This window comes from Roseateles koreensis, from assembly GCF_028595305.1.
GTDB classification, from domain to species: Bacteria; Pseudomonadota; Gammaproteobacteria; order Burkholderiales; family Burkholderiaceae_C; genus Paucibacter_A; species Paucibacter_A koreensis.
Genome location: NZ_JAQQXS010000001.1, coordinates 346,029 through 402,137, shown reverse-complemented (window position 1 = coordinate 402,137; position 56,109 = coordinate 346,029). Strand labels below are relative to the sequence as shown.

General features: G+C 59.2%; 56 protein-coding genes, 2 tRNA genes and 1 pseudogene (2 of these 59 running past the window's edge). 20 read left to right on the top strand and 39 right to left on the bottom strand.

Features of this window, described 5'->3' with window-relative positions; genetic code table 11:
* The 3 genes from PRZ01_RS01720 to cysS all read right to left on the bottom strand — a co-directional run.
* On the bottom strand, positions 1-836 hold the 5' portion of the coding sequence (locus tag PRZ01_RS01720; protein ID WP_273595011.1) for an acetyl-CoA carboxylase carboxyltransferase subunit alpha. Its footprint begins 136 nt before the window's first position; 836 of the gene's 972 nt are visible here — the first part of the coding sequence; its start codon is at positions 834-836; the stop codon falls past the left edge of the window.
* 88 nt (positions 837-924) lie between these two features.
* On the bottom strand, positions 925-1,494 hold the full coding sequence (locus PRZ01_RS01715) for a DNA-3-methyladenine glycosylase family protein (protein ID WP_273595010.1): 570 nt from the start codon (positions 1,492-1,494) through the stop codon (positions 925-927).
* An 82-nt stretch (positions 1,495-1,576) separates the two neighbouring features.
* Entirely contained in the window at positions 1,577-2,959 is a 1,383-nt protein-coding gene (gene cysS / locus PRZ01_RS01710) for a cysteine--tRNA ligase (RefSeq protein WP_273595009.1), read from the bottom strand.
* 229 nt (positions 2,960-3,188) lie between these two features.
* Between cysS and PRZ01_RS01705 the strand changes: the two genes are divergently transcribed.
* From PRZ01_RS01705 to PRZ01_RS01690, 4 genes are all read left to right on the top strand, one after another.
* Positions 3,189-3,767 (top strand): tetratricopeptide repeat protein, encoded by a 579-nt coding sequence (locus tag PRZ01_RS01705; protein WP_273595008.1) that lies wholly within the window; start codon positions 3,189-3,191, stop codon positions 3,765-3,767.
* Between the two features lie 102 nt (positions 3,768-3,869).
* Positions 3,870-4,463, top strand: a complete 594-nt coding sequence (locus PRZ01_RS01700; RefSeq protein ID WP_273595007.1) for a peptidylprolyl isomerase — start codon at positions 3,870-3,872, stop codon at positions 4,461-4,463.
* Positions 4,460-4,966 carry a peptidylprolyl isomerase gene (locus tag PRZ01_RS01695; protein WP_273595006.1) on the top strand — a complete coding sequence of 169 codons (507 nt, stop codon included), beginning with the start codon at positions 4,460-4,462 and terminating at the stop codon, positions 4,964-4,966. Before PRZ01_RS01700 ends, PRZ01_RS01695 begins: the two co-directional genes overlap by 4 nt.
* 55 nt (positions 4,967-5,021) lie before the next feature.
* Positions 5,022-5,759 carry a UDP-2,3-diacylglucosamine diphosphatase gene (locus tag PRZ01_RS01690; RefSeq protein WP_273595054.1) on the top strand — a complete coding sequence of 246 codons (738 nt, stop codon included), beginning with the start codon at positions 5,022-5,024 and terminating at the stop codon, positions 5,757-5,759.
* Between the two features lie 110 nt (positions 5,760-5,869).
* Here the strand turns inward: PRZ01_RS01690 and clpA are convergent, their stop codons facing one another.
* Together clpA and clpS are read right to left on the bottom strand one after the other, a co-directional pair.
* A complete protein-coding gene (gene clpA, locus PRZ01_RS01685; RefSeq protein ID WP_273595005.1) occupies positions 5,870-8,197 on the bottom strand; it encodes an ATP-dependent Clp protease ATP-binding subunit ClpA in 2,328 nt (775 codons plus the stop codon).
* Positions 8,194-8,508, bottom strand: coding sequence for an ATP-dependent Clp protease adapter ClpS (gene clpS, locus PRZ01_RS01680; protein WP_273595004.1), 315 nt, complete (start codon positions 8,506-8,508; stop codon positions 8,194-8,196). The genes clpA and clpS overlap by 4 nt, the downstream gene beginning before the upstream one ends.
* Positions 8,509-8,819: 311 nt before the next feature.
* On the opposite strand from clpS, the gene PRZ01_RS01675 reads away from it, so the two are divergent.
* Positions 8,820-9,068: a cold-shock protein gene (locus PRZ01_RS01675; protein WP_273595053.1), complete on the top strand. Its 249-nt coding sequence runs from the start codon at positions 8,820-8,822 to the stop codon at positions 9,066-9,068.
* Positions 9,069-9,191: 123 nt separating this feature from the next.
* Here PRZ01_RS01675 and PRZ01_RS01670 read toward each other — a convergent pair whose 3' ends face one another.
* The 4 genes from PRZ01_RS01670 to hemN all read right to left on the bottom strand — a co-directional run bounded on the left by PRZ01_RS01670 (position 9,192) and on the right by hemN (position 13,428).
* Positions 9,192-9,557 (bottom strand): HPF/RaiA family ribosome-associated protein, encoded by a 366-nt coding sequence (locus PRZ01_RS01670; RefSeq protein ID WP_273595003.1) that lies wholly within the window; start codon positions 9,555-9,557, stop codon positions 9,192-9,194.
* A 282-nt stretch (positions 9,558-9,839) separates the two neighbouring features.
* On the bottom strand, positions 9,840-11,093 hold the full coding sequence (gene icd, locus PRZ01_RS01665; RefSeq protein WP_273595002.1) for an NADP-dependent isocitrate dehydrogenase: 1,254 nt from the start codon (positions 11,091-11,093) through the stop codon (positions 9,840-9,842).
* Between the two features lie 149 nt (positions 11,094-11,242).
* Positions 11,243-11,995, bottom strand: a complete 753-nt coding sequence (locus tag PRZ01_RS01660; RefSeq protein ID WP_276597884.1) for a sulfite exporter TauE/SafE family protein — start codon at positions 11,993-11,995, stop codon at positions 11,243-11,245.
* Complete coding sequence (gene hemN / locus PRZ01_RS01655; protein ID WP_273595001.1) at positions 11,995-13,428, bottom strand: oxygen-independent coproporphyrinogen III oxidase; 1,434 nt, start codon at positions 13,426-13,428, stop codon at positions 11,995-11,997. Before hemN ends, PRZ01_RS01660 begins: the two co-directional genes overlap by 1 nt.
* A gap of 220 nt (positions 13,429-13,648) precedes the next feature.
* Between hemN and fnr the strand changes: the two genes are divergently transcribed.
* Positions 13,649-14,383, top strand: a complete 735-nt coding sequence (gene fnr / locus PRZ01_RS01650; RefSeq protein WP_273595000.1) for a fumarate/nitrate reduction transcriptional regulator Fnr — start codon at positions 13,649-13,651, stop codon at positions 14,381-14,383.
* A gap of 65 nt (positions 14,384-14,448) precedes the next feature.
* Here fnr and PRZ01_RS01645 read toward each other — a convergent pair whose 3' ends face one another.
* From PRZ01_RS01645 to PRZ01_RS01605, 9 genes are all read right to left on the bottom strand, one after another.
* Positions 14,449-14,694, bottom strand: coding sequence for a hypothetical protein (locus tag PRZ01_RS01645; RefSeq protein WP_273594999.1), 246 nt, complete (start codon positions 14,692-14,694; stop codon positions 14,449-14,451).
* A gap of 110 nt (positions 14,695-14,804) precedes the next feature.
* Entirely contained in the window at positions 14,805-15,062 is a 258-nt protein-coding gene (locus PRZ01_RS01640) for a nitrogen fixation protein FixH (protein WP_273594998.1), read from the bottom strand.
* Between the two features lie 63 nt (positions 15,063-15,125).
* On the bottom strand, positions 15,126-16,583 hold the full coding sequence (ccoG, locus tag PRZ01_RS01635) for a cytochrome c oxidase accessory protein CcoG (RefSeq protein WP_273594997.1): 1,458 nt from the start codon (positions 16,581-16,583) through the stop codon (positions 15,126-15,128).
* A 27-nt stretch (positions 16,584-16,610) separates the two neighbouring features.
* Entirely contained in the window at positions 16,611-17,522 is a 912-nt protein-coding gene (ccoP, locus tag PRZ01_RS01630; protein WP_273594996.1) for a cytochrome-c oxidase, cbb3-type subunit III, read from the bottom strand.
* Positions 17,519-17,692: a cbb3-type cytochrome oxidase subunit 3 gene (locus PRZ01_RS01625; protein ID WP_409993791.1), complete on the bottom strand. Its 174-nt coding sequence runs from the start codon at positions 17,690-17,692 to the stop codon at positions 17,519-17,521. The genes ccoP and PRZ01_RS01625 overlap by 4 nt, the downstream gene beginning before the upstream one ends.
* Complete coding sequence (ccoO, locus tag PRZ01_RS01620) at positions 17,692-18,315, bottom strand: cytochrome-c oxidase, cbb3-type subunit II (protein ID WP_273594995.1); 624 nt, start codon at positions 18,313-18,315, stop codon at positions 17,692-17,694. The genes PRZ01_RS01625 and ccoO overlap by 1 nt, the downstream gene beginning before the upstream one ends.
* 22 nt (positions 18,316-18,337) lie before the next feature.
* The gene (ccoN, locus tag PRZ01_RS01615) at positions 18,338-19,786 is read right to left on the bottom strand and encodes a cytochrome-c oxidase, cbb3-type subunit I (RefSeq protein WP_273594994.1); all 1,449 of its coding nucleotides are present in this window, start codon (positions 19,784-19,786) and stop codon (positions 18,338-18,340) included.
* Positions 19,787-19,840: 54 nt separating this feature from the next.
* Positions 19,841-20,041: a cbb3-type cytochrome oxidase assembly protein CcoS gene (ccoS, locus tag PRZ01_RS01610; RefSeq protein WP_273594993.1), complete on the bottom strand. Its 201-nt coding sequence runs from the start codon at positions 20,039-20,041 to the stop codon at positions 19,841-19,843.
* A 2-nt stretch (positions 20,042-20,043) separates the two neighbouring features.
* Entirely contained in the window at positions 20,044-22,341 is a 2,298-nt protein-coding gene (locus PRZ01_RS01605; RefSeq protein ID WP_273594992.1) for a heavy metal translocating P-type ATPase, read from the bottom strand.
* Positions 22,342-22,509: 168 nt separating this feature from the next.
* Here PRZ01_RS01605 and PRZ01_RS01600 point away from each other — a divergent pair, with 168 nt between their 5' ends.
* Complete coding sequence (locus PRZ01_RS01600; RefSeq protein WP_273594991.1) at positions 22,510-22,965, top strand: DUF192 domain-containing protein; 456 nt, start codon at positions 22,510-22,512, stop codon at positions 22,963-22,965.
* Positions 22,966-23,067: 102 nt separating this feature from the next.
* Here the strand turns inward: PRZ01_RS01600 and PRZ01_RS01595 are convergent, their stop codons facing one another.
* Positions 23,068-23,649, bottom strand: a complete 582-nt coding sequence (locus PRZ01_RS01595; RefSeq protein ID WP_273594990.1) for a superoxide dismutase — start codon at positions 23,647-23,649, stop codon at positions 23,068-23,070.
* Between the two features lie 104 nt (positions 23,650-23,753).
* Complete coding sequence (xseA, locus tag PRZ01_RS01590; protein ID WP_273594989.1) at positions 23,754-25,058, bottom strand: exodeoxyribonuclease VII large subunit; 1,305 nt, start codon at positions 25,056-25,058, stop codon at positions 23,754-23,756.
* 75 nt (positions 25,059-25,133) lie between these two features.
* On the opposite strand from xseA, the gene PRZ01_RS01585 reads away from it, so the two are divergent.
* From PRZ01_RS01585 to PRZ01_RS01550, 8 genes are all read left to right on the top strand, one after another.
* The gene (locus tag PRZ01_RS01585) at positions 25,134-25,595 is read left to right on the top strand and encodes a hypothetical protein (RefSeq protein ID WP_273594988.1); all 462 of its coding nucleotides are present in this window, start codon (positions 25,134-25,136) and stop codon (positions 25,593-25,595) included.
* Entirely contained in the window at positions 25,513-26,130 is a 618-nt protein-coding gene (locus PRZ01_RS01580; RefSeq protein ID WP_273594987.1) for a MotA/TolQ/ExbB proton channel family protein, read from the top strand. The genes PRZ01_RS01585 and PRZ01_RS01580 overlap by 83 nt, the downstream gene beginning before the upstream one ends.
* A 17-nt stretch (positions 26,131-26,147) precedes the next feature.
* Complete coding sequence (locus PRZ01_RS01575) at positions 26,148-26,564, top strand: ExbD/TolR family protein (RefSeq protein ID WP_273594986.1); 417 nt, start codon at positions 26,148-26,150, stop codon at positions 26,562-26,564.
* A complete protein-coding gene (gene lpxK, locus PRZ01_RS01570) occupies positions 26,564-27,667 on the top strand; it encodes a tetraacyldisaccharide 4'-kinase (RefSeq protein WP_273594985.1) in 1,104 nt (367 codons plus the stop codon). The genes PRZ01_RS01575 and lpxK overlap by 1 nt, the downstream gene beginning before the upstream one ends.
* 23 nt (positions 27,668-27,690) lie before the next feature.
* Entirely contained in the window at positions 27,691-27,894 is a 204-nt protein-coding gene (locus tag PRZ01_RS01565; protein WP_273594984.1) for a Trm112 family protein, read from the top strand.
* 3 nt (positions 27,895-27,897) lie between these two features.
* On the top strand, positions 27,898-28,647 hold the full coding sequence (gene kdsB / locus PRZ01_RS01560; protein ID WP_273594983.1) for a 3-deoxy-manno-octulosonate cytidylyltransferase: 750 nt from the start codon (positions 27,898-27,900) through the stop codon (positions 28,645-28,647).
* A 180-nt stretch (positions 28,648-28,827) separates the two neighbouring features.
* Entirely contained in the window at positions 28,828-29,481 is a 654-nt protein-coding gene (gene adk, locus PRZ01_RS01555) for an adenylate kinase (protein ID WP_273594982.1), read from the top strand.
* Positions 29,482-29,729: 248 nt separating this feature from the next.
* Positions 29,730-30,488, top strand: a complete 759-nt coding sequence (locus PRZ01_RS01550) for a 3-hydroxyacyl-CoA dehydrogenase (RefSeq protein WP_273594981.1) — start codon at positions 29,730-29,732, stop codon at positions 30,486-30,488.
* A 128-nt stretch (positions 30,489-30,616) separates the two neighbouring features.
* Here PRZ01_RS01550 and PRZ01_RS01545 read toward each other — a convergent pair whose 3' ends face one another.
* The 12 genes from PRZ01_RS01545 to tadA all read right to left on the bottom strand — a co-directional run bounded on the left by PRZ01_RS01545 (position 30,617) and on the right by tadA (position 47,078).
* On the bottom strand, positions 30,617-31,894 hold the full coding sequence (locus tag PRZ01_RS01545; protein ID WP_273594980.1) for a hypothetical protein: 1,278 nt from the start codon (positions 31,892-31,894) through the stop codon (positions 30,617-30,619).
* Positions 31,895-32,110: 216 nt separating this feature from the next.
* Positions 32,111-32,542, bottom strand: coding sequence for an ExbD/TolR family protein (locus tag PRZ01_RS01540; RefSeq protein WP_273594979.1), 432 nt, complete (start codon positions 32,540-32,542; stop codon positions 32,111-32,113).
* A gap of 21 nt (positions 32,543-32,563) precedes the next feature.
* Positions 32,564-32,992 carry an ExbD/TolR family protein gene (locus PRZ01_RS01535; RefSeq protein ID WP_273594978.1) on the bottom strand — a complete coding sequence of 143 codons (429 nt, stop codon included), beginning with the start codon at positions 32,990-32,992 and terminating at the stop codon, positions 32,564-32,566.
* A gap of 51 nt (positions 32,993-33,043) precedes the next feature.
* On the bottom strand, positions 33,044-33,877 hold the full coding sequence (locus PRZ01_RS01530; protein WP_273594977.1) for a MotA/TolQ/ExbB proton channel family protein: 834 nt from the start codon (positions 33,875-33,877) through the stop codon (positions 33,044-33,046).
* 110 nt (positions 33,878-33,987) lie between these two features.
* The gene (locus PRZ01_RS01525) at positions 33,988-34,635 is read right to left on the bottom strand and encodes a hypothetical protein (RefSeq protein ID WP_273594976.1); all 648 of its coding nucleotides are present in this window, start codon (positions 34,633-34,635) and stop codon (positions 33,988-33,990) included.
* An 807-nt stretch (positions 34,636-35,442) separates the two neighbouring features.
* Entirely contained in the window at positions 35,443-38,304 is a 2,862-nt protein-coding gene (locus PRZ01_RS01520; RefSeq protein WP_273594975.1) for a TonB-dependent receptor plug domain-containing protein, read from the bottom strand.
* Positions 38,305-38,661: 357 nt separating this feature from the next.
* A complete protein-coding gene (locus tag PRZ01_RS01515; protein ID WP_273594974.1) occupies positions 38,662-40,518 on the bottom strand; it encodes an ABC transporter ATP-binding protein in 1,857 nt (618 codons plus the stop codon).
* A 3-nt stretch (positions 40,519-40,521) separates the two neighbouring features.
* Positions 40,522-41,994 (bottom strand): ABC transporter permease, encoded by a 1,473-nt coding sequence (locus tag PRZ01_RS01510; RefSeq protein WP_273594973.1) that lies wholly within the window; start codon positions 41,992-41,994, stop codon positions 40,522-40,524.
* A gap of 3 nt (positions 41,995-41,997) precedes the next feature.
* Positions 41,998-42,981 (bottom strand): ABC transporter permease, encoded by a 984-nt coding sequence (locus PRZ01_RS01505; protein ID WP_273594972.1) that lies wholly within the window; start codon positions 42,979-42,981, stop codon positions 41,998-42,000.
* Entirely contained in the window at positions 42,982-45,204 is a 2,223-nt protein-coding gene (locus PRZ01_RS01500) for an ABC transporter substrate-binding protein (protein WP_273594971.1), read from the bottom strand. It lies immediately after the preceding gene.
* A 266-nt stretch (positions 45,205-45,470) separates the two neighbouring features.
* Positions 45,471-46,466: an LD-carboxypeptidase gene (locus PRZ01_RS01495; RefSeq protein ID WP_273594970.1), complete on the bottom strand. Its 996-nt coding sequence runs from the start codon at positions 46,464-46,466 to the stop codon at positions 45,471-45,473.
* 33 nt (positions 46,467-46,499) lie between these two features.
* On the bottom strand, positions 46,500-47,078 hold the full coding sequence (gene tadA / locus PRZ01_RS01490; protein WP_409993790.1) for a tRNA adenosine(34) deaminase TadA: 579 nt from the start codon (positions 47,076-47,078) through the stop codon (positions 46,500-46,502).
* A 447-nt stretch (positions 47,079-47,525) separates the two neighbouring features.
* Here tadA and PRZ01_RS01485 point away from each other — a divergent pair, with 447 nt between their 5' ends.
* The 3 genes from PRZ01_RS01485 (at position 47,526) to PRZ01_RS01475 (ending at position 49,442) form a co-directional block, all read left to right on the top strand.
* A complete protein-coding gene (locus PRZ01_RS01485; protein WP_273594968.1) occupies positions 47,526-48,038 on the top strand; it encodes a hypothetical protein in 513 nt (170 codons plus the stop codon).
* 17 nt (positions 48,039-48,055) lie between these two features.
* Positions 48,056-48,601, top strand: a complete 546-nt coding sequence (locus PRZ01_RS01480) for a cell division protein FtsI (RefSeq protein ID WP_273594967.1) — start codon at positions 48,056-48,058, stop codon at positions 48,599-48,601.
* Positions 48,602-48,701: 100 nt separating this feature from the next.
* Positions 48,702-49,442, top strand: a complete 741-nt coding sequence (locus PRZ01_RS01475; RefSeq protein WP_273594966.1) for a flagellar basal body L-ring protein FlgH — start codon at positions 48,702-48,704, stop codon at positions 49,440-49,442.
* A gap of 37 nt (positions 49,443-49,479) precedes the next feature.
* On the opposite strand, the pseudogene PRZ01_RS01470 reads toward PRZ01_RS01475, so the two are convergent.
* A pseudogene (locus PRZ01_RS01470) lies at positions 49,480-50,142 on the bottom strand (LysR substrate-binding domain-containing protein).
* Positions 50,143-50,315: 173 nt separating this feature from the next.
* Between PRZ01_RS01470 and PRZ01_RS01465 the strand changes: the two are divergent.
* Positions 50,316-50,726, top strand: coding sequence for an OsmC family protein (locus tag PRZ01_RS01465; protein WP_273594965.1), 411 nt, complete (start codon positions 50,316-50,318; stop codon positions 50,724-50,726).
* A 14-nt stretch (positions 50,727-50,740) separates the two neighbouring features.
* Positions 50,741-51,670: a pirin family protein gene (locus PRZ01_RS01460; RefSeq protein WP_273594964.1), complete on the top strand. Its 930-nt coding sequence runs from the start codon at positions 50,741-50,743 to the stop codon at positions 51,668-51,670.
* Positions 51,671-51,754: 84 nt separating this feature from the next.
* On the opposite strand, the gene PRZ01_RS01455 is transcribed toward PRZ01_RS01460, so the two are convergent.
* The 6 genes from PRZ01_RS01455 to PRZ01_RS01430 all read right to left on the bottom strand — a co-directional run.
* Positions 51,755-52,630, bottom strand: coding sequence for a pirin family protein (locus PRZ01_RS01455; protein ID WP_273594963.1), 876 nt, complete (start codon positions 52,628-52,630; stop codon positions 51,755-51,757).
* Positions 52,631-52,868: 238 nt separating this feature from the next.
* Positions 52,869-53,108, bottom strand: coding sequence for a DUF2789 family protein (locus PRZ01_RS01450; protein ID WP_273594962.1), 240 nt, complete (start codon positions 53,106-53,108; stop codon positions 52,869-52,871).
* A 526-nt stretch (positions 53,109-53,634) separates the two neighbouring features.
* Positions 53,635-53,710 (bottom strand) — tRNA-His (locus PRZ01_RS01445).
* A gap of 216 nt (positions 53,711-53,926) precedes the next feature.
* Positions 53,927-55,846: a SurA N-terminal domain-containing protein gene (locus PRZ01_RS01440; RefSeq protein ID WP_273594961.1), complete on the bottom strand. Its 1,920-nt coding sequence runs from the start codon at positions 55,844-55,846 to the stop codon at positions 53,927-53,929.
* A 161-nt stretch (positions 55,847-56,007) separates the two neighbouring features.
* A tRNA-Val gene (locus PRZ01_RS01435) sits at positions 56,008-56,083 on the bottom strand.
* A 24-nt stretch (positions 56,084-56,107) separates the two neighbouring features.
* On the bottom strand, positions 56,108-56,109 hold a 2-nt sliver of the coding sequence (locus PRZ01_RS01430; protein ID WP_273594960.1) for an HU family DNA-binding protein. It continues 271 nt past the right edge of the window; only 2 of the gene's 273 nt are visible here; the start codon falls outside the window, past its right edge; its stop codon straddles the right edge of the window (only 2 of its three bases are visible, at positions 56,108-56,109).

Sequence of the window (56,109 nt, the reverse complement as noted above, 5' to 3'; positions counted from 1 at the left end):
TGCTTGTTGTCACGATGGGCTCCGCCCACAGGTTCGTTGACAATCTTGTCGATCAGGCCCATGGCCTTGAGTCGATGGGCGGTGATGCCCAGCGCCATGGCGGCCTCCGAAGCGCGCTCAGAAGACTTCCAAAGAATGGACGCGCAACCTTCCGGCGAAATGACGGAATAGGCTGAGAATTGCAGCATCAGCACTTGGTCCGCCACGCCGATGGCAAGCGCCCCGCCGGAGCCACCTTCGCCAATCACGGTCGCGATGATGGGGACTTCCAGTTGCGCCATTTCGAAAATATTGCGGCCAATCGCCTCTGATTGACCCCGTTCTTCAGCGCCGATGCCAGGATAGGCACCCATGGTGTCGATCATGGTGAACACGGGCAGGCCAAACTTTTCGGCCAACTTCATCAGGCGCAGAGCCTTGCGATAGCCCTCCGGACGCGGCATTCCGAAGTTGCGCAGTTGCCGCTCTTTGGAGTCAGCGCCGCGCTGATGACCGATCACCATGCAGGCCTGGCCATTGAAACGCGCCAAGCCACCCACGATGGCTGCATCGTCGGCAAAGTGCCGGTCGCCATGCAATTCCTGGAACTCGGTGAAGACTTCAGCACAATAATCCAGCGTCTGCGGGCGTTGCGGATGGCGCGCGATTTGGTACACCTGCCAGGGTGCGACATTGGCGTAGACGTCTTTGGTGAGTTGCTGGCTTTTCTTGGAGAGGCGGTCGATCTCTTCAGAGATATCGACGGCCGACTCGCTTTGCACGTAGCGCAACTCTTCGATTTTGGTTTCGAGTTCAGCAATGGGCTGTTCGAATTCGAGGAAATGTTTTTTGCTCATCCTGCGACTTTGTTCAGTGTTGAGGTCTATGAACTGGCTTCAACGCATGCGATTGGGCGTTGCAAAGAAGCCTGTGCTCCGTTGGCTTTCAGGCCGCCGGGGCCGGATCGAGGCTGCGCCAAATGTACCATGTGGCTACCGAGCGGTAGGGAGACCAGGCATCCCCGACCTCCCGGGCTTCAGCTCTCGAAACGGGTTCACCCGAAAAATAGTTCTCGCTGATGCCCTTGAGCAAGCGTGGATCGTCCAGCGGCAGCACGTTGGGTCGCATCAGGTGAAAGATGAGAAACATCTCCGCCGTCCAACGGCCGATGCCTCGAATGGCCACCAACTCGTCAATGATGGCCTCGTCGTCCATCTGCGTCCACTGGCGCACATGCACCTGCCCGGCTTCAAAATGCTGGGCCAAATCCATCAAATAGTCCACCTTGCGGGCCGGCAGGCCTGCACCCCGCAGTGCCACCGCACCCAGCCCCATCAGGGCGGCTGGCTGCACCTTGGTCGGCGCGCCGCCGACCAAGGCTGCGAATTTGAGCCACGCGTTCTGCGCCGAGTTGACCGAAATTTGTTGGCCGATGATGGAGCGTGCCAAAGTGGTGAAGGCGTCCGCCCTGCTTTGCAGGCGCGCCTCACCAAACTGGGGAATCAACTTCTTCATCACCCGGTCGCGCCTGGCCAAATGGCGGCAAGCCTCATCCCAATAGTCCGGGGTCACCCCGGCCTGATTCACGCGCACCACGTCAGGCCCGCGTCCAAGTCGTACCCGTGGGACTGTCTTGCAAGACAACACCCGCAGCCAGCAACTCAGCGCGGATTTGGTCTGCACCCGCAAAGTCACGCGCGGCCTTGGCGGCTGCCCGGGCTGTAATTTTTTCAGCAATGACAGACTCATCGAGCCCGATGCTGCCGCCACCGGCCTGCAAATAGTCACGCGGAGTCTGCTGCAAAAAGCCGAGCAATCCGCCCAACTTTTTGAGCAAGGCAGCGTCCGTCAATGAGCCGCTGCGGTTGATCTCGCTGGCCAACTCAAACAGCGCGGCGATAGCGCCCGGCGTATTGAAGTCATCGTCCATGGCCGCACGGAAAGCCCCCGCCTGCGGGTGCGTCCAGTCAACGTCGATGTCCGGCACATCCAAACCGTCCAGGGCGGTATACAGCCGCTTCAGCGCGATGCGCGCGTCATCAAGATTGGCATCACTGAAATTGAACGGGCTGCGATAGTGCGTGCGCAGCATGAAATAACGCAAAGTCTCAGCGTCATAACGCTTGAGCACGTCTTGAATCGTGAAGAAGTTGCCCAGGGATTTGGACATCTTCACGTGGTCCACATTCAGCAAGCCGTTATGCGCCCAGATGGTTGCCGGCGGCTTGCCGTTGGCACCTTCGCTCTGGGCGATTTCGTTCTCGTGGTGCGGGAACTGCAAATCAGCACCACCGCCATGAAGGTCAAACTGTTCACCGAGCAAAGCGCAGGCCATGGCCGAGCATTCGATGTGCCAGCCCGGGCGCCCCGCACCATAGCTGGAGGTAAATTTGGCGTCAGCCGGTTCTTCAACCTTGGCAGCCTTCCACAGCACAAAATCAAGAGGATCTTGCTTGCCGTCGTCCACCGCCACGCGCTCGCCGGCACGCAGATCATCCAGCGACTTGCCAGACAACTTGCCATAGCCCGCGAAACCACGCACCGAATAGTTCACATCCCCATTGCTGGCACGGTAGGCCAAGCCTTTGTCTTCCAACTTGCCGATCATGGCCAGCATTTGCGGCACGTACTCCGTCGCACGTGGCTCATGGGTTGGCCGCAAGACGCCGAGCGCGCCCAGATCCGCATGCATGGCGTCGACCATTTCGTGAGTCAATTGCCGAATGGGGATCTGGCGCTCCAAGGCCCGACGGATGATCTTGTCATCGATATCGGTGATGTTGCGTACATAAGTCACCCGATAACCGGAAGCCTGCAGCCACCGATAAATCAAATCGAACGCAACCATCATCCGAGCATGGCCCACATGGCACAGGTCGTAGATGGTGATGCCGCACACATACATGCGGACATGGCCGGGTTCGATGGGGACGAGTGGCTGAACCGCACGGGTCAGCGTGTTGTAAATGCGAAGAGACATGAATCTTTTTGGGCCAAAACCGACGGGAAACACAGAGGTCATATGCGCCGGCTTGCAGATCATAGGGTGACGACGGCCAGCCCACCAGAGCTTGGCGAGGCACCGTAGAATGACCTTCAGTATACCGGCAGGCCCACCCGACCTGGGCCCGCACTGACCCTGCCCCAACCGCGCCTTGTGCTCTCCGCCGCTCCGTCTGCGGCAGCAAAGGCCTTGAGCGACTGCCCACATGCCACCACGCTTCGATTGCCATTTTCCGGTGTTCCGGGTGTTCCGGGCCCGGATGTTTCGGTTGTTTCGCCCTTGCCTATTCGCCGCAGCACTGGGGTTCACCGCCGCAGCCAGCGCCGCGGAGCAAGATACGGCTCAACGCTTGTGGTTGGCAGGACAGCGCAGCGCCGCCATTTCATGGGTTGAAGACGGGTTGCGAACGACCCCCAACGACCTGAATCTGCGCTTCACCCTGGGCGTCATGCGGATGGAAATGGGCGAACTCAAGCCGGCCGCTGAAATCTTCACCCGGCTCAGTCAGGATTTCCCGGATTTGGCAGACCCCTTTAACAATCTGGCTGTTATCCACGCCGCCCAAGGCGACCTGGATTTGGCTCAAGCCGACTTGAACCAGGCGCTGACCTTGCAACCCACACATGCCCAAGCCCTGGAGAATTTGGGCGATGTACTGCTGCGCCAAGCGGAACGCGCCTACCAAAATGCCCTGAAGCATCAAGTTGCACCGCTCGCCGCCACGCAAGGCAAATTGAAAAATATCCAGGCCCTGCTCAAGCGCGTGGACACCCCTTCGCCTTGAGTTGCCGCTTGTTGCCGCTTAACGCCTGCGCTTGTCCCACAGCCGCCTCCCGCCATGAGGGACAATTGCGCGCTACAGAACCTCAACGTCAGTGAAAGAACCATGCCCGCAACCGCCACAGACATGCTGATTCCGCTGCGCAAGACCTTGGGCGCGGTCGCGCTTGGACTTGTAGTCGCCACCTCAGCGCACGCTCAAACAATCAAGCTCAGCACCACCGAAGGCGAAATTCGCATCGAGTTGAATGCTGAAAAGGCCCCAAAAAGCGCGGCCAACTTTGTTCAATACGTGAAATCGGGGCACTACAACGGCACCATCTTTCACCGCGTCATTGAGAATTTCATGATCCAAGGCGGCGGTTTCACGGACAAGATGGCGCAAAAACCCACCAAGCCGCCCATCCCACTGGAAGCGGCCAACGGACTGCACAACCTGCGGGGCACTGTCGCCATGGCTCGCACCGGCGATCCGAATTCAGCCACCTCACAGTTCTTCATCAACGTCGTTGACAACGCGTTTCTCGATGCAGAAAACGCCCGTGACAGCCGCGGCTACGCCGTGTTTGGCCACGTGGTCGAAGGCATGGACGTGGTCGACAAGATCCGCGCCAAGCCCACGGGCAACCTGGCTGGCCAGCAAAACGTGCCCCTCACCCCCATCCTCATCACCAAAGCCATTGTGGAGTCTCAAAAATGAGCGCAAAAAAAGTCGAACTGCATACCAACCATGGCCTGATCCTGGTCGAACTGGACGCTGAAAAAGCCCCCATCTCGGTGGCCAACTTTCTGTCCTACGTGAAGAGCGGCCACTATGACGGCACGGTGTTCCACCGCGTCATCAAGGGTTTCATGGTTCAAGGCGGCGGTTTTGCTGTCGGCATGAAACAAAAGCCCACCACGGGCGAGATCCAGAACGAAGCCAACAACGGCCTCACCAACGAGCATTACACGCTGGCAATGGCCCGTACCAATGCGCCACACTCGGCGTCCAGCCAGTTCTTCATCAACACGACCAACAACGGCTTCCTGAACTTCAAGTCCGAAACTCCGTCGGGCTGGGGCTACGCCGTTTTTGGCAAAGTCATCGGTGGCAAAGAAGTGGTGGACGCCATCGAGAAGGTGCGCACCGGTCGTTCAGGGTTCCATGACGATGTGCCCGTTGAAAACGTCGTGATCGAGCGCGCGGTTGAAGTCGCCTGATTCGGCAACTCAAGCCGTGCCATCAGCAGGGTTGGCGTTGCCAACCTTTGCTGAAATGACGGCGCCGGAGAACTGGCGCCGCATTGACTTTTTGTCTGACCTGCACCTCGCACCCGAGACGCCGGCCACCCTGGCCGCGTTGGAGCACCATCTGCAGGAAACATCCGCCGACGCCGTCATGCTGCTAGGCGACATTTTTGAAGTCTGGATCGGCGACGATGTTCGCCATACCGGCTTTGATGCACAGTGCCTGGCCCTGCTGCGCCGAGCCTCCGAGCGCCTGCATCTGTTCTTCATGCCAGGCAATCGCGACTTTCTGGTGGGGCCCGCCATGTTGGCCGACTGCGGCGCGAAGGCGCTGGCAGACCCAACCGTTCTGACCGCGTTCGGCACCCGCTATTTACTCACCCACGGCGATGCCCTATGCCTGTCGGATGTGGCCTACCAAGGCTTCCGAGCGCAAGTACGGCAAACCGACTGGCAGGCGCAGTTTCTGGCACAACCCCTGGAAACTCGCCGCACCCTTGCCCGCCAGATGCGCGATGGCAGCCGAAGCCAGCAGGCCCTGCAGGAGCATTATGCAGACCTTGACGCGCCCGCTTGCATCGCCTGGCTCCAAGCCGCAGGTTGCACCACCATGATCCACGGCCACACCCACCGTGCGGCAGTGCATGAGTTGGGGCAAGGCCTGCGTCGCTATGTACTTTCCGATTGGGATTTTGAATCCCCCGCCCCACGCGCCGATGTGCTGCGTTTGCGGCGGGCCGGACTGCGGCGCATTCAACTTGCCTGAACTGGGATCAATGCGCGTCTGGCAGGATGCATTACGAAACGGCTGCACATGACGTCAAAAGGCCCAGTGGAATTGAACTGGGCCTTTTGCTCAAACAACGATACGAGACCTCAACCCGCCGTCGCCGGCTCCGCTTTCGGCTTGTTGTCGCGAGTTTTCAAAGGCTGAATGTCGAGCACCACCTCCGAGTTGGCATCCACATCCACGCTCAAACGGCCACCATCCACCAAACGCCCGAACAACAATTCGTCGGCCAAGGCACGGCGAATGGTGTCTTGAATCAGTCGTTGCATCGGACGCGCGCCCATCAGGGGGTCAAAGCCCTTCTTGGCTAAATGCTTGCGCAATGCATCGCTGAAGGTGACTTCAACCTTCTTCTCGCTCAACTGGCTTTCCAATTGCAGCAAGAATTTGTCGACCACACGGATGATGATTTCTTCATCCAGCGCCCGGAAGGACACGATAGCGTCCAGCCGATTGCGGAACTCAGGCGTAAACAGGCGCTTGATGTCACCCATCTCATCACCTTGCTGGCGCGAATTGGTGAAACCAATGGTCGATTTATTCATCGTCTCAGCGCCCGCATTGGTCGTCATGATGATGATGATGTTGCGGAAATCTGCTTTGCGCCCGTTGTTATCGGTGAGTGAGCCATGGTCCATCACCTGCAAGAGCACATTGAAAACGTCCGGGTGCGCCTTCTCGATTTCATCGAGTAACAGCACCGCGTGCGGCTTCTTGGTCACCGCCTCGGTGAGCAGACCCCCTTGATCAAAGCCGACGTAACCCGGAGGCGCGCCAATCAAACGACTGACGGCATGGCGCTCCATGTACTCCGACATATCAAAGCGAATCAACTCGATACCGAGGATATAGGCCAACTGCTTGGCCACCTCGGTTTTGCCCACGCCGGTGGGGCCGCTGAACAAGAAGGAGCCAATCGGCTTGTCTGGCTTGCCCAGTCCTGAGCGTGCCATTTTGATCGCGGCGGCCAAGGCATCAATCGCGGGTTCTTGGCCGAACACCACACTCTTGAGGTCGCGATCCAATGTTTTCAACTTGCCGCGGTCATCGCTCGACACCGAGGCCGGCGGAATGCGCGCAATCTTGGCCACGATGTCTTCGACCTCGCTGCGCGTGATCGTCTTCTTCTGCTTGTTCTTAGGCAGAATCCGCTGCGCTGCACCGGCCTCGTCGATCACGTCGATGGCCTTGTCCGGCAGGTGGCGATCGTTGATGTACTTGGCCGACAGCTCCGCCGCCGCCTGCAACGCGCCCAGCGCGTACTTGACGCTGTGGTGGTCTTCGAAGCGAGACTTCAGCCCCTTCAAAATCTCAACCGTCTGCTCGACCGAAGGTTCGGCCACATCCACCTTCTGAAAACGCCGGCTCAGGGCCGCATCTTTCTCGAAGATGCCACGGTATTCATTGAACGTGGTGGCGCCAATGCACTTCATCTGACCGGACGACAAGGCCGGCTTGAGCAGATTGCTGGCGTCCAGGGTCCCCCCCGACGCGGCGCCGGCGCCGATCAAGGTATGAATTTCATCGATGAACAAAATGGCCTGCGGTTGATCCTTCAACTGCTTGAGAACCGCCTTGAGCCGTTGCTCAAAATCGCCGCGATATTTGGTGCCTGCCAGCAGTGCCCCCATATCAAGCGAGTAGACCACCGCTTCGGACAAAACGTCGGGCACATCGCCTTCGGTGATGCGCCATGCAAGCCCTTCGGCAATAGCGGTCTTGCCCACGCCAGCTTCACCCACCAACAGCGGGTTGTTCTTGCGGCGCCGGCACAAAATCTGCACCACGCGCTCAACCTCCAGTTCACGGCCGATCAAGGGATCGATCTTGCCGTCCTTGGCCAATTGATTCAGATTTTGGGTGAACTGCTCAAGCGGTGAACCTTTGCCCTGACCTTCTGCGTCGTCGCGCTCGGCCTCAGGTCCATTGGCGCCGCCCTCTTGCCCCTTACCGCCGGCGGGTGCCTCGGGCGGGTCGCTTTTCTTGATGCCATGGGCGATGAAGTTCACGACATCCAGCCGCGTGACGCCTTGCTGGTGGAGGTAGTAAACCGCGTGTGAATCTTTCTCGCCAAAAATGGCCACCAGCACATTGGCACCGGTGACTTCTTTCTTGCCACTGCCTGTCGACTGCACATGCATGATGGCGCGCTGGATCACGCGCTGAAAGCCCAGGGTCGGCTGCGTGTCAACCTCTTCAATGCCACCCACGGTTGGCGTATTTTCCTTGATGAACTGCGACAAACTCTTGCGCAGATCATCAAGATTGGCCGAACAGGCGCGTAGCACCTCAGCGGCAGAGGGGTTGTCCAGCAACGCCATCAGCAAGTGCTCGACGGTGATGAACTCATGGCGCTGCTGGCGCGCTTCCACGAACGCCATGTGCAGGCTGACTTCAAGCTCTTGCGCAATCATGCGGCCTCCATAATGCACTGCAAAGGATGGCCGGCTCGCCGTGCGGCAGCCAGCACCAGTTCCACCTTGGTGGCCGCGACATCTTTGGTGAAGACACCGCAGACCCCGCGTCCATCATGATGGATTTTCAGCATGATCTGAGTGGCGGTATCCAGGTCATGACGGAAATATTCTTGCAAAATCATCACAACAAACTCCATGGGCGTGAAATCGTCGTTCAAAAGCAAGACTTGGTAGAGCCGCGGAGGCTCTGTTTTTTGGGGAACACGCTCAACGGTGGTCGTTCCATCACCATCCTCCCGCCCGGGCATATGCCCTGGCAAGTGGCTTGGCGGCAGGCCCGGTGGCGCTGGCGGTTGACTGGGAAAATCTGGCATGTCTTGATTCTATAGACAGCAAGTCATTCCTGCTGCTGACCCATTCATCTTGCGACAACTCCGAAAATTGCAAGCGTTGAATTGCCTTGGACAGTCGCCTTTTTCATGCTCAAGCATCACTCGCGCAACGCGCGCCCGTGAAGCCTGAATACGGGCAGATCCTCAATTGACAGCGTGTGGCACGCCCACTAAAAATCAACTTCGATGCACAAGACATCAGTGATTTTGGGATGGAGGAGTTTGAAATGGCACTCGGTACAGTGAAATGGTTCAACGACGCCAAAGGATTTGGTTTTATTGAACCCGAAACAGGCGGCGAAGATATCTTCGCCCACTTCTCAGCAATTCAAATGGAAGGGTTTCGCACCTTGCAGCAGGGCAGCAAGGTCAGCTTCGAGCTGATTCAGGGCCCCAAGGGGCAACTGGCTCAAAACATCACGCAATTGACGGGCGCAACGACACAGCAGCCGCTACAGATGAACCAAGCCGCGTGATCGCGATGGCAGTGAGCGCCAAGCACTGACCGCACAACACAGCCTGCCTTGGTGCGCGGCTCACCGACCCCGGCATGTCCGATGTATTCATCAGGCATGCCGGGAGTTTTAAAACATCAGATTTCAGAGTTCGTCAACAGCGTCGGCGGCGGCGCCCCGAATCGTGTCGCGACCGTGTGCGTCTCTCAGCTTGCCCACGGTTGAATCCAGCGCACGCAGCAATTTGTCCGCGGCGCCGTGCAAGGCATCCGCAACGGTGCCCGCATCATGGCTCACCACAACGGGTTGCAAGCCGGCCATACGGGCTTCGAGCTTGCACCGCTTGTCATGGTCACCCACCCGGACGCCATTGGCATCACTCATATGCGCCTCAATGCGTGTCAGTTGGTCCCGAAAGCGGGTGAGCTTGCCTTTCAATTCAGTTTCAACCCATGCAGCGAGCTGTTCGGTTCCTTGGATATGCTCGTCGGTGTTCAGTTGGAATTGCATGATGTCCCTCCGTATGACTGCGATAGAAAAACCTTGCTGCCAGCGCAGCGCCTAGATGCAAGTCAAGGCAACTTCAGTATAGGGCGGCCATGAGGGCCCGCTTTCGCTCCTCGCACAAGCGCTTGAGCCGCCTCAATCCTCATGAAGAAATATCGGCGTAAATAGCCGGCCCGGCCCGGCCTGCCCCGTCCGCAGAGCGCCCAGTAAAAAAACCCCACAGCTTTGCAAGCTGCGGGGTTTGGATGTGGGCACGGAAGGCCAGGGAGGCCCCTGGCAACTCCATCACATATTGTCGATCATGACCTGGCCAAAGCCAGAGCAAGACACTTGTGTGGCGCCATCCATCAAGCGGGCGAAGTCATAGGTGACCTTCTTGCTGGCGATGGACTTTTCCAACGAGCTGATGATCAGGTCCGCAGCTTCGATCCAGCCCATGTGGCGGAGCATCATTTCAGCCGACAGGATTTCGCTGCCGGGGTTGACGTAGTCCTTGCCAGCATACTTGGGCGCCGTGCCGTGCGTCGCTTCGAAGCAAGCCACCGAATCCGACAGGTTGGCGCCGGGGGCGATACCAATGCCACCCACTTGAGCGGCCAGGGCGTCGGAGATGTAGTCGCCGTTCAAGTTCAGCGTAGCCACCACCGAGTACTCGGCGGGACGCAACAAGATCTGCTGCAAGAAGGCGTCAGCAATGGAGTCCTTGACGACAATTTCCTTGCCCGTCTTGGGGTTCTTGAATTTGCACCATGGGCCGCCGTCGATCAACTCAGCGCCAAATTCTTTCTGCGCCAGGTTGTAAGCCCAATCACGGAAGCCACCTTCGGTGTATTTCATGATGTTGCCCTTGTGCACGATGGTCACGCTGGGCTTGTCGTTGTCGATGGCGTACTGGATGGCCTTGCGCACCAGACGCTCGGTGCCTTCGCGCGACACCGGCTTGATGCCGATGCCCGAGGTTTCGGGGAAACGGATCTTCTTGACGCCCATCTCGTCTTGCAAGAACTTGATCAGCTTCTTGGCCTTGTCGCTTTCGGCTTCGAATTCGATGCCGGCGTAAATGTCCTCCGAGTTCTCACGGAAGATCACCATATTGGTCTTGTGCGGCTCTTTCACGGGCGAAGGCACGCCCTTGAAGTACTGCACAGGACGCAGGCAAACATAGAGGTCCAGCTCTTGACGCAGGGCCACGTTCAAGGAGCGAATGCCACCGCCTACGGGGGTGGTCAGCGGGCCTTTGATCGACACCACGTATTCACGCAGCACTTCCAGCGACTCAGCTGGCAACCACACATCGGGGCCGTAGACCTTGGTGGCCTTCTCGCCAGCGTAGATCTCCATCCAGTGGATCTTCTTCTTGCCGGCATAGGCCTTGGCCACAGCAGCATCGACCACCTTGATCATCACGGGCGTGATGTCAAAGCCGGTGCCATCGCCTTCAATGAAAGGAATGATGGGTTGATCAGGCACGTTGAGGGAGAAGTCGGCATTGACGGTAATCTTTTGACCGCCTTCAGGCACCTGGATGTGTTGATACATTTTATTCGTCTCCGCAGAGCGTCGTAGTGTTGGACAGAAAAGTCTAATTCTAAGCCAGCCGAGCTTTCGCGAAGCTGAAGCTGTCATTCAGAAATTTGATGTTCAGAAGAAGCCTGTGTGATGATCGGCGCCTGATCGGCCGGTGAGACTCAGCGGCAAAAGGCAGCCACCTGCTCCCACACCCCGTGGCCCAGGGCCCAGGCGGACGCGCTGGCCAGACCCAAGCCGCTCAATCGAACGGACCATTGCATGGCCCGCGCGCCGCTGAACGCTCCGCCCGATTGCTGCAAGCGCAACAAAACAGAAGAACCCAACGCGAGGCCCAAGCCGGATGGCAAGGCAAAACTCGCCATGACCAAGCCCCCCTGCACTGGCCCACTGGCGAGCGCGGCAACCAACAGCGCCGATTGCAACAAGCCGCAGGGCCATGCCACCCAGGCCAAGCCGCCGATGGTCGCGCGCCCAGGCACCGACCACGAGGTTCCACCGCCGCGCAGGCCCTCAGCCGAGAGCACCGCAACGGGCGCGGCCCCATCGGCAGCGGCGCGCACAACGCGACGCGAGACCTGTTGCCCAAGCTGCTCCAGCCACGCTGGCTGGCGGCCCCGCCACAACAGGAAAAAACCAAGCATCAACGCGGCAGCATGCAGCAATACCCACACAGGCCGCAGCAAGGCCGAGGTCTGCCCCAGTTGCGCCAGTACATTGACGCTGCCAGCGGCGAGACCGCCAGCCACGGCGTAGCTGATCAATCGCCCGGCCTGAAACCCCCACATAGCAGCGCGGCTCGCTCCTGCTGACGCCGTCAATCCAGCGCACGCGGCACCGCACATGGCCAAGCAATGAGGAACGCCGGCCAAGCCCATAAGCAGGGCCGAGCCCGCCAGGGCTGCATCAATCATCAGATGATTTTAGAGAATCGTGCGCGGCTGCGGTCGGCTTGCAAATAACGATCGAACACCATGGCCACGGCTCGCACAAAGAACCAACCCATAGGCGTTACCTGAATGGCCTCGCCCTCCAGGGTGACCAAGCCTTGCTCTGCCAACTCTTGCAGGCGTTCAAGCTCCGGCTTGAAGTACTCACGCACGTCAACGAGGTGCGCCAGCGCAATCGACTCAAACTCAACCCTGCCCTGGCACATCAGGGCCATGATGACGGCACGCCGCACCAAGTCGTCACGACTCAATGCCAAACCGCGCTCAATCGGCAATTGCCCTTGATTCAAAGCGTCGTAATAGGCGTCCAGCGTTTTAACGTTCTGGCTGTAACTGGCGCCGACCCTCCCGATGGCGGACACGCCCAAAGCGATCAAATCACAATCGGGTTGGGTGCTGTAGCCCTGGAAATTTCGGTGCAGGCGCCCCTGCCGCTTGGCCACCGCCAGCGAATCGTTGCTGAGCGCAAAATGATCCATGCCGATATAGCTATAACCGTGGGCCATGAACCCCTCGATCGCACTGTGGAGCATGACCATCTTGGCACCGCCTGCAGGCAACTGGGTCTCATCAATGCGTCGCTGTGGCTTGAAGCGCTGCGGCAGGTGGGCATAACCATACAGGGCAATACGGTCAGGCTTCAATGCGCCAACTTGCGCAATGGTGCGTGCAAATGATTCGGGAGTTTGCAACGGCAAACCGTAGATCAAGTCGACGTTGGTGGACTCAAATCCCAACTCACGGGCCGCTGTCATCAAGGATTCGACGCTGTCGAAACTTTGCTGACGATGGACCGCTTTTTGAACATGCGGGTCAAAGTCCTGAACCCCAAAACTCAATCGATTGAAACCCAGGCCGCGCAGATGCTGAAGGCGGCCCGTACTGACCGTCCGTGGATCTACCTCAATGGCAATCTCCGCCCCGGCGACGATGCGAAACCGCTCCCGCAAGGCCGCCATCAACATCGTCAACTCAGCGTCGCTCAGAAAAGTCGGTGAGCCGCCGCCAAAATGCAATTGCGACACACCAGCCCCACGCCCCAGATGGGCCAGGGTCAAATCCATCTCGGTGATCAGCGCCTGAAGGTACTCGCCCGCTTTGTCATGATGTTTGGTGATGACTTTGTTGCAGGCGCAGTAGTAACACACCGACTCACAGAAAGGGATGTGGACGTAGATGGATAAGGGCGTGCCCCCGCCAATCTGGGACCCACTCGCCCGCTGAGCCAAGGCCTGGACATATTGCTCGGCGGTATAGGCCTCGACAAATCGGTCCGCCGTGGGGTAGGAGGTGTAACGCGGCCCCGACACATCAAACCGTTTCAGCAAGGCTTCGGTGATGATAGTGGCGGGCGCTTCCAAGTCGGAAGTTGGGCAAGGCAAGGTGATCTGAACCATGGCGTCATGGTGCCAATGAAGACGGCAAACCACTTGATCAGGATCAAGGATGGTGCCAATCATTCGCCTAACAATCCCCCTCAATGCTCGCCGCGTTTGAGAAAAATCATGACGCGTGCCTGACTGGCCATCGCCAAGCATGAAGTCGACGAAGGCAAATCACCACAGTCCGCATCGACCCAACTGCATTGCGCAGATCGCATCACCCATAATCCACTAAATGAACGTCACCGTACCCATCAAGATTGAACCCCTCAAGGTCGCCTGCTCCAGCTGCAATCTGCGGGAACTGTGCCTACCGGTTGGGCTGTCGTCGAACGACCTGGATCATCTCGACGAATTGGTTGCCACTCGCCGGCAAGTTTCGCGGGGCGACACCTTGTTTCGCAGCGGCGACCCATTTTTGTCGCTGTATGCCGTGCGAACCGGATTTTTCAAGACCTGTGTATCGTCCGAAGATGGCCGCGATCAAGTAACCGGCTTTCAAATGGCCGGTGAGTTGCTGGGGCTGGACGGGATCAGTACCGACCGTCACAGCTGCGATGCAGTGGCACTGGAAGACTCCCAGGTGTGCGTGATTCCGTTTGAACAGCTCGAAGAGCTGTCGCGTGAATTCACCGACCTGCAGCGCCAGTTCCACAAAATCATGAGTCGCGAAATTGTTCGGGACCACGGCGTGATGCTCTTGCTGGGCAGCATGCGTGCCGAAGAGCGCCTGGCCGCATTTCTCCTGAACCTCACGCAACGCCTTCAGGCCCGCGGTTTTTCTGCCGCGGCCTTGGTGCTGCGCATGACTCGAGAAGAAATCGGCAGCTACCTTGGCTTGAAACTGGAAACCGTCAGCCGAACCTTCTCCAAGTTTCAGGAAGAGGGTTTGCTGGAAGTCAAACAGCGCCACCTGCGCATCCTGGATCAGGCCGGCCTGCAAAAATTGGTCAACAGCAGCGCTTGCTGAAAATCAAGGGCCGGAGAGCGCCGCAGCAAGTCCCAAGCAAAGCGGTCGCTTTGGCGGTGGCCGTTTTATTGTGGCCACTTACGGGGATGGGCTGGCCCGAGCGCATCAGGCAAAGTAGCCAGCGCCAAGCTGATGCTAGAAGCCAAGCTGATGACGCCCCAGAAGATGAGAAAACTGAGGGTATAGACCGCCTGTCGCGACAGGTCCATGCGCTCAGCACCGAACCAAGTGAGATCACCAGGATCAACGACGGCGAAAACCAGCGCCTCCATCACACCCGCCATCACAAACGCTGGCCAGGCGATCGCCATGGCCCACCGCGCCAACCGAGACATGGGGCGGAACCCCGGCTCGGGTGAAAAATCTTGCTGCGTCGGCACCTCAGATGCCGAGGATTGCTGGGGTGACGACGCCGCCATGATCAATTTCCGCCGGTTGCCGCGTGATTGCGTGCCTTGAGCGCTGGCGCCATCGAAGCTGCCTTGTTCGCGGCTTGCTCAGACGCTTCGCGCTCTTGGGCGGGTGTCTTCTCCTCCAGCACCTGCTCAGGGAAATGCAGGGCCAAAAAGAGCGTCACAAAACTCGCCACCACCACCACGCTCGGCCCCCCTACCACCAACCACATAAAGCCCTCACGCCACCAAGGTCCTGAGGACTTGTTTGTATCGCCTTGCTTCATCGTTTTCTCCTGAGGAGTTCGTTCTTCTTCACCGCTAACACCGTTTGTGGTGTTGTCTCGCCATCAACGTGGCACGACAAACGTCGACTTTTCAATGAGTTCAATCTTGCCCTGAATGGCGCCCGCCTTGTCGAGGGAATGCCCGGTCAAGCCAATCAAAATGTGATGCGCACCAGCCCCTGCCTGGGCCGCCGTCTCGGGCGGCACGCGCAATGCGATGGAGACCCAACGCGCCTCGGTGGGCGCCAATTCAAACGCCACAGGCTTGACCAACTGCAGACCCGCCATGCCACTGACCTGCACGGTGAACTGCTGCTGAGTCTCACTGGCATTCATGACCTGCAGGCGGTAGAGATTCTCGATGTAGCCGTCTTCTACCTGCCTGGACATCACGCCACGATCACGCACCACATCGAGACGCACGGGGCTGCGGAGGAACAGCAAGCTACCCAGCAGCGCCACACACAACACCAGCAAGATCACGCTGTACAGCACCACGCGAGGCCGAAAAATCCGACGCAACTTCTGGCTGGGCGACAAGTGTTGAGCCAGACCGTTTTGCGTGTCGTAGCGAATCAGGCCGCGCGGATAGCTCATCTTGTCCATGACCTGATCACAGACATCAATACAGGCCGCGCACCCGATGCATTCGTATTGCAAACCCTTGCGAATGTCGATGCCAGTCGGGCAGACCTGCACACACAAAGTGCAGTCGATGCAAGATCCCAGGCCTGCCGCCTTGGCGTCAACCTTCTTGCCACGCGACCCTCGGGGTTCGCCCCGTTCTTCGTCGTAGCTGATGATCAGCGTGTCTTTGTCGAACATCGCGCTCTGGAAGCGCGCGTAGGGGCACATGTACTTGCAGACCTGCTCACGCATATAGCCTGCGTTGCCATAAGTGGCAAAGCCATAGAACAGCACCCAAAACCATTCCCATGGGCCAAAACCCAGGGTGAAGGCCTCGGCCCACAAAGCTTTGACGGGCGTGAAGTAGCCTACAAAACTGAAGCCAGTCCACAAACCCAAAGCAATCCAAGTAACCTGCGTGCCAGTTTTCCGCCAGAGTTTATTGAAACTCCAGGGCGATGCGTCCAGCTTCATGCGCGCTTGGCGGTCGCCTTCAAAGCGCTTTTCAATCCACATGAAGATTTCGGTGTACACCGTCTGGGGGCAGGCGAACCCGCACCACAAACGCCCTGCCACAGCCGTGAACAGGAACAAGGCATACGCCGAAATCATCAACAAACCCGTCAGGTAGATGAAATCCTGCGGGTAAAGCACCAAGCCAAAAATATAGAAACGTCGGCTGGCAAGGTCAAACAAGACCGCCTGCCGATCATTCCACTGCAGCCAAGGCAGGCCGTAGAAGAGCAACTGCGTGAACCAGACCAAACCCCAGCGCCACCGGGCAAATAGGCCCGTCACCGCACGTGGATAGATCTTTTTCTGCGCTGCATACAGCGAAACAATTTCGATAACTGCTTCGCGCCCTTCGTCCGACTTGCCTACGTTGGCACTCATTACTGCTTTCTGCTGCGAGACGGCTCGTTACTTGGCGGCAGCCGAAGTGTTGGAAAAACTCCAGACATAGGCCGCGACCACATTGATCTGCTCCGGGCTCAAACGTGCAGCCTGGGCAGGCATCACGTTGTTCTTGCCGTTATTGATCATGGCCATCACGGCGTCTTCGCCCCAGCCATGCAGCCAGATCTTGTCGGTCAGGTTGGGCGCACCGATCGCTTGATTGCCTTTGCCGTCCGCACCGTGGCAAGCCGCACAGGCCGCAAACTTGGGTTTGCCGAGTTGTGCAGCAATGTCGTTGTGTGCACTGCCCGACAAGCTCAGCACATAGTTGGCTACGTTGCGCACATCTGCCGGTGAGCCGACCGCCCCCGCCATGGGCGGCATCACACCGTTGCGCCCGTGAGTGATGGTTTCAACAATGGTCTCGTACTTGCCGCCATAGAGCCAGTCACTGTCAGTCAGATTAGGAAAGCCCTTGCTGCCCTTGGCGTCCGAGCCGTGGCAACCGGCGCAGTTGTTCGCAAACAAGCGCTCGCCAATGGCCATGGCTTCAGGGTCTTGCGCCAATTGTTCAACGGGCTTGCCGGCGAACTTGGCGTAAACCGCACCCATGGCCTGGGTTGCCTCGGTTTGCTCTTTCTCATATTGGCCCACGCTGCTCCAGCCCAAGCTGCCCTTGTGGGTGCCCAAGCCCGGATACATGGCCAAATAGATGCCAGCAAACACCACCGTGATCACGAACAAAATCGCCCACCAACGGGGCAGCGGATTGTTCAACTCACGCAGGTCTTCGTCCCAAGTGTGACCGGTGCTGTTGTCGCCCGCCATCACCTTGTGGCGACTGGCGATGAACAAAAGAATCAGGCAAAACGCCAAGCCACCAATGGTGCCCAGGGCCACGAACAGTGACCATCCATTCGAGAAAAAGTCGCTCATTGAGACCTCCCGCTAACGTCATCGTCGAGCGGCAACTGGGCCAGCTCGTCGAATCGTTCCTTATTGCGGCTGGAATAGGCCCAGCCAACGATCAAGAGAAACACCACCATCGAGACCAGGGTCACGACGCTGCGCAAAATATTGATGTCCATCGCTTGATGCCCTTCCATCACTTGACGGCGGTGCCAAGCACCTGCAGATAGGCGATCACGGCATCCAATTCGCTGTGATCTTTGACTTCTTCGGCCGCTGCAGCAATTTCAGCATCTTGGTACGGCACGCCCACGATACGCAGTGCACGCATCTTGGGCGCCAACTCCGTCGGATCCAACTTGGCTTTTGCCAACCAGGAATAAGCCGGCATATTGGACTCAGGCACCAAGTCACGCGGGTTGTTCAAGTGGATGCGATGCCATTCGTCGCTGTACTTGCCGCCCACTCGGTGCAGGTCAGGACCGGTACGCTTGCTGCCCCATTGGAACGGGTGGTCATACACGAACTCACCCGCCGTGGAGTAATGCCCGTAGCGCAGCGTCTCGGACCGGAAGGGACGAATCATCTGCGAGTGGCAGTTGTAGCAGCCCTCACGGATGTAAATGTCCCGCCCAGCGAGTTGCAACGGGGTGTAAGGCTTGAGGCCTGCCACCGCTTCCGTGGTGGAGCGCTGGAAGAACAACGGCACGATCTCAACCGCCCCCCCCAAGACGACCGTCGCCAACACCAGCGCGATCATCAAGAAGTTGCTGGTCTCGATCTTCTCGTGGCCGCTGACTTTGTGTTCTGTGCTTGCCATTTTGATTTTTCTCCTTGATCGATCAAGCGTGAGCCAGGACAGCGGGAATGCGCACCGGCTCGGCTCGGCCGATCTGCACTGTCTTGATCACGTTCCAGGCCATCACCAGCATGCCGCTGAGGTAAAGCAAGCCACCGATCAGGCGCACAACATAGAAGGGATAGGTCGCCTTGACGCTTTCCACGAAGGTGTAGACCAAGCTGCCGTCCGGATTGACCGCACGCCACATCAAACCTTGCATCACACCGGCAATCCACATCGCGGCGATGTAGAGCACGATGCCCAGGGTCGCGATCCAAAAGTGCAACTCAATGGCGCGCTTAGAGTACATCTCGGTACGGCCAAACATGCGCGGGATCAAGTGGTACAACGAACCCATCGAGATCAAGCCCACCCACCCCAGAGCACCAGAGTGCACGTGACCAATGGTCCAGTCGGTGTAGTGACTCAAGGCGTTGACGGTCTTGATCGACATCATCGGACCTTCAAAGGTCGACATGCCGTAGAAGGACAGTGACACGATCAGGAACTTCAGGATCGGGTCGTCACGCAGCTTGTTCCAGGCACCCGACAGGGTCATGATGCCGTTGATCATGCCACCCCAACTCGGCGCCAGCAGCACCAGCGAGAACACCATGCCCACGCTCTGCGCCCAGTCCGGCAAGGCGGTGTAGTGCAGGTGGTGCGGACCCGCCCACATATAGGTAAAGATCAGCGCCCAGAAGTGGACGATGGACAAACGGTAGCTATAGACCGGGCGACCCGCTTGCTTGGGGATGTAGTAATACATCATGCCCAAGAAACCGGCAGTCAGGAAAAAGCCCACAGCATTGTGACCATACCACCACTGCACCATCGCGTCTTGCACGCCGGCGTAAGCCGAGTAGCTCTTCCACAGGCTGACCGGAATGGCTGCGCTGTTAACGATGTGCAGCAAAGCAACCGCGATGATGAAGGCCCCGAAGAACCAGTTCGCCACGTAGATGTGCTTGACTTTGCGGGTACCCACGGTGCCAAAGAACACCACCGCATAGGCCACCCACACCAGGGTGATCAGGATGTCGATGGGCCATTCCAACTCAGCGTATTCCTTGCCCTGGGTGATACCCAGCGGCAAGGTGATCGCGGCGGCCAGAATCACCAACTGCCAACCCCAGAACGTGAACCAAGCCAGGCCAGGCGCAAACAACCGCGTCTGACCCGTGCGCTGCACCACGTGGAAGGAGGTCGCCATCAACGAGCAACCACCGAACGCGAAAATCACTGCATTGGTGTGCAAGGGTCGCAAGCGACCGTAGCTGAGCCATGGGATTCCCAAATTGAGTTCTGGCCATGTCAGTTGGGAGGCAATAATCACCCCCACCAACATCCCCACAACCCCCCAAAGAACAGCAGCCAGCGCGAAGGCTCGCACCGGTCCATCCTCATAAACGCTTCCGGTGGGCAGCACCGGCGCAGCAGACTTTGCCATATGTTTGGCTCCTTGCAGCTTGACTAACTTATTGAACTTCTAATGACTGACTAGCTAACGTGACGGTCGGGATTCTTGAACTGGGTCAGGTTTTGACACTTGATTTTCATCAACCCCATCCGCATCTTCAAAGATTCGCCCCCCTTCGCGCTCCAAATCGTCCAGTTGGCCGTTGTTTATTGCCCAACCGAATACACCTACGATCATCAGCACCAAGAGAACCGACAGAGGAATCAGCAAATACAAAATATCCATACTCAACCCACCTTCGCAGCCATCGTCGGCTTCGCCAGGCGCTGAGCATTCAAAACAACGAACAAAGAACTGGTGGCCATCCCCAAGCCGGCGGCCCAGGGCGGCAAATAGCCCATCAAGGCCAAGGGGATACACGCCAGGTTATAGACGGCCGACCAGGCCAGGTTTTGACGGATGACACGGCGGGTCCGCAAGGCAAGATCGCGCGCCACCGCCAAGTCCCCCAGGCGCCCGGACAACAACAAGGCATCCGCCGCAGCTCGCGCCAGCATGGCGCCCTGCCCCATCACGAAGCTGGCATCAGCCAAGGCCAGAACGGGCGCGTCGTTGATGCCGTCACCCACCATCAACACGCAGTGCCCCTGGGCCTGCAGTTTCGCGACCGCCACCTTTTTATCGTCAGGCCGCGCGTCACCCTGAAATGAATGCACACCGGCCTGCCTCGCGAGATGACCCACCCGGTCGCCACCGTCACCCGACAACAAGACCGTCGTCAAACCCTGTGCATGCAAACGCTTCAAGGTCTCCTGCGCATCGGCTCGGAGCACTTCGCCGAAACACAAATGCAAGAACCCCGCTGAACCCCCAAAACTGAGTTGCGCACCGCTGTCCTGCACGGCCGCACCGTCTGCCACCCAATCGGGCCGGCCCAAGCGCACCCATCGGCCCTGTGCATCACGCGCCTGAAGGCCCAAGCCGGGCAGTTCTTGAACCTCAGACCAAGCCTCGTCCGCAAAGTCTGCAGCGACGCTGCCCTGCACCAGGGCGCGGGAAAATGGATGCTGAGAATATCGCGCCAAACTGCGCGCGGCGGCCAACATGCGGTCTGCGGACTCAACCTCGTCGGCTACAGGCACGACTGCGGGTTCGGCCCCGTCAATGGACGTCACCCAATGCCGCAAGAGCGCCATGCGGTCTTCAGTCAGGGTTCCAGTCTTGTCCAGCACCACGGTGTCGATGCGGCACAAAGTATCCAATACGTCCAAGCGTACCAGCAACACCCCTCTGCGGGCCAGCGCCCCAGTGGCAGCCAACCAACTGGCTGGTGTCGCCAGCGACAACGCGCAGGGACAGGTCACGATTAGCACGGACACCGCCACCCAAACCGCCCGGTTGGGATCGAAAAAGCTCCACACGGCCGCACCCAAGGCGGCCAATAGCAAGACCACCCACAAGAAATAACTGGCAAACCGATCGGCCAGCAAGGTGGCCGCCGGCCGCTGAGACATGGCCTCCCGCATCAAACGCACGATGGCGTCAAAACGGGTGTCCGCGCCCACGCGCAAGACCCGAATCACCAAGGGTGCATGCAGATTCAAACTGGCCGCAACGACTTCATCACCCTCCGACTTGCGAACCGGCTCCGACTCGCCGCTCAGCAAAGCTTCATTGGCGGTGCTGCTACCACTTTCCACCACGCCATCGGCCGGAAAGGCCTGACCCGCACAGACACGCACGCGGTCACCCACACGCAACCGGACAGGCGCCACCTGAGCGCTGCTGCCGTCCGCCGCCAGGCGCTCCACGGTATCAGGCAAGGCCGAGGCCGCCCTTTCCAACTCCGCCGCTGCACGATGGCGTGCCCGCAACTCAAGATAGCGCCCTGCCAGCAAGAAGGTCACAAACATGGTGAGCGAGTCGAAATAGACCTCCGCCCCAAAGCGCCCATGCGGCTCGAACAAGGCCCCGCTGCTGGCCACAAACGTAACGGCCAGCCCCAGCACCACAGGGACATCCATCCCCATACGGCGCTGCCGCAATTGCTGCCAGGCCCCCGAGAAGAACGGCCCCGCCGAAAAAAGCAGAACCGGCAGCGTCAACACCCAGCAGGCCCATTGGAGCAAACGGGCCAGGTCAGGACTCAAGTCGCCAGGTGCCGCGAAATAGGCTGGGGCCGCCATCATCATGACCTGCATCATCAAGAAGGCCGCCACAAACAAGCGCCACAAGGCCTGGCGTTGCTCCTTCTCACGCAAGACCCGGGCGGGCGCGGCTGCATCGGGTGCCGCCCCATAACCAGCACGTTCAACGCAGGCCAGAATGGCAGCCAAGCTCGTTTGCTGCGGCGCCCAGCGCAGTTTCAAGCGCGCACTGGCGGCATTGACCGTGGCGCCCTGCACCCCAGGCGAGGCCAACAAGGCTCGCTCGATGATGCCTGCGCATGCCGCGCAATGCAGGCCGGAGAGTTGAAACTGGGATTCCGCCACCGACGCCGCAGTAGGCTCCAACTGCGCCTCACCCTGTGGCCCCAGCCAACGCGTGAAGGGACTCAACAGCAGCGGGTCATCCGTTGTAGCCATCGCAGTCATGGAAGCTGGCAGGGTAAAAAGATCGTCATCATGCAGGGTGTATAGCCCAAGACTTAAACCGGCCTAACGCAGCAGGCACGCAGCACCGCCACAGTGGCCTCAGGCAGCATAATCTAGGTGAGCCCCGAGTCAGCCCCCATGATATATATCAAGACAGCCATGCAAAATAAGTTTTTCCGCGTCCTGTGTCTGGCCAGTTGTGGCCTGTGGAGCACACTACCCACATTGGCTCAGGACCAGCCCCAGCACTTGCGGTCAGTGCAACTCACCGCCGGCATGCATTTAATCCAGGCCGAAGTCGCCAGCAGTTTTGAAGAACGGCAGATCGGTTTGATGAACCGGCGCAGCATGCCCGTGGGCGCTGGCATGCTGTTTGTCTTCGAAGAAGCCAACCCCCAGTGCTTCTGGATGAAAAATACCTTGATCCCGCTGTCCATCGCCTTTGTGGCCGACGACGGCACGGTGGTCAATGTGGCCGACATGCAAGCCATGTCGGAGGTATCCCATTGCTCCGGCAAGCCGGTGCGTTATGCGCTGGAAATGAACCAAGGCTGGTTTGCCAAGCGCGGCATCAAACCCGGCTTCAAGATGAGCGGCGGACCCTGGCCCAAATGACGCCGTCGTTGCAGTCTCCATACAAAGAAAAAACCGGCCGAGGCCGGTTTTTTCTTGTTGCAACGCAAGGTCAATGGCTGACGTCAGCGCTCCTGAAAAGCTTCAAGCGAAGTTCGCCTGAGCAAAATCCCAGTTGGCAAGGTTATTGAGGAAGGTCTCTACGAACTTGGGGCGCAGGTTGCGGTAATCGATGTAGTAGGCATGCTCCCACACGTCGATGGTCAGCAGAGCCTTGTCTGCCGTGGTCAGTGGCGTGCCTGCGGCGCCAGTATTGACGATTTCCACCGTGCCATCAGCCTTTTTCACCAGCCAAGTCCAGCCGGAACCAAAGTTGCCGACCGCACTCTTGGTGAAAGCTTCCTTGAAAGCATCGAAACTGCCGAACTTGGCATTGATGGCGTCGGCCAGAGCACCTGTTGGAGCACCACCGCCATTGGGCTTCATGCAATTCCAGAAGAAGGTGTGATTCCAGATCTGGGCGGCATTGTTGTAGATCGGACCGGTCGACTTCTTGACGATCTCTTCGAGCGTCATCGCTTCAAACTCAGTGCCTTTTTGCAGATTGTTCAGATTGACCACGTAGGCGTTGTGGTGCTTGCCGTGGTGAAACTCCAGCGTCTCGACGCTGTAATGCGGGGCCAGGGCGTCCTTGGCATAGGGCAAGGCGGGCAAAAGATGTTCCATGTTTCAACTCCTCGTTCGTTGCAAAAAATTTCGGACAAGCCGGTCTGGCAAGCGGTCGCGCTGGATTGTAGGCAGCTTCCCTGCTACCGTCTCGAATCGCATGGTTAAGCCCCTGCGTGCGTGCCGATAACCTCCAGATCCACCGCACCATCTGCCAAAACAGCATGCACCTGTTGGCCGACCTTCAGTTGAGTGACTGACGTCAAGGCACGCCCCTGCCCATCGTCCAACCAGGCATAGCCACGCGCCAGCACTTGTTTGGGGTCCAGTGCCGCCAACCGCGCCTGCAAGGACTGCAGGCGCTGGTCTTGGGCACGCAAGGCGGCAGGCGCCGCCCGCTCGTGCCGCTGCATCCATGCATCCAAGCCTTGCCGGCGCAGTGCCAGCACCCGAGGCACCACCTGCCCCCATCGCTGGGCCAAGAGGTCGAGCGATCGCCGCTGCCGTGTGATCAAGGCGCTCGGCCGGGACAAGCGCAGCCCGGCCCGGTCCAGGCGTTGATTCATATTGTCCAGGCCCTGCCCCACCCGCCGACTCAAATTCGCCTGCATCACATTGAGCGCATCGAGCAGGGTCTGGCGCGATGGAGCGGCCAATTCCGCCGCAGCGGTCGGGGTAGGCGCCCTCAAATCGGCCGCTAGATCCGCCAGCGTCACATCAGTTTCATGCCCCACACCGCAAATGACCGGTAGCGCGGAGTTTGCGACCGCACGCACAACACGCTCATCGTTGAAGGCCCACAGATCTTCCAGTGAACCGCCGCCACGCACCAGCAGTAACACTTCAATCTGATCCTCGGCAACACGCGCATTGGCCGTCGCCAAGGCCTGAACCAGTGCTGCAGGTGCTTGTTCGCCTTGCACCACGCTGGGATAAACAATGACTTCGACATGGGGCGCCCGCCGGGCCAGCGCCGTCAGCACATCATGCAGGGCCGCGCCCGCGGTGGAGGTGACGACCCCCAGCCGACGAGGGAACACCGGCAAGGCACGTTTGCGCAAGGGGTCAAACAGCCCCTGTGCATCCAGCTTGGCCTTAAGCCTCAGAAATTGTTCATACAAGGCGCCCGCGCCAGCGCGCCGCATGCCCTCTACCACGAATTGCAACTCACCTCGCGGCTCATAGAGCGCCAAGCGTCCACGAACCTCCACCAAAGCACCTTCACCGGGACTGAAATCCAGTAAACCGGCTGCGCGCCGAAACATGGCGCAGCGCAGCATCGCCGTTTGCCCATCGGCATCTTTAAGGCTGAAATAACAATGGCCGCTGGCAGCGCGGGTGAATCCTGAGATTTCGCCGCTCACCGTGCAAACCGCAAAGCGCGCGTTGAGGCTGTCGGTGACCGCCGTCAACAAGGCCGCCACACCCCAAACTCGCCGCAGCGAGGCCCCTTGCCAAGGCTCGCTCATGGCGCAATCCACAGCCAACCGCCTTGCGCCGTGCCCCGTACGTCACAAACACAGGCAGAAACAAGTGCACAGCGATTGGCACAGCAGCCCATGGTCGTTGGCGAGACTGTCATTGAAAATTCACATGCCCATAAATGTTTGTTTTTCAAGTTATTTTTTCCTGCCCAAGATTTAAGCAATTTATTGAAAGCCTTGATTTTTCAAGCGCGTGCGCCCCATTCATGCCACTTGCCCACAAAGTTATCCACAGCAACGGTGGATTGTTTGACGGCCCAACAATGCGCGACATCAAGCCCCCAGCGCCACAAAAAGTTCGACAGGGAAACTCATGATTTGACCTCGGCGGAAAGACCGCCGCTTCAGGCCATAATCGCCCGCAATCATTTGCTTCCCGCGTGTGGCGCCTGCGACGGCATGGTGTCTTTGCGGGTGGATTTTTCGACAGGGGTTGTCTTTGTTTTCAATCATACAAGCCGCAGGCTGGCCGATCTGGCCCCTGCTGATCTGCTCGATCCTGGCCCTCACCTTGATCATTGAACGGCTGTCGACCTTGCGCGCCAGCCGCATCGCCCCCCCCAAGCTGCTGGATGAAGTGCTCAGCATCAGCCAACAATCCTTGCCTGCACCGGAGGTGATTCAACGTCTGGCCGAAAACTCGGCCCTCGGGGAAGTCCTGGCTGCGGGCTTGCGTGCCGTGGCCAACGAGCCTGATCTGAACGACGACAAACTGCGCCAAGTGTTTGAAATTGCCGGGCGACGCGCCATCCACCGAATGGAGCGTTACCTCAACGCCCTGGGCACAATCGCAACGGCCGCCCCCCTGCTCGGCCTGCTGGGTACCGTGGTGGGCATGATTGATATTTTTGGCAGCCAAAGCCCGGGCGGTGGCAACCCCGCCATGCTGGCGCACGGTATTTCCGTGGCGCTGTACAACACCGCGTTTGGCCTCATGGTTGCAATCCCGAGCTTGATGTTCTACCGATACTTCCGCGGTCGCGTCGAAGACTTGGTGATGGAGATGGAACAGTCCAGCGACCGATTGCTGAGCCATCTCAAACGCTTTTTGGCCTGAATGGACGCGTCTTTGTCATGAAATTCAGGCAGCGTCACCGCGAAGAGCCGGAAATCAATCTGATCCCTTTCATCGACGTCTTGTTGGTGGTGTTGATCTTTTTGATGCTCTCCACGACCTACTCAAAATTCACCGAACTGCAGGTGAGTTTGCCCGTGGCCGATGCCGAGAAACTGAAAGAGCGCCCCAAAGAAATCATCGTGGCGGTCTCTGCCGATGGCCGCTACATGGTCAACGCGCAAGCGGTGGATGGGCGCACGGTTGAGCTCCTGAGCGCGGCCTTAGCGCAAGCTGCTGAAGGTAACGCCGACACCGTGATCATCGTGTCAGCCGATGCAACGTCCGCACATCAATCCGTCATCAATGTGATGGACGCTGCGCGCCGGGCCGGGCTCTCTAAACTCACCTTCGCGGCCCAGGCCGGCGCCCATTGATGATGAAAGGCCTGGGGCAAGCCCTTGCCACACGGCTGCAGCAAGAGTGGTGGGACGGGGTAGGCAAGTCATGGCCCTGGTTGTCGATCGCACTGTGGCCGCTCAGCCTGATTTACCGCTTGATTTCAGTCCTGAGGGGTCAGCTGTACCGCCACCATCTCTACCGCACCGAAGCCCTGCCCGTCCCCGTGATCGTGGTGGGCAACTGGATTGTTGGCGGGGCCGGCAAGACCCCCACCACACTGGCGCTGCTCAGCCTGCTGCGTAGCGCGGGGCTTAAAGCGGGCGTCGTCTCCAGAGGCTACGGGCGCAACAGCGACGTGGTAACGGTGCTGTCCAAGTCCTCGCAGGTCCGCGAGGTGGGCGATGAGCCCTTGCTGATCCATTTGCGCACGGGTGCCCCGGTGGCGGTGGGCCGCGACCGCGTGGCCGCGGCCCGCGCACTGCTGCAAGCGCATCCCGAGTTGCAGGTGCTGGTCAGCGACGACGGTTTGCAACACCTTCGCATGCCACGCGCACTGTCGATCGTAGTATTTGACGAGCGGGGCATTGGCAACGGACGCGTACTCCCGTCGGGCCCGCTGCGGCAAGCCTTTCGCAAGCACGTGGCGCCGACGGAGCTGGTGCTCTACAACGCGGCGCTGCCGACGACGCCCCTACCCGGTTTCACCGCAAAGCGAGGCTTTGGCGGCGCTGTCAGCCTGGATGGCTGGTGGCAAGGCGAAGCCGCACAGGTAGCCACCTTGCAGCTCATACGGCAGGCAGCTGCTGCATCGGCTTCCACGCGGCCCGGCCCACAGGTTTGGGCCGCCGCCGGTATGGCTCACCCACAACGCTTCTTCGACATGCTCAGCGCGCTGGGCTTGGCCTTTACGCCATTGCCTCTGCCCGACCATTTCAACTTTGCCGAATTGCCCTGGCAAATGGACGCAGCCCATGTGTTGGTGACAGAAAAAGACGCCGTGAAGCTCGACCCGCGGCGTTGTGCGCAGGAGCGTCCCCACACCCAAGTCTGGGTGATCACGCTAGACTTCTGCCCCGAACCCGCTTTTGATCTGGCAGTGCGAGCGCAGCTGTGCAGCCTCGGCCTGATCGCCGTTTGATTTGACAAGACACTGGACCCGCGATGGATACCCGCCTGATTGAAATTTTGGTCTGCCCCCTGTGCAAAGGCCCGCTACACGACCTGCGCGGTCACCAGGGCCCTCAGAGCCGGGAATTGCTGTGCCGGGCTGACCGCCTTGCCTTCCCTGTGCGGGATGGTATTCCGGTCATGCTCGCAGTCGAAGCTCGCAGCTACGACCCTGAAACCGAAGACAGCAAGAGCTGAGCCATGAGTTTCAGCGTGATCGTGCCGGCTCGGCTAGCGTCCACCCGCCTGCCCAACAAGCCGCTGGCCGACATCAAGGGGCTTCCCATGATCGTTCGTGTGGCGCAGCGGGCGGCGCTCTCGCAAGCGCGCCAAGTGGTGGTCGCAACAGACGCCCCCACCGTTCTTGACGCCTGCCGACAACACGGCGTCAACGCCATCCTGACCCGCGCCGACCACGTATCCGGCAGCGACCGCCTCGCCGAGGCCTGCGAGTTGCTGGGCCTTGACGGTCAAGAAGTGGTGGTCAATGTGCAGGGCGACGAACCCTTGATTGCACCTGCCATGATCAATGAATGTGCCGCCAAATTGCGCGCCAGCCCTGGCTGCGTGATGAGTACCGTCGCTCACGAGTTGGACAGCAACGATCACGGCGCGGCGGAGTTTGCCAATCCGAATGTGGTCAAACTGGTGACCGACAAAAACGGCATTGCCCTGTATTTTTCGCGCGCCCCGATCCCGTGGTGGCGTGACGGCCAAGGCCAGCCGCAAGCCGGATCGGCGCTGCGGCATGTGGGCTTGTACGCCTACCACGCCGGATTTTTGCGGCGCTTCCCGCAACTGGAAGTCAGCCCGCTGGAGCAGATTGAATCACTGGAGCAGCTTCGCGTACTCTGGCACGGTGAGCGCATTGCCGTTCACATCAGCCCTGAGCGCCCCGGCCCCGGTGTGGACACCCCCGCCGACCTGGAACGCGTTCGCAGCCTTTTTTGAGGCGTAAACAGACCCAAAAGCCGTGGGCAAACGCCATTTTGCCCCAGCCGTCAGCCAGTTGTAGGGTGCCTCATGGTATCCTCGCCCGCAGTTGTCAAGGGCGCTTCCCAGGTACGATTTTGGCTCCAAACCAGCTGAAAACCTGCGGAATCGCCTTTTTATAAAGCATTAAGGAGACCCATGCGACTGATTCTTCTGGGCGCCCCCGGCGCCGGCAAAGGCACTCAAGCGGCCTTTATTTGCCAAAAATTCGGCATCCCTCAGATTTCAACCGGGGATATGCTTCGCGCTGCCGTCAAAGCCGGCACTGAAATGGGTCTTGCAGCCAAGAAGGTGATGGACGCAGGCGGCTTGGTCAGCGACGACATCATCATCGGTCTGGTCAAGGAACGTATTGCTCAGCCAGACTGCGCCAAAGGCTTTCTGTTCGACGGTTTTCCCCGCACGATCCCTCAAGCCGACGCCATGAAGGCCGCTGGCGTGAAGCTGGATCTCGTGCTGGAAATCGACGTCCCCGACAGCGCCATCATTGAGCGCATGAGCGGCCGCCGTGTGCACGTCGCTTCGGGTCGCACCTACCATGTCAAGTTCAATCCCCCCAAGGTTGACGGCCTAGATGACGCCACGGGCGAAGCCCTGGTGCAACGCGAAGACGACAAAGAAGAAACCGTGCGCAAGCGCCTGGATGTCTATCATTCGCAAACCCGCCCTCTGGTTGACTACTACTCCACCTGGGCCGCCACGGGTGACGCCGCAGCCCCTCGCTATCGCCGTATCGAAGGTGTCGGCTCGGTGGACGACATCACCAAGCGCGCCTTGACCGCATTGAACTGAGTGGGTCACCGGCGGGCTGTGCCTGGGTCAACGCATGAAACGCGCGATTCACTCACAGCCCCGGTTTTGTCAGGCGGACGCTACGGACTCACAACGCTGTACTGCCAGCAGGAAATTGATCAGGTCGCTTCGAGCGGCCTCTTTTCAATGGTCTACTTGACGTTTACGTTAACGTCAAGTAGAGGTACTGACTTTTCGCGCCCTATCCTTCTTTACTCACATCGGCTCAGCAAGCCCAAGGAGATCACATGGAAATCGCAGGCAAGGTATTTATCGTCACCGGCGGCGCCTCCGGTTTGGGCGAAGGCACCGCACGCATGCTCACCGCCCAAGGGGCCACGGTCGTCATTGCCGACTTGCAAGTTGAGCGTGGCGAAGCTGTCGCCAAAGAATTGGGCGGCGCCTTCGTGAAGGCCGATGTCAGCCAGGAAGCCGATGGCCAGGCCGTGGTCGCCAAGGCCGTCAGCCTCGGCAAGTTGATGGGCTTGGTTAACTGCGCCGGGATTGCCCCTGCCGTGAAAACTGTGGGCAAAGAGGGCGCCCACCCGCTGGCGCTATTTTCCAAAGTGATCACCGTCAACCTGATCGGCAGCTTCAACATGATTCGACTGGCAGCCGAAGCCATGTCCAAAAATGCGCCTGAATCAACGGGGGAACGAGGTGTGTTGATTTCCACCGCGTCTGTGGCCGCCTACGACGGCCAGATCGGCCAAGCTGCCTACAGCGCCTCCAAGGGTGGCGTGGTTGGCATGACCCTCCCAATTGCCCGCGATTTGGCGCGCAACGGCATTCGCAACATGACCATCGCGCCTGGCATTTTTGGCACGCCGATGTTGTTCGGCATGCCGCAAGAAGTACAGGATGCGCTGGCGGCAAATGTGCCCTTCCCTTCGCGCCTGGGTACACCCACGGATTACGCCAAACTGGTTCACCAGATCATCACCAACGAGATGCTCAATGGCGAGGTCATTCGACTCGACGGCGCCATTCGCCTGGCGCCCAAGTGATACAAAAGAGCTGACTTCAGCGCGCTCCAATCACTACAAAGCAAAAGGGCCAGGAGAGCGATCTCCTGGCCCTTTTTGACGGGGAAAACACCCGCTAAACGGGCGTCTCACCGACATGCGATCAACGCTTAGCGCTTTGCACCGCGAGTTTGAATGACCCACAGGCGTGCCAATTCAGCCGAACCGTCAGTGCCCTTGACACTGCGCCAAGTCGCCGCGGCCTTGGTGCTGTCACCGGCCATGGATTGCGCCATGCCAAGGTAGAGCTTGGCGTCTTCAGGACGCTTCAGACTGCCCTTCTCGATGCCATCGGCAATGATCTTGGCACCCTTGGCCGCTTCGCCACGGAATGCATAGGCCAAACCCAGAGACACTTGTGCATTGCCATCCTTGGCCTCACTGGCCGCACGCTCAGTTTCGGTCAAAGTGGCCTTGCCGTCGGTGATGCGCTTATTCAGCAAGTCCAACAAACGCTTGTGACGAGCACCTTCGGCACCCTGACCCAGAATACCTGCGGCCATGCCCTTTTCAACAACCAATTTACCTTCTTCAGGATAGCCTGCCTGGGCTGACAACTGGGCCATTTCGAAGTAGTCGTTGGCATCTTTGAGGTTGCCAGTCGCCAACTTGAGACGCAAGATATCTAGGTTGAAACGGTCGGAGAAGCCCTTCTTCGATTGCAGCCCACCCAACACCTGCGCCCACAATTCTTTGCGGGGGTAGTAGTTCAGCAACCGCTCAACGGCAAACCCTTCAGCAGCGCTATCGCCCTTTTTGAGGGCGGCGCTGAGCAACAGGTTCAGCTTGTCCATCGAGGGCGTACGTCCGGCTTTTTCGTCAGCCGTGATTTCGTCCTGTGTATCCTTGATGATCGAGCCCATATCACCCGACTGGAACTGTGCGCTGGTCAACACCTGCTTCATGGACGCGCTGGTGCCACCTTCCTTGAAATAACGCTGCGCCCATGACAGCGCCTTAGCGTTGTCGCGGTTGCGCAGATAAGTGCCGGCAATCGACTCCATCATCTTCAACTGGTCCGCAGTGCCCAGTTTGCCGCTGGCTTTCATCGCTTCGAAGCCCTTGACCATGGCGTCAGCATCGCCGGCGCCTGAAGCGGCTGCAACGCGAGTGGCTTCGATGTAATAGTTTTCAGTGCCATTGCGGCCGCTCACGCCTTCGGCCTCATGCACCTTGCTCAGGGCTTCCTTGTACTTACCGGCCTTGATCAGGCCGCCAGCGTCTTTCAGGATCTTGCCAACTTCGGGGCGCACACCTTCGGACTGAGCCTGGGCTTGAGCGAATCCAAACTGGCCTTGCGGCGTGGCGTTGAATCCAAAGGCTGCAACACCCAGTGCAATCGTGGCCAGAGTCTTGAGCTTCAAGGCCTTGTTCGTCGCTTTCGTCATTGCTTCGTTCCTCGCATTTACTTTGTCGGGCGGCTGCTCTTGAAGCAGAGCTGTGAACCACCGATTTTCCCAGTCATCCGCGTCGAACCCCAGGGGCCACGCGTTGACGCAATCATTGCATAAAGACCAAAAAAAACGCGCCGCCCTCGCGGGAAGCGCGCTCTTGTCTGCGCATCAAAACCTCAATGCCCAATCGAGTTTGACCAATCGGGCTGATTACTTGACGTACTGCTCGTTGCCGACCATGCCCATCTTCTTCACGCCAAGGCGTTGAGCAGAGGCCATCACCGCAGCAACATAACCATAGTCCACCAGCTTGTTGGGCTTGATATGGACCTCGGGCTGATCGGCCTCGCCAACCACTTCAGTCAGCTTGGTGGTCACGGCAGCCATATCTGGCAGTGCCACGCCGTCCCAGCTCACCGTGCCGTCGAAGTCGATATAGACCTCATGCACCACGGGTTCTTTCAGCGGCTGCTGATTGCTCGGTGGCGGCATGTCCAGATTCACGCTGTGCAGCTGAATTGGAATGGTGATGATCAACATCACGATCAGGACCAACATCACGTCGATCAAGGGCGTGGTATTGACGTCCATCATCACTTCCGGCTCATCGCTGCCGGACGAGCTGCCTACATTCATTCCCATGCTTTAGCTCCTGGCTTCTTCTCAACCGCCCTTGGCGGGAGGTTCGGTGACGAAGCTGACCTTCATGATGCCGGCCCGCTGGCACGCATAAACCACGCGACCAACTGACTCGTAACGCGATTTGTCGTCGCCACGAACATGGACTTCAGGCTGCGGATTCAAAACCGCCACCTTGCCCAGACGTTTGACGAGGTCGTCCGTGTCATTCACCAGGGTTGTGCCCCAGTAAATGTCACCTTCTTTGGACACCGAGATTTCAATGTTTTCCGGTTTGGTCACCCGAACGACGTTGGTCTCCTTGGGGAGATTCAACTTCACCGAATTGATAACCGCCGGGATGGTGAGGAGGAAGATGATCAAGAGCACCAACATCACGTCCACGAGGGGCGTGGTGTTGATGGTCGAAACCACTTCGTCGTCGCCGGAAGAGGATCCGACATTCATTGCCATGGTGGCTTCTCCGGGATTTCTGCTGTTAAGTTGCTCTGGCTAAGCCTGGGCTTAGCGCTTTGCAACTTGACGGTTGCCCATCAGCACGCCGTGCAGGTCACCAGCGAAAGCACGCACTTGGCCCATCACCGACTTGTTGCGGTTCACCAGCCAGTTGTAGCCCAACACGGCAGGCACAGCCACGGCCAGACCGATGGCGGTCATGATCAGGGCTTCACCCACAGGGCCTGCGACCTTGTCGATAGAAGCTTGGCCGGCAACGCCAATGGCGGTCAGCGCTTGCAAAATGCCCCACACCGTGCCGAACAGGCCGATGAACGGCGAAGTCGAACCCACGGTCGCCAGGAAACCCAGGCCGGTTTGCACACGAGCTTGCACGTCGGCCACGGAGCGGTCGATGTTCATCGTGACCCAGCTGCTGTGGTCGATGTTTTCGGTCAGCGCGCCTTCATGGTGCTCCGAGGCTTCGATAGCAGAACCAGCGATGTAGCGGAACGCGCTGCCTTCGCTCAGCGTCTTGACGCCATCGGCCAAGCTGGCCTTCTTGAAGAATGTGGCGCGCACGTCCTTGGCTTCCTTGGCCAGCTTGGTGGTGTCCCACAGCTTGGTGATCAGGATGTACCAGCTGCCCATGGACATGATCAGCAACAGGCCCAGAACGCCCTTGGACACCATGTCGCCGTGATCCAGCATGGCCATCAGGCCGTAGGGGTTGTCAACCTTGTGAGCAGCAGGTGCAGCAGCTTCGGCAACAGGAGCAGCAGGCGTCTCAACAGCAGCCGACGCAGCGTCAGCTGGCTTTTGTTCTTGAGCTTGGGCGGGCGAGAAGCCCATGGTCGCGGCGAAGGCGATAGCGGCGATCAGGCCGGAAATACGAGAGAACATGAAGTCAACTCCTACGGAAGAAATCTGAAACTGGTTTGAAAGAAAAGGGTCGGGTTGTGCCTGACCCTTTGTGGGGGCTGATTGATTCTTGAACTGTGCCGACGACAGAATCAGTCCGTCTGACGGAATTGGAACTCTTGCTCGATCACCACATCGCCCGGGCACTCATAGGTGTCACGCAACGTGGATTCGATGGCCGAGACCAGTGCGCGTTGTGCCTTGCGGTCCACACCGGCACGCAGGCTGGTGATTTCCACAGACACCACACGACCTGACTTGACCACTGCTACGGCCTTGAACAGCGCGTCGCCGCTCAAGTTGACCGAAGGCATTTCAGGCTTGCCCATCTTGGTACACACAGCACCTGCGCGCTGGGGCCCGACCCGCGGCGCCGGTGGCGGTGCTGCAACGGCAGGTGCCGGTGCAGCTTTTGCCACTTGCTGAGGCGGCGCCACTTGCGTGGACTGGATGGCAGGCGCATTCACCGGCGGCGGTGCAGTCACCTGAAACTCAGGCGGCGGCACGAACGGTGGTGGCGGTGCCTTCAGATCCGGCGGCGGTGGCACAACCTTTTCAGGCGGCGGCGGCGGCTTGACCTTTTCTTCGATGACCTTGGTCTCAATCGGACCCTTCACCATTTCCACAGCCTTGCGGGCCAGGCCGCTGGCCAAAGCCCACGCAATAAACACGTGAATCAGCACAACGACGCCGATACCCGTGTAGCGCGAGGCGCCGTTCTTCTCCTGCGCAAAGTTCATGCGCGCTCCTTCATTTGACTGCGAAATACTTTCATCAACACGCTCGGGGGGAAGGAATCAACTCAAAACGCAACAACCCAAACGGCTCGAAACTTTAACTCAGCGCTCATCAAACACGCGCTTGGAGCAAAGCAACCGGTGGCGTCAACAGCGTATGACCAGAGAAGGTGCGGACCTTCATCTGGGACCACCCTCCACTTCGCGCTTGGCGCTGGAGCGACGGCCGCTGCCTGCAGCATGGACACAAATACTCAAAACCCGGGTTCAACTAGAGAGCCCAATCTAACCAACTGTTCGCACACTTTCGCAGCGAACTCCGCTTCGGATGCACTTGCAATCCGCCAGCACATGCTGCAATCGAATTTTGCGGTGCCGCATCATAAGCGAGAACGAAATTGCCTCGATCATGGGGCTTTCCCGCAGCTTACAAGCGACACAGCACGAGACAAGAACCCAACATTCGCAGGGTCTCCGCCTCGTGCTGACAAGTGGTATTTTACTGGTGCAGGGGCAGGAAAAAAGACCCATAAGCTCAGTAGTAACCCCTAACGCCCAAAATCTCCGGGAAAAAGTTACCAGACCGTTCCAGCCGCCTGCGCCGTGGAAAATCTCGCACGGCAGCCAGGTCAAGACTTGGCACCTCTGGGTGCACCGGCATGGGGGTGAGAAGATCCGATCTCGAAAAACACAGCGATGCAGGGCGAGAAAATTGATCTCCGGTGTAACTCAAATGACGGTCACCCGGCTTCTCCGCCCCCAAAAAAAAGACCGCCCCAGGCGGTCTTTTTGTCCAATCAAGCTTGACGATCAGAACTTGTAGGATGCGTTTGCGAAAATCGTACGGCCGCGGGGGTCGTAGTAGCGACCATCCCAACCCACTTCCTGGCCACGGCTGGTTCCAGCCTGGCTGAACACAAACGGTGGGTTGCGATCGAACAGGTTCAGCACGCCACCAGTCAAGGAGAACGACTTGTTCACGGCGTAGGTCGATGTCAGGTCCAAAGTGTAGAACCATGGCACCGGCTGGCGATAGCCAGAACGGGTCGTACCGATGTTTGGACCGGACTTCACGGCCGCATCGACTGCCGAGTCGTTGTAACCCGATTTGAAGTTGACAGTCGCCGTATTGCTCCAATCACCCAAGTCGAAGGTATTGATCCATCGGCCTTGCCAACGGAAGGAGACCGAACCCGTCTGATCCTTGTTCTCGATGTCCGACAGATAAGCGCCGCCGACCTCTTGTTGAGCCTTGGAGACCAGCAGATAGGTCGCGTTCAGGTTGGAGGTCAACTTGCCACCCGCGAGCTTGAAACGGCCGCGCAGGCTGAAGTCAATACCCGAAGTGATGGATTTACCCAGATTTTCATTCGGGAAAATAACGGCCAGCAACTTCTTGCCAGTCAGCGGATCCACGAAGTCCGTGAAATTGCTCGCGTACTTGTTAGGGTCCGCAAACACAACCTGCTCTGTCTTCGAGCCAATCGAGTCGCTGATGTACACAGCCCAATAGTCAGCACCGAACGAGTAGTCGGCAGTCGGCTCCCACAATGCACCAAAGGTGAATTGATGTGACGTTTCCGGCTTCAGGTTCTTGTAACCCATTGCGTACTGCTGGAACTGCGCGCCGTCGTCGCACAGCAGGCCCTTGGCTGTTGCCAAAGCTTGCAGCGCGGTCGCTGCAGCAGAACCATCCGTGCACGAATATGCTCCTGCCGTCACGCCGTAGTTTTGCTTGGGCGCATTAACTTGAGCAATGGATGGTGCCAGATAGCCGGTACCAACCGAACCACGCACCAGCAATTCCTTGACCGGCTGATAACGCACCGCCAGCTTGCCATTGGTGGTATTGCCAAAGTCACTGGTGTGATCGAACCGACCCGAGGCAGTCACTTCCAAGGACTTGGTGAAGGGCATCACCAATTCGGAGAACACACCTTGGGTATCGCGCGTTGCGTTGTATGCCGGCGTAATGCCAGAGTCGCCAAAACGCTGGTCAATCGCCGTGCCCACGCAAGGCAAGCCGCTGGCCGCGCAAGGCTGGTTGTTGGCGTCGGTCTTGTAAGTCACACGGCCGGCCAGGACATCACCGGGGCGAGAGTCCAGCTTTTCACGCTGCAAAGAAAAGCCCAGGCCGATCTGCATGGTGCCGCCGTCCAACTTACCCAGATCATGGGAAGCCTGTCCGTTGAGCGATTGCAGTGTGGACTTGCCACCATTCCAGTAGCCACTCAGCTTCGCGCCGTCAATGGCCTTCTGACCTGCGGCACTCTGGGCACCAAACGGCAAGAAGGGATTGAACTCGGTGAAGGTCGCCGCAGCAACGCCGCTCACGCTGGCATAGCCGCCGCCGAAGGTATCTTTCACCGTGTTTTCAGAATGGGTGAACGACGTGCTGTAGTCCCATCCCGAGAAGCTGCCTTCCACACCCGTTACAAAGTGAGTCAGGTCGATTTCATTGACGTTGGTCCGCTTGCCCAACTCTGTGAAGCGAAGGTTGGCATCCATAGTCGTCGGGTCGAATGCATGCGCAGCATCCACACCCGCGGTACCGATGGGGAAGTAGCCCTTTGATGCTGCCAATGCAATCGCGGTGTTGTATGCCGCTGAACCCACTTGAACCGGCAATTCACCAGGAGGGGGGGCAATGCGCGAGGTGCTCTTTGTATGGCTGACCAGCAACTCTGTCGACCACTTGATATCGTCGCCAAGTTTCTTGTCGAAGGTCACATAGCCGTTGGTACGCTCCCGATCAGGGTAAATTTCCAACTGGCTGGTGAAATCATAACGGCAAGAATTGCCCGACTTCACATGGTAGGCTGGGCACGCGCCGGTAGCAGCCAAGGTCGGGTTGATACGCGTCAGTTGATTGCCATCCGCATCGTACAAATTCAAGTTCGCCGGCACCGACCGCTTAGATGTCGCGTTGGCCGTAGGAACACCGAGGAGAATTCCGTCGGAGTCTGTATGCGTCACCAGACCGGTTTTCGCGAAATCGCGCTGCGTCGCAGCCAAGGTACCGCGCTTGTCGTAACTCAGTGCCACATTGACATTGAAGCCGTCTGCCTCGAAATTGCCAAAGCCCTTGGTCAGGCTGATGCGCTTTTCTTCTGCGCCGGCATGGGTCGGCAACGAAACGCCAGCATTGATCGTGCCTTCGGTCGAATTCCTCACGGTAATGAAGTTGACCACGCCGGCAACGGCGTCAGCACCGTACAACGCCGAGGCGCCGTCGGTCAGAATTTCCACGCGCTCGATCGCAGAAATCGGCAGCGTATTCAAGTCAATCGCGTTCAGGCTACCGGTAACGGTTTGACCACCGAACTTCGAAATGCGGTGACCGTTCAGCAGCACCAACGTCCGGGTTTCACCGATGTTGTGGATAGAGATGCCGGCGAAGCCGAAAGTCTCGCCACCGACTGCACTGCCTTCATTGGTCGAATTCTGCATAGCTGGCAGCTTTTGCAGCAGATCGGTCACGTTGGTCGCGCCAGTGCGCGCAATGTCACTCTTCTTGAGCACCGTGATCGGCAAAGCCGTTTCAGACTCAATGCGTTTGACGGAAGAGCCCGTGACCTCAACCCGTTCCAGAGTCGTTTGAGCCGAGACCAACGTTGTGACACCACTCAGTGCAAGCAAGACGCCTGCGACTACCGGGGTTTTTTTGAACATGAATACTCCTAAGGGAAATTTGCTGTCGATTGACACACTGAGCCCGCAAAAAAACTTCATCAAGATCGGTAGATCTTGACGGTTCAATCCAGAGCCTGAGCGCTATGGTGGATGAGCCCCAACAAGTAATCCGTTAGGGAAACTCCTCACGACTCAATTGGCAAAAATCCCAAATTTCGGAGTAGCGCACTCACAGGACACGTAAAACAAGGGTAAACCCCTTGGTGGTGACCTTAAGGAAGGCCCTTTCCCAGGCCCTGCCCCCTGCATTTCAGGGTCGTTAACGGTTGGTAAATAGCTCGTAACTTGTCGCCTTGAGGCAACAAAACTCCCGTTTACATTCCGCAACAAGGACCTTCACACCGACTGGATACCAGCAACAAGTCGTGGAACTGCCGCCAGCAAGGTCTGGGTGTAGGCCTGTTGGGGGGCGCCCAGCACGGCCTCGCAGGAGCCCGCTTCAACAATACGGCCACGCTGCATCACGGCAACATCGTCGGCCACGTACTCCACCACCCCAATGTTGTGCGTAATGAACAAAAACGCCAGGCCCCGCTCACGCTGCAACTGGCGCAACAGATTGAGAATTTGCGCCTGCACAGAAACGTCGAGCGCAGACGTGGGTTCGTCGCAAACAATCAAACGAGGCTCCACCGCAAGGGCTCGAGCAATGGCCAAACGCTGGCGTTGCCCACCTGAAAACTCATGCGGCCAGCGCGTGAGGCAATCACGGCGGAGGCCAACCTGGTCGATCAATAACTCCAAATTTGCGCGGCGTTTGGAGGCATCCAGTTCAGGCCGCAAAGCCAGCATGCCCTCCTCGAGCACCTCGCTGACGCGCATACGGGGGTTCAAGGACGCAAACGGGTCTTGAAACACAATCTGCACAGCCCGCCTCGCCTGCACCAGGGCAGTACCGTTCAGGGTGAACAAGTCTTGCCCGTCTAGAAGTGCTTGCCCCTCAATCTGAGCGGAGCGCCTGAGCAATTGCACAATTGCCTTGCCCGAGGTGGTCTTGCCACAACCTGATTCACCCACCAGGGCCAAGGTTCTACCCGGGCGGATGACATAACTCACGTCATCAACGGCATTGAAATACCGGGGGCCGTTGCCACGCCAAGAGCGTTGGAGTGGAAATCGCACCCGCAAATTGCGCACGTCAAGCAATGGCTGCGCCGTTGTTGAGGCTCCGTTACCCGATGCTGCAACCCGAGGCACGGCGGGCAAACTCGGGGAGAAAACTTGCGATGCCCCCTCAGCATGGGTGTATAGCAAGCACCGTACCTCGTGGGCCGGGCCAACCGGCCCCAGCGCCGGCAACACCTGCTGGCAGGGCGCCCAAGCACGATCGCAGCGCGGCGCAAAACGGCAGCCCTTGAAATGCGTCCACAGCGGCGGCACGGTGCCGGCGATGGCGGCCAGGGGTTCGCCCCGCTTTGCGGCATCGGGCAGCGCTTGCAGCAACAAACGGGCATAGGGGTGGCGGGGGGCGGCAAAAAAGGTGTCGGCAGGGGCCAACTCGATGATTTGCCCGGCATACATCAAGGCCACTTGGTGCGCCATCCTGGAGACCACCGCCAAGTCATGGGTGATCAAGAGCACGCCCAGCGCGCGCTCGCGTTGCAGGTCGCGCAGCAGATCGAGAATTTGTGCTTGCACGGTGACGTCCAGCGCCGTGGTGGGTTCGTCCGCAATCAAGTAGTCAGGCTCAGCAGCAAGTGTCATGGCGATCATCACGCGCTGCTTTTGCCCGCCACTCATGCGAAAGGGGTAGTCGTCGATGCGGCGCGCCGGCTCAGGGATGCCGACCCGATCGAGCCATTCAATGGCTTTTGCCTTTGCTGCGGCGCCCCGCAGAGGCGTGTGCGCCTCAATGGCCTCAACCATCTGCTCACCGATCCGCATGACGGGATTCAGGCTGGTCGAAGGCTCCTGAAAAATCATGCCGATGCGCCCGCCCCGCACAGCGCGCATTTGGGCCTCGGGCAAGGCAAAAACGTCTTGCTCGTCCAGGAGCAGGCGCCCGCCATCGATGCGGCCGCCTTCGGGCAGCAAGCGCATCAGGGCCAGGGCTGTCATGCTTTTGCCGCAGCCAGATTCACCCACGAGGGCGAAGGTCTGGCCGCGCCGCAAGGTCAGACGCATGCCATCGATGGCGCGCACCAGACCCACTTCCGCGTCGAGGGTGACCTTGAGGTCTTCAATCTTCAACATGACTCAGCCCTCAGCCTTGCGAGACGGGGGCTGCACACGCAACCGGGTCTGGCGGGCGCGTGGATCGAAGGCATCGCGCACACCATCGGCAAACAAGTTCGCGGCCAAAACCAGAGTCACCATGACCCCAAATGCCGCAGCAAAGCTCCACCACACGACCGGGTCTCGGGACATCTCCGAGCGAGCCAGATTGATCATGCCGCCAAAGCTGTTCATGCTGGGGTCTACGCCCACGCCCACATAGGTCAAGACCGCCTCGTACAAGATCAACTCCGAAAAACTCAGTACGACCGTGATCAACACCAGGTGCATCAAATTGGGCACGATATGCCGCAGCATGACGCGGACATCGCTCACGCCAAAAGCGGTGGCGGCCTGCACATAATCCAGCTCACGCAATTTAAGCGTTTCACCGCGTACCAGGCGGCACAGCCCTGCCCAGCCAGTCAAGCCAAGAATGAGGCAGAGCAGAAACATCTTCAAATCAGCCCGCTCGGCACCTGTTTCAAACGCATCCGGGTGGGTATCCAGAAAGACCTGAACCATCAAGACACAGGCGGCGATGAGCAAGACATTGGGAACGGAAGTGAGCAAGGTGTAGATGTACTGGATCACCTCATCGACCCACCCTTTGTAATACCCCGCCAGCACGCCCAAGCCCAGCGCCAGGGGCAAAGTCGCGAGGGTCGACAGCGCGCCGATCACAAAGGCTGTGCGAATACTTTTCAGGGCCTGATAGAACACGTCGTTGCCGGTTTGATCGGTGCCAAAGACGTGGTAATTCGACATCAAGGCCACCACAACCCCAACACACAAGGCCACGATGCCAACGGTGCCCAGCAGGGCCCGCCAAGGGTAGTGGGTGCGGTCGGCCACCAAGGCAAGCCACGCGCGGTTCACACCGCCATGCGTTTTCGACAGGCCCAAGGCCACGCCGGCACTCAACAGCAAGGTGACGCTCAAGCCAGCCGCCATGCCACAGGCCACTCGCCGACCGACATCGGGCGCCCACTGTTGAACAGGGTCCTCCAGGTGCGCACCGCCAAACTGCAAACGGGGGCGGTCATGATGAGGGGGCGTTTGCCCGTCCACCACCGGCTGTGCAGCGGTGGCATCCCCCACCGCCGCCCCCTTGTTGAAGGCCCGATACGCCAACGGCGCCGAGTAGCTGGTCTCACGCATGGCAATCTGGCGCCGCAACAGCGCGTCCAGCAACGAGTGGGTTTGGGTGTCGTAGTGTCGCGGCCCGTCACCTGATGGCAGCGCCAGGCGGAAATGCACGCTGTCCGCCAGGGTCAACAGAAAAAACAAACCCAACAACAGGCCTGCGCTGGCCGCCACCGGGTCCCGCAGCACCCGCAGCCAGTTTGCCCGCAGGCTGGCCTGCCCTCGCACCCGCCACGCGTACGCCAGCAAGGACACCGCCAGGGCCCACAGGGCCGCGTCGGTCCATAGAAGAACAAATTTGAAGTCCACGGCTCAGCCCAGTCGAACGCGGGGGTCAGCCCAGGTATAGGCAACATCGATCAGGGCATTGCTGGCGATGTAAAGCACAGCCCCCACAAACACCATGCTACGCACGATGGCAAAGTCTTGCCCCGAGATCGCCTCGATGATGAATGCCCCCAGGCCCGGAATCCCGAAGAAGCTCTCGAACACCAAGCTCCCCAAAAACACATACGGCAAATAGCTCCCCGCGCTGGTGATGATAGGGATCAAGGCATTGCGCAGCACATGGCGAAACAACACCACCTGCTCGCTCATGCCCTTGGCGCGGGCGGTACGCACATAGTCCTTGGAGGCCTCTTCCAGGAACATGGCGCGATACAGGCGCGCCTCACTGCCCAGGCGTGAAAGCAAAGACAACAGAATCGGCAAGGCCAGAAATTTGATCGCATCCAGGCCGGGCGCATAGCCGTTGATGGGCACCAGGCGCAACACGCGCGAAAAGAAATACTGGCCCACGATGATGTAGAACAGGCTGGAGATAGAAAGCATCAACACGCACAGCACCACACCCCAGAAGTCCAGCGCCGTATGCCGAAAAAAGACCAACAGTAACGCGAAGGCAACACTGACCATCACCTGCAAGGCAAACAAGGGCACCGCCAGTTGGAGGCTGACACCCATGCGCGTCTTGATTTCATGCCCGATATCCACCGCCTGGCGTGCATCCGAGCGACCAAAGTCACCCAGCATCAAAGACGCGGACCGCTCCCACAAAATCGTGTGAGTGAGCTTTTGGGGCCCACTCTGCGCGGCGTCCCAAACCAGCGGCTTGTCATAGCCGCGCTCGGTCTTCCACTTGTCAATCTGCACCTGCGTCACGCGCTTGCCGCCGATGTTCAGACGGGCCATGTCGTCGGGAGTGTTGACCGAAAAAAACAAAAAGAAGGTCAGCAGGTTGATGCCAATCAGCACCAACACCCCATAGCCCAGACGTTTCAGGAGATACAGCAACATTCACGCGCTCCCAACTTGCTCACCCGACGCTGGTGCGCCATAGCCCGGCGCAGCCGCCTGCTCTCGCAGCATGAAACTCCGGCGTGTACGCCAGAAAATCAAGCCGCACCCGACCAGCAAGACACCCAAAGGCCACCACACCGGATGATTCCACTGTGCAATCTTCGCGCTGCGTTGTGCCGTGTCCAGCCGCAGGTAGCGGGTCGCATCCCGCACCACCACGCCGGGCTTGCCGTTGTAGAGCCAGCTCTGGAACGCCGAGCCTGAGTACGACCAGTAGCCAAAGGCCCAGGGCGCGTCCTCACGCACCAGTTTCAGCATGGCGTCCATCACCTGCTGCTTCTCGGGGCCATCTTCCAGGGTCTGCAGTTGGCGAAACAGGCGGTCGAATGCCGGGTTCTCATAGTTACTGGTGTTCTCCCCCTCATGCTTTGACTTCGCGTTGGGCCCGTAAAGCAGGAAGTAGAAATTCTCAGCATCCGGATAGTCGGCAAACCAACCCCACCAGAACACCTGGTGCTTGCCCTTCATGACCTTGTCCTGGAACTGGTTGTAGTCGGTCGCGCGCACCTCCAACTGGACACCCAATTTGGCGAACTGTTTGATCATCCAATCGTTTTGCGCTTTGACTTCGGGCGTCACCACGCGCATGTAGTCGTAGTTCAACACCAGCGGCTGGCCGGTACTCACATCTCGCCCATCGGGGTAACCGGCCTCGGCCATCAAGGCGCGGGCTTCATCAATGGAACGCCGCTCCACCCTGCCGTTGACCAGTTTGTGCGTCACCGGGTTGTGCGCCAGCACTTGACCAGCCTGCCCCAACTGAGCTTCATGCGAGCCAAACACCCCCGGGGGAATCGGCCCGTGTGCGGCCACCCCGCCCCGGCTGCGGAAGATGCGGCCATACCCCTCCTCCCAATCAATCGCAATGGACAGGGCCTGGCGCAGTTTTCGGTTGCGGCGGTCCCGCTCAGGCGTATCGCCCTGCCCAACCACCGGGTCCAGCATATTGAAGCCCAGGTACCAATTGGTGATGTCCACGGTCAGCGGAAACTTGTAGCCCCGCTCATCAAAGCGCTGGGCCACGTCGTCGGAGTCGGTTTTGTCGACCATGAAGTCGACGCCCCAGTCCGCCCGGTCCATTTCTGGCAGGTCGAGGTAGCCCTGTTTGAACAACTCTTTGATGGGCACGATTTCTTTGACCGAGGTGGCAACGATCTTGTCGATGAAGGGCAAGCGCTTGCCGCAATCAGCCAAGCGCCCTGCCTCGGCATCACCCGGCGAGCCCTCGCAGGGATAGGTGTCCACACGGTAGTTGGGGTTGCGGCTCATCACATGGCGCCGGTCTTGGCTGTACTCCGTCATCATGTAGGGGCCGGTGCCCACGGGCCATTGGTTCCAAGACAAGCCCCGCTCATTCATGCCGGGCTGCGCATAGAAGGCATCCACCTCCCAGGGCACAGGCGCAAGAAAGGTACTGGCCAGCCAGTACTTCCACTGCGGATATTTACCCTTGATGAGGATGCGCAAGGTGGTTTTATCGACCGCCTGCGCCCCTTCCAGCGGCCAGCGTCTGAAGTCAAGAAACGGCTTGTCGGGTGCGCTCTCGGGCAGGCCTTTCAGCAGCTTCGCGTTTTCGGTGCGAATCAGTTCAGCGTAGGCTTTCAGGCCCACCACATGTTCAGAAAACAAACCAAATACTGGTGCCTCGACCCGCGGGGAGGCGTGGCGTTTGACGGCGTAGACAAAGTCCTCTGCCACCAACTCGCGGCTGCCCAGTTCGGCAAACTCCCAGGGTGAGCGTTTGTCGCCCAGCTCAGCCCGCGTCATCGCGTGGTAACGCAAACGGCCACCGGCATCTCGGGCAAAAGCGGGGTGCGGCGCGTACTTCAAGCCGGGCCGAATCTTCAACTCATAGACACTTTGCGCCACCTGATTGTCAGGTGCGTCATCAGCCAGGCGATGGCCTTGAGCGTCGAGGTAATACGGCCTCACAACCGCTTGCGCCGCGCGCGGAATCAACTCATAGGGCCGTTTGAGGTAGTGGTAACCGTAGGGCGGCTCGTAAATTTGGTAGGCGTAGACCGACTCCGGCGCGGTGTAGGAGGCGGTCGGGTCCAGGTAGCGCGGCGACCGCTCCTGAAATGCCATGAACAAGGTGTTCTCTTTCTCGGCACCCAAGGGATACGGGCTGTTATTGCAGGCGGACAGGCCCAAACCCATGAGTAGCGCCATACCTAACGACGAGGCCAAACGTACTGGCCGGCCGCGCGCAATCCACCGGACCAGCCTTGTCAGGTCTGCTCGCCAAAGCCACCACTGCCCCCTCATCGCCGCCCCATCCATCCGATGCCCCTGCATCACCAACAAGCTGATTCAAAAAAACACAAAGCCTCTAGATCAGGGCGGCTAATAGGCCGAAGATCACGAGGCGTTGCGATGAATCATAACGGCCTAACCAATCGGTGCCGCGTGCGAAAAGTCAGGGGTCAGTGCGCGTGGTCATGCACGCCCTCGCCGGCATGATCGTGCGAATGTTGTTCATGCAAATGTTCATGCGCATGTTTGTGCTGCGGGTCACTTTGCCAATCCAACAGCACGTCACGGCCCTGCACCATCAAATCCACTTGCGCACCCACCGGCAAGCAGACTTTGGTTTCCACATGGCCGAAGGGCAAGCCCGTCAAAATGGGTGTCTTGGTACGAGCGCGCACCGCCTCGACGGCGGCCTTGAGGTCATACCCACGGTCATTGGGCGCCTTGCTCCAGCCGCCAAAATCACCCAGAACAATCGCCTTTTGCGCGTCCAGAATGCCCGCCTGCGCCAGTTGCAACAAACTGCGCTCGACCCGATATGGGTGCTCGTTGATGTCTTCAAGAAACAAGATGCCGCCCTTGATCTTGGGCAGATGCTTGGTCCCGAGCAAAGAGTTCAGCACCGTCAAATTGCCGCCCCACAAAGTACCGCGCACCGCCAGACCATCGTGCCCTTTTTCGCAGCGAAAGCCAACCGCCTCCAGCAAGCCGTTCATGGCCTCCAGAAAACAATCTTGGGTCACGTCGTCAACCCCTCCCTCTTTGCTGCTGCGGCCGAAGTCGCCATAGGCCATGGGGCCGGCCCAGCTCTGCGCTTTGGCGTGTGCAAGTAGGCCCAGTTGCAGCGAGGTGAGATCACTCATACCAACCCAGCGCGTACCTTGCTCGACGCTTTGGGCCAGGACCTTCCAATCGATTTGGTCCAGCAGGCGCGTCATGCCGTAGCCGCCACGTGTGGCCATGGCTACGCTGGGCGCAGCTGCCGCCACCCGGTGCAATGCGGCCAAACGGGTGGCGTCGTCGCCGGCAAAGCGCTGGTCCCGGGCCTGCGCAGCCTCGTCGATATGCACGTCAAAGCCCAGCTTGGCCAGGCGCTTGGCGGCCCGCATCAAGGGCTGCGCTTTGGCCAGGGCACCCGCGGGGGTGAAAAGGGTCAGGTTGTTGTTCATGGGCGCTTTCAGGCAAGGGGCTCAATCGCTGTGTCAGGACTTTGCTGACACGGCGGGCATGGGATCCGGGTCGAGATGCGTGGCATCTCCTGTGGGGATGGGTTCAGATTCAGGTTCGGGTTCGGCATTGCCGGAGACAAACACGGGTGCCGGCCGATTGGCAGCGCGGCGCTGCCGTGCAGCCTCACGCCGCTGGGCAAAAAATTCACGCAGCAATTGCCCCGAAGCCTCAGCCAACACGCCGCCTTGCACACAGGTGTGATGGTTGAGTTGCGGTTGTTCAAACAAATTGAGTACCGAGCCCGCCACGCCGGTTTTGGGATCGATCGCCCCGAAAACCACGCGCTTCAAGCGTGCATGCAGGATGGCCATGGCACACATGGCACAGGGCTCCAAGGTGACGTACAACTCGCACTCAGGCAGGCGGTAATTGCCCAGCAGCCCCGCAGCATGCCGCAGGGCCACGATTTCAGCGTGCGCCGTGGGGTCGTGCGTGGTGATGGGCCGGTTGTAGCCCGTTGCCACCACTTGACCCGCGCGCATGACCACCGCGCCCACCGGCACTTCGCCCGCCAGCCAAGCGTTATGAGCCTGATCAAGAGCGATGCGCATGGCGTATTCATCAGCGGCCGTAGTGGCTGAAGGCGCAGAAAGGGCAAGTTCCGGAGGATTCAAGGGCGGGCAGACGGCAGTCACCAAGGTGGGTTGCCCAGTGTAGCGGCAGGGCCTGTGTGGAGTGACATGTTCGGGGCGCCCAAGCCAACGCGTCAAAGCACATGCATCCGACACAAATTGAACCCAACCATGCCCAGATCACGGCAATCTTGAAGAGAACGCCACAAATAATCTCAGGTGAGAAATACAACTCAAATAAATTCGAGAATTTTGTTCATCTCGACCAAAAGGTCGATTAATCCCACAGAAAATAGTGCAAATGAAATACTCAAACAATAGTAACTTAACAATGTAATTAAACCAATTCACAGGCACTAATCATCAAATAAATAAAAACCAACACCCATACCATGGCCACACCTTTTCAACGGAGCTGGCATCAATATGGATTCAATTTCATCATCCTATGCAACCCGCGTACCGGAGCTCGGCAAATATGAGCGCGATGTGAAGACGGTCGGGCCTTTGGCCGCCTCCCTCATTGGCGTGGCGGACACCGCCAAAGATGCGGTCAGCAGCACCTACGCGTTCAGCAGCAAAGCACTTGAGGCCCTGGCCCAATCAGCAAGCGAGGGCTACGAGACTGTGTCCCACGGCTTGCACACGGCTGTTGATTCCGTCGAAGGCGCCGTCAGCAACCTGGGTACCGAAGCCGAGGCCGCTGGCCAAGCGGTTGAAGCCTGGGCACGCAGCGGCTTGAGCAGCGTAGAAAGCGCGGCGCACGACACCTACACCGCTATACAAAGCGGAGTGAACACTGTCAGCCAGGCCTTGACGAGTGTGGGCGACGAGGTCAGCGAAGTCAGCAGCGCCGTGGTCAAGGGCGTCGAGTCGGCGGTGAACACCGTGGGCAACTACGCCGGGATGGCCGTGGTTGCCGTGCAAGATTTGGTCTGACTTCACCCCACCTCATCATGCCCAAAACCCTTCAAACCAGCCTGATCGCCCTTGCCGCGGCGCTATTGCTTGGCGGCTGCTCTGTGCTCAGCCCGATTCCCCTTTGGGAATTGGCCAAAGCGGGCAGTTCCGCCGCGGTTTATTCCGCCGCCGAGAACGGCACCAGCGCGAGCGACACGGTGCAGCACAATTTTGCGGCATTCAAACAGATGTGCATCGAATACAACGAGAATATCCAATTGATTGATCTTATCCCCGCTCTGCAGGCCGAGTTTCAGTCACACGGTATTGAAAGCCGCGTCTATCCGCCCGGCAGCACTCAGCCCGCCTGCAATATCTGGTTGAGATATACGGCTGATCTGCGCTGGGATATTCCATTATTCGGCGGCGACTACAAGCCCTATTTGAATCGCGCGGCATTGACCCTGCGTTCTGAACGCGGCACGGTACTGGCCAGCAGCGCCTACACGGTCGACGATTACCTGGAGCTAGGCAAATGGGCGTCCACACGCAGCAAGTTGGCCCCCGTGGTGTCGGCCCTGCTGACCCCTGTCGCGCATTGAGCCTGCCGACTTGATTTCACCGACCTGAACATCAGCGCCGACGCCCCTCCTCTACGGGGCCAGCCCTGATCCACACCCCATATCCACCGGAAACCCAGCGATGCAGACCCTCCATCAAAGCGCCTCGACCCCTCGCCAGAACCGCAGCCTCGCCACGCTGGGCCTGCTGCTGCTCACTGGGCTGTCCACCTTGTGCGGGTGCGCGTCGGCGCCGACCACCATCACACGGGGCCCGCTGACCGCCGCACCCGCAATGACACCCACCTATGTCGAAGCACAGGTGACCGGCGGCATCTACCGACCGGGCATGGCGACGGACTCCTTATTCTCCGCCGAGCGGCGGCCCCGCAATGTGGGCGACACGCTCAAGGTGGATATCTCCGAAATCCTCAGCGCCAGCAGCAAACTGAGCACCGACAACTCGCGTGCCAACGCCCTCACCTCCAAGGGCCCGGGCTCCAACTCCAACAGCCTGGGCAGCGTGCTCAAAGGTCTCATGAATATGGACGTTAGCGCCTCCGGCACGGACTCTTTCAAAGGCAGCGGCAACACAGAGAACAATAGCAAATTAACCGGTCGCCTCGCCGCGTCCGTCGTCAACGTGCTGTCCAACGGGCATCTGGTAGTGGGTGGCGAGCGCAGCATCGCTTTCAACAACGGCGTCAGCACCATGCGCTTCTCAGGCGTCGTGGACCCGCGCGACGTCAAGGCCGGCAATGTGGTGCAGTCCGGCGACGTGGTGGACGCACGCCTTGAAATTGTCGGCCAGGGCGATGTCTCTGAGACGGCTTCACGCTCCTGGCTGCAACGCCTCTTGACGCATCAGTTGACCGTCTGGTGAGTCATTGGCTCCGCTAACGGTGCGCCAGACGGGTTACTCAATCTTCAGCAGTCTCCGCGAACCGTTGGGCCAAGAAGTCGATCAACACACGAACCGATGGCAACAATCCCCGCCGGGAAGGAAACACGGCGTGGATCACCGAGCCCTTGGAACACCAATCCGGCAACAGCCGCACCAAACGGCCGCCGCGCAGCTCGTCCCCCCATCACCATCGCCGGCAATTGCACGACGCCCAGGCCCGCCACCGCGGCAACCAGCAACGCGTGCATGTCGTCAGTCACCAGGCGGGGCCGATGCGGAATATCGGCTACAGCGCCGGCCGGGCCCACCAACTGCCACACATGATCCCGGTCCGCCGGACCATCGCCCAGGCTGGGGAGCTTCTCCAGTTCCGCCGGCACGGTGGGCAATGGAAGGCGTTGGCACAAATCAGGGCTTGCCACAAGGTACAGGTCGCGCTGGGCCAGTTCACGCATCACCAGGCTGGAATCTTCCAGCGGCGGTAGTAGCTCTCGCCCACCTCGGTCACCGAGAAACGGCGGGTCGAGCGCTGGATCAGCCGCACACCCAATCGCTCCTCCAGCAAGGCAATGCGCCGGCTGAGCTTGGACTTGGGCACCGCCAGCGCACGCGCGGCTGGCGCAAAGCCACGATGATCAACCACATGCGCGAAATAAACGAGATCATTGAGATCTTGCATCGGCACCCTTTGTCGTTCTATCAATAGAACAATGCTGCGCAATTTTAAAGACTACCTGCGCGATGAATCCAAATCTACAGTCATCTCACGGTGTTGCCGTCATGACGTTGCCGAGCGCAGCGCATTCGTGACGCTCTCCACCTGATTTCGAAGAATCAAGGAACCAACCCGTCATGCCAAACATCTCGCGAGTCACCGCTACGCTGCCGGTGAGCACCAACTACCTCGTTACCCTGGAGGATGATCTCGGGCATGCTTGGTCGGCCGACGAACCCATCGATGTCGGTGGCGCCAACGCCGCACCTGACCCCACGCGGCTGATGCTGGCAAGCCTCGGCGCGTGTACGGCCATCACGCTGCGCATGGTGGCCGTCCGTCGGCAGTGGCCGCTGGCCGATATTCATGTGACCCTGGAACTCAACCCGAATGGCAAGCCCGCCAGCGGCAACGACATCGTGCGCCGCATCCGGCTGGAAGGTGAGCTGAACGAGGAGCAGCGCGCACAATTGCTAAAGATCTCGAACGCCTGCCCCATGCACAAGTTGCTGACGGGAGAAGTTCGCGTCGACAGTTCGATCGCCTGAGTAAAGGATCCGAAATGGCCGAACAACACGCCGATTCCATCAACGGCAACACCGACGCATCCCTTCAACGTGTCGAAGCCCGGCCGTCTGTCGTGGGCGGCATCACGCTGCGCCGTGCCCTACCCGCTCACGGCCTGCGCACCGTGGGTGCTTGGTGTTTTCTGGACCACGCCGGCCCGGCGCAGTTCGAGCCCGGCCAAGGCATGCATGTGGGGCAGCATCCGCATATCGGCCTGCAAACCTTTACCTGGATGATCGAGGGCGAATTGCTGCACCGCGATTCGCTGGGCCATGAGCAAGTCATTCGCGCCGGTCAGGTGAACCTGATGACCGCCGGGCATGGCATCGTGCACAGCGAAGATGCCGTGGTCGACGGCGGTCGCTTGCATGCCGCACAAATGTGGATCGCGCTGCCCGACACCGAACGCAACCGCGCACCCGCCTTCGAGCACTACCCAACCCTGCCCATCATCGAACGTGAAGGCCTCACGATCACAGTGTTGGTCGGCAACGCGCTGGGCGCGAGTTCTCCGGTGGAAGTATTCAGCCCTCTGGTTGGTTTAGATCTGGTCACCACAAGCGCGGTGCAAACCTCGCTGCCGCTGGAGCCAGGCTTCGAGCATGCGGTGCTCGTGCTGCGCGGCGCAGCGGCGGTGGCGGGTGAAGCCTTGATGCCCGGCACCTTGCTCAAGCTGGATCGCGGCCGCAGTGCGTTGGACCTGCATTGCTCGGCTGACACCCAGATGCTCGTGCTCGGCGGCGAACCGTTTGCCAGCCCACCCTTGCTGTGGTGGAACTTTGTCGCACGTACACAGCTTGAGCTTGAGCAGGCGCTGGCGGATTGGAATGCCGGTGATGCGCGTTTTGCTGCCGTACCAGGCGCGAACTCGCCGCGTCTGGTTGCCCCGACGCTGGCGGGCCTCAAGCTCAAGGCCGGGTCCTGAGACCCTGGCCCCACATGACGCGATATGGCCTCCAATTTTGGGGAGCCTCACCAGCTACGGTATGGGGCCAAAGCCCCCTGCACATCAACGCATCCGGCCAAACTTGCCCGCGTTGAAGTCGTCGATCGCCTGCACAATTTCCGCCTGGCTGTTCATCACGAAGGGGCCATAGCCCACCACCGGTTCGTCGATGGGCTCACCCGCCAGCAACAACAACTTGGCATCGCTGTCGGTCTCGATGCGCAACTCGTTGCCCTGGGCCGACAAAGAGGCCATCTGCGCGGCGCCGAGAACGGTGCCACCGTTGATCCGAACCTTGCCAGCCAAGACCACCAATTGCACCGACCAGCCTTCAGGCTGCAGCAACTCTACCGTATGCCCACCCTGCAAGCGCAGGTCCCACACATTCATCGGCGAGAAGGTGTGAGTCGGGCCATGAGCTCCCTCAAAAGTACCAGCAATCACGCGCACCTGCCCCGCCGCTTGCCCCTCGGCATTGTGCAAAGGGCTGACGGGAATGTCGGCATTCAAAATCGCCTGGTATCCCGGTATGGTCATCTTGTCCCGTGCCGGCAGGTTCACCCACAATTGCACCATCTCGAAGGGGCCGCCCGTCTTGGCATATTGGGCCGAGTGAAACTCCTCATGCAGAATGCCGCCGCCTGCGGTCATCCACTGCACATCGCCAGGACCAATCACACCGCCCTGGCCGGTCGAATCACGGTGTTCGACCTCACCGGCATAGACAATCGTGACCGTCTCGAACCCCCGATGCGGATGTTGGCCCACACCGCGCCGAGCGCTCGTTGGCTCGAAATGGGTGGGGGCAGCGTAGTCCAGCATCAAAAAAGGGCTCCGCTCGACAGCGCCTTCGTTGTAGCCAAACATCCCATGCACGGGAAATCCGTCGCCAACCCAATGGCGGCTCGGCGCACTGCGGGTCGAAAGAACCGTCTTCATCAAAAGCTCCTGCTATTTCGGGGCAGCGAAGGCCGCCCGCATGGTCAGTAGGGTGAGGGTGACAACCCGATCTCAGCAGTCCCTACAGCGTGAACACATCGTTCCATGGCTGAGATGACGGGCGCATCAGCGCATCAGCGCATCAGCGCATCAGCGCATCAGCGCATCAGCGCATCAGCGCATCAGCGCATCAGCGCATCAGCGCATCAGCCCATCTGCCCATCAACCTGTTCGCCGGTCACAACACCGAGCGCAGCGCGGCGTTGAGGTGGTCCACCACATCGGCCCAATCGGCGTCATCAATGATGGTCTCACGCAGCAATTGGGCCTGCGCAGCGGTCCAAAACGCTGCGTCTTCAAGCTTGATTTCCCCAGCCAGAGGCGCGTGCTCGGCAATGAACCGACGGATCGCCTCGTCGTTCGAGGGCAGCCCCAACTGGGCGAACAATTCACTGAAGCGGTGATAGGGCGAGTTCATCAATTCATCTCCTGTAGGCTGCATGCCCTTGCTTCAACTATAGGCGGCAAAACCGACGATGACTTCGGGGAGGGGCATGGTGCAGGCCAACAATTCAGCCTTTGCCCTTGATGGTGACTCACGCTGGGTTTCCTGCGCAAGAACTCCTTGGAGAAGATGGCGCTGGCGACAGTGATCGATGCGTTGCGTGGACTTCTGCTACCACTGCTCAAGTCCCCGACGGTCGGGGAGGATTTTGAAAGCCAATGGCATGCGGGCTCGGGATGGGTTGCCAATTGATGTGAGAAGGTTTCCACCGTACTGGCGCAGCAGGAAGATTCTGCGCGTCGGCGTCACCAAGGCGAGGACTCACACGCTGATCCTGGAACAGGTCTTTCCGGCATGTCCGATCATGGCGGGGCACAACTTGTAGTCTTTGAAGTCGCCATCGATGTGGCATAACTCCCTCAAATGAGAAGGATTCGCCCCCAGCGCGCCCCTGAAACGAAACAAGGACCCGAAGGTCCTTGTTTTTACTGGCATTTTTTGGGGTGGCTGATGGGGCTCGAACCCACGACCGACGGAATCACAATCCGTAGCTCTACCAACTGAGCTACAGCCACCACTGAAACTTGCGGAGCAATCGAATAAAACTAATCTCGATCACTGCGAAGACTCTCATTATAGAACGAATTTTCGTCTGTTTTGAAGGTCTTCAAGAAATTTTGAATTTTTTATGTCGTACACGCAGCAAGCTTGCCCGCGTCGTTGAATCAGCGCGCCGCCGTGGCCATGCTTCACCCGCGGTGGACAAGGCCTGAGGCGTCTCTTTCAGGCGGTCAAGGTTGAGCGGCAGAAGCCGCCGAGACGGCTGTGGCCGGTGCCTTCAGCACCACTTTGTAGTGGCGCTTCAAGGCGGCGAAGTAGGCTTGAGATTCTGCCGCGCTCCAGGCTTGGGCATATTGCTGGGCGGCGCGTTTGGCGTCGATCACAGCCGGGTCGCGGTCTTGCAATTGGTTGAGGCGCAGCACCACGTAGGCGCCCTCGCCCGTGTCCACGCCCACGCTCGTCGGCAGTTTGCTCACATCCGCCGCCAGCACGGCTTCCAAGACCTTGCGCGATAACCCGCTCGCCTTGGCGCGTGAAACCCAGGTGGCCTCACCCAAACCGGCGGCGTCTCCACCCGCCTTCAGAGACTCAAGTCGTGCTTGTCCTGCTTTGACAGCCTCGGCCATCGCCAGCTTGCCCACGACTTGAGCGCGAACCTTGTCTTTCACGTCGTCCAGGCTCTGCAGTTTGGCAGGGTTGTACTGAACCACGCGGGCGGCAGTCATTTGGTTGGCGGCGGTTTCTACGGCCTCGGTGTTGCGTTTGTTGCGCAGCGCGTCGTTGCTAAAAATGGACTCCAGCAATTTGGCCGAAGCGAGCGGGCCGGTTGCACCCAAAGCCGGCGTGCGCTGAACTGTTGCGGTGCTGAGGCTCAATTTCAGTTTGTCTGCCGCAGGCTGCAGGCTGTCGGCTTGCTCATACACCAAATTGCTGAACTGCTCAGCGGCCTCTGAATAACGCTTTTGCGCCAACTGTTTGCGAACCTCAGCCTCAACCTCGGCATGCACCGAATCAAAGCTTTTTTTGTCGCCGCCACGAATGGCGGTCAACTCGATCACGTGGTAGCCGTACTCTGATTCGATCGGGGCACTGATTTCGCCTTTTTTCATGGCAAACACAGCATCGTCGAAGGACTTGACCATCGCACCGTGGCCGAAGAAATCAAGGTCGCCGCCATTCACAGCAGAGCCTTCATCCTGCGAGTTTTTACGTGCCAATTCAGCAAACGCCGACGGGTTCTTGCGTGCCTGCGCTGACAGTTCTTCTGCACGCGCCTTGGCCTTGCCGCGCACCTCAGCGGAGGCTGTCTTGTCGACCTTGATCAAGATGTGGCTGGCGCGGCGCTCTTCGGCAACGGCATAACGCGAAGCATTTTCTTCGTAGTACTTGCGCAGGTCTTCTTCATTGAACGAGACACCGACCTTCAAGGCTTCGAGGTCCAACACCACGTATTGGATTTGCGCGTTCTCGGGCAGTTGGAACAAGCTTGCGTTGGCCGGATCTTTGTAGAAGGCTTCAAATTGCGCATCAGTCGGCGAAACCTTGGCCAGGAAGTCTTTGGCCTCGAAGCGCTGCACCTGCACCTCACGCTGCTGCAACAAGGCGTCGAATGCAGCATTGGCATTCGCGCTGGTGGCCAGGGTCGAGCCTGCCACGCCTTGTGTCACTTGGCGCAATGCCAGGTCTTGACGCAGGCGCTCAACAAACATTTGCGAGCTCATGCCTTGCGCGGCCAGCAAAGACTTGTTGACGGTGCCATCGGGGTTGCGCAAGAAGGCGAACTGCGGGTCGTTCTGGAACATCGATTGCAGACGCTCGTCGTTGACGACGAAATGCTGGTCCTTGGCCGCGGCTTGCAGCACTCGCTCGCGAATCAAACCCTCCAACGCTTCCTTGCGAGCCTCGGGGGAGTCCAGCAGCTTGGGGTCCAGATTGGGCATTTGGGCGCGCAGACGCTCGGCCTGCTGGCGATTCGCGGCATCCCATTCCGTCTGCGTGATCTTGCGGCCATCCACGGTCGCCACGCCTGCGTTGGCGTTGTCCATGAAACTGGTGTAGCCCTGCATTCCGACCAAAGCAAAGGAAGGCAGGATCAGAATCAACAAGATGAATTGGAACAGGCGCGTGTGCTTACGGACGAACTCAAACATCGAAAAACCTCAGACATGCATGCGAATGCGACAAAGGCGAACCGAGGTCCGCCTTTGAATGAGTTGGCATTGTGGGTGAATGCCATGCGCCAAGTTAACACCCCATCCATGCACCGCCGCACTTGACGTGGACACTGGGCCGTTGAACATAGCACGGTATTTGGTGGGTGCTGACGGGCTCGAACCGCCGACCGCCTCCGTGTAAAGGAGATGCTCTACCAACTGAGCTAAGCACCCGCGAAGCCCGTAATTATACGGGATTT

Coding starts and splice junctions, on each gene's coding strand:
- PRZ01_RS01715 (WP_273595010.1), bottom strand. CDS start 1,494: ATGAAGAAGTTGATTCCCCAGTTTGGTGAGGCGCGCCTGCAAAGCAGG.
- cysS (WP_273595009.1), bottom strand. CDS start 2,959: ATGTCTCTTCGCATTTACAACACGCTGACCCGTGCGGTTCAGCCACTC.
- PRZ01_RS01705 (WP_273595008.1), top strand. CDS start 3,189: ATGCCACCACGCTTCGATTGCCATTTTCCGGTGTTCCGGGTGTTCCGG.
- PRZ01_RS01700 (WP_273595007.1), top strand. CDS start 3,870: ATGCCCGCAACCGCCACAGACATGCTGATTCCGCTGCGCAAGACCTTG.
- PRZ01_RS01695 (WP_273595006.1), top strand. CDS start 4,460: ATGAGCGCAAAAAAAGTCGAACTGCATACCAACCATGGCCTGATCCTG.
- PRZ01_RS01690 (WP_273595054.1), top strand. CDS start 5,022: ATGACGGCGCCGGAGAACTGGCGCCGCATTGACTTTTTGTCTGACCTG.
- clpA (WP_273595005.1), bottom strand. CDS start 8,197: ATGATTGCGCAAGAGCTTGAAGTCAGCCTGCACATGGCGTTCGTGGAA.
- clpS (WP_273595004.1), bottom strand. CDS start 8,508: ATGCCCGGGCGGGAGGATGGTGATGGAACGACCACCGTTGAGCGTGTT.
- PRZ01_RS01675 (WP_273595053.1), top strand. CDS start 8,820: ATGGCACTCGGTACAGTGAAATGGTTCAACGACGCCAAAGGATTTGGT.
- PRZ01_RS01670 (WP_273595003.1), bottom strand. CDS start 9,557: ATGCAATTCCAACTGAACACCGACGAGCATATCCAAGGAACCGAACAG.
- icd (WP_273595002.1), bottom strand. CDS start 11,093: ATGTATCAACACATCCAGGTGCCTGAAGGCGGTCAAAAGATTACCGTC.
- PRZ01_RS01660 (WP_276597884.1), bottom strand. CDS start 11,995: ATGATTGATGCAGCCCTGGCGGGCTCGGCCCTGCTTATGGGCTTGGCC.
- hemN (WP_273595001.1), bottom strand. CDS start 13,428: ATGGTTCAGATCACCTTGCCTTGCCCAACTTCCGACTTGGAAGCGCCC.
- fnr (WP_273595000.1), top strand. CDS start 13,649: ATGAACGTCACCGTACCCATCAAGATTGAACCCCTCAAGGTCGCCTGC.
- PRZ01_RS01645 (WP_273594999.1), bottom strand. CDS start 14,694: ATGGCGATCGCCTGGCCAGCGTTTGTGATGGCGGGTGTGATGGAGGCG.
- PRZ01_RS01640 (WP_273594998.1), bottom strand. CDS start 15,062: ATGAAGCAAGGCGATACAAACAAGTCCTCAGGACCTTGGTGGCGTGAG.
- ccoG (WP_273594997.1), bottom strand. CDS start 16,583: ATGAGTGCCAACGTAGGCAAGTCGGACGAAGGGCGCGAAGCAGTTATC.
- ccoP (WP_273594996.1), bottom strand. CDS start 17,522: ATGAGCGACTTTTTCTCGAATGGATGGTCACTGTTCGTGGCCCTGGGC.
- PRZ01_RS01625 (WP_409993791.1), bottom strand. CDS start 17,692: ATGGAAGGGCATCAAGCGATGGACATCAATATTTTGCGCAGCGTCGTG.
- ccoO (WP_273594995.1), bottom strand. CDS start 18,315: ATGGCAAGCACAGAACACAAAGTCAGCGGCCACGAGAAGATCGAGACC.
- ccoN (WP_273594994.1), bottom strand. CDS start 19,786: ATGGCAAAGTCTGCTGCGCCGGTGCTGCCCACCGGAAGCGTTTATGAG.
- ccoS (WP_273594993.1), bottom strand. CDS start 20,041: ATGGATATTTTGTATTTGCTGATTCCTCTGTCGGTTCTCTTGGTGCTG.
- PRZ01_RS01605 (WP_273594992.1), bottom strand. CDS start 22,341: ATGGCTACAACGGATGACCCGCTGCTGTTGAGTCCCTTCACGCGTTGG.
- PRZ01_RS01600 (WP_273594991.1), top strand. CDS start 22,510: ATGCAAAATAAGTTTTTCCGCGTCCTGTGTCTGGCCAGTTGTGGCCTG.
- PRZ01_RS01595 (WP_273594990.1), bottom strand. CDS start 23,649: ATGGAACATCTTTTGCCCGCCTTGCCCTATGCCAAGGACGCCCTGGCC.
- xseA (WP_273594989.1), bottom strand. CDS start 25,058: ATGAGCGAGCCTTGGCAAGGGGCCTCGCTGCGGCGAGTTTGGGGTGTG.
- PRZ01_RS01575 (WP_273594986.1), top strand. CDS start 26,148: ATGAAATTCAGGCAGCGTCACCGCGAAGAGCCGGAAATCAATCTGATC.
- lpxK (WP_273594985.1), top strand. CDS start 26,564: ATGATGAAAGGCCTGGGGCAAGCCCTTGCCACACGGCTGCAGCAAGAG.
- PRZ01_RS01565 (WP_273594984.1), top strand. CDS start 27,691: ATGGATACCCGCCTGATTGAAATTTTGGTCTGCCCCCTGTGCAAAGGC.
- kdsB (WP_273594983.1), top strand. CDS start 27,898: ATGAGTTTCAGCGTGATCGTGCCGGCTCGGCTAGCGTCCACCCGCCTG.
- adk (WP_273594982.1), top strand. CDS start 28,828: ATGCGACTGATTCTTCTGGGCGCCCCCGGCGCCGGCAAAGGCACTCAA.
- PRZ01_RS01550 (WP_273594981.1), top strand. CDS start 29,730: ATGGAAATCGCAGGCAAGGTATTTATCGTCACCGGCGGCGCCTCCGGT.
- PRZ01_RS01545 (WP_273594980.1), bottom strand. CDS start 31,894: ATGACGAAAGCGACGAACAAGGCCTTGAAGCTCAAGACTCTGGCCACG.
- PRZ01_RS01540 (WP_273594979.1), bottom strand. CDS start 32,542: ATGGGAATGAATGTAGGCAGCTCGTCCGGCAGCGATGAGCCGGAAGTG.
- PRZ01_RS01535 (WP_273594978.1), bottom strand. CDS start 32,992: ATGGCAATGAATGTCGGATCCTCTTCCGGCGACGACGAAGTGGTTTCG.
- PRZ01_RS01530 (WP_273594977.1), bottom strand. CDS start 33,877: ATGTTCTCTCGTATTTCCGGCCTGATCGCCGCTATCGCCTTCGCCGCG.
- PRZ01_RS01525 (WP_273594976.1), bottom strand. CDS start 34,635: ATGAACTTTGCGCAGGAGAAGAACGGCGCCTCGCGCTACACGGGTATC.
- PRZ01_RS01520 (WP_273594975.1), bottom strand. CDS start 38,304: ATGTTCAAAAAAACCCCGGTAGTCGCAGGCGTCTTGCTTGCACTGAGT.
- PRZ01_RS01515 (WP_273594974.1), bottom strand. CDS start 40,518: ATGTTGAAGATTGAAGACCTCAAGGTCACCCTCGACGCGGAAGTGGGT.
- PRZ01_RS01505 (WP_273594972.1), bottom strand. CDS start 42,981: ATGTTGCTGTATCTCCTGAAACGTCTGGGCTATGGGGTGTTGGTGCTG.
- PRZ01_RS01500 (WP_273594971.1), bottom strand. CDS start 45,204: ATGGGTTTGGGCCTGTCCGCCTGCAATAACAGCCCGTATCCCTTGGGT.
- PRZ01_RS01495 (WP_273594970.1), bottom strand. CDS start 46,466: ATGAACAACAACCTGACCCTTTTCACCCCCGCGGGTGCCCTGGCCAAA.
- tadA (WP_409993790.1), bottom strand. CDS start 47,078: ATGCGCATCGCTCTTGATCAGGCTCATAACGCTTGGCTGGCGGGCGAA.
- PRZ01_RS01485 (WP_273594968.1), top strand. CDS start 47,526: ATGGATTCAATTTCATCATCCTATGCAACCCGCGTACCGGAGCTCGGC.
- PRZ01_RS01480 (WP_273594967.1), top strand. CDS start 48,056: ATGCCCAAAACCCTTCAAACCAGCCTGATCGCCCTTGCCGCGGCGCTA.
- PRZ01_RS01475 (WP_273594966.1), top strand. CDS start 48,702: ATGCAGACCCTCCATCAAAGCGCCTCGACCCCTCGCCAGAACCGCAGC.
- PRZ01_RS01465 (WP_273594965.1), top strand. CDS start 50,316: ATGCCAAACATCTCGCGAGTCACCGCTACGCTGCCGGTGAGCACCAAC.
- PRZ01_RS01460 (WP_273594964.1), top strand. CDS start 50,741: ATGGCCGAACAACACGCCGATTCCATCAACGGCAACACCGACGCATCC.
- PRZ01_RS01455 (WP_273594963.1), bottom strand. CDS start 52,630: ATGAAGACGGTTCTTTCGACCCGCAGTGCGCCGAGCCGCCATTGGGTT.
- PRZ01_RS01450 (WP_273594962.1), bottom strand. CDS start 53,108: ATGAACTCGCCCTATCACCGCTTCAGTGAATTGTTCGCCCAGTTGGGG.
- PRZ01_RS01440 (WP_273594961.1), bottom strand. CDS start 55,846: ATGTTTGAGTTCGTCCGTAAGCACACGCGCCTGTTCCAATTCATCTTG.